Source organism: Treponema porcinum, assembly GCF_900167145.1.
Lineage (GTDB): Bacteria > Spirochaetota > Spirochaetia > Treponematales > Treponemataceae > Treponema_D > Treponema_D porcinum.
Map to the genome: position 1 here is coordinate 56,970 of NZ_FUWG01000008.1, position 57,671 is coordinate 114,640.

49 protein-coding genes and 1 pseudogene (2 of these 50 cut by a window edge) are annotated in these 57,671 nt (G+C 40.7%); 39 read left to right on the top strand and 11 right to left on the bottom strand.

The annotated features are described in order from the left end of the window. From B5D55_RS06175 to B5D55_RS06240, 14 genes are all read left to right on the top strand, one after another. On the top strand, positions 1–887 hold the 3' portion of the coding sequence (locus B5D55_RS06175; RefSeq protein ID WP_078933134.1) for an ATP-dependent helicase. 1,390 nt of this gene lie to the left of the window's left edge; 887 of the gene's 2,277 nt are visible here — the last part of the coding sequence; the start codon falls outside the window, past its left edge; the stop codon is at positions 885–887. Between the two features lie 48 nt (positions 888–935). Further along, complete coding sequence (gene prfA, locus B5D55_RS06180) at positions 936–2,027, top strand: peptide chain release factor 1 (protein ID WP_078933135.1); 1,092 nt, start codon at positions 936–938, stop codon at positions 2,025–2,027. 11 nt (positions 2,028–2,038) lie between these two features. Then, positions 2,039–2,965, top strand: coding sequence for a peptide chain release factor N(5)-glutamine methyltransferase (prmC, locus tag B5D55_RS06185; protein ID WP_078933136.1), 927 nt, complete (start codon positions 2,039–2,041; stop codon positions 2,963–2,965). Between the two features lie 109 nt (positions 2,966–3,074). After that, a complete protein-coding gene (rpsP, locus tag B5D55_RS06190) occupies positions 3,075–3,326 on the top strand; it encodes a 30S ribosomal protein S16 (protein ID WP_078933137.1) in 252 nt (83 codons plus the stop codon). A 17-nt stretch (positions 3,327–3,343) separates the two neighbouring features. After that, positions 3,344–3,577, top strand: a complete 234-nt coding sequence (locus B5D55_RS06195) for a KH domain-containing protein (RefSeq protein WP_078933203.1) — start codon at positions 3,344–3,346, stop codon at positions 3,575–3,577. Next, positions 3,577–4,164, top strand: a complete 588-nt coding sequence (gene rimM, locus B5D55_RS06200) for a ribosome maturation factor RimM (protein WP_234975389.1) — start codon at positions 3,577–3,579, stop codon at positions 4,162–4,164. Before B5D55_RS06195 ends, rimM begins: the two co-directional genes overlap by 1 nt. 4 nt (positions 4,165–4,168) lie before the next feature. After that, positions 4,169–4,936, top strand: coding sequence for a tRNA (guanosine(37)-N1)-methyltransferase TrmD (gene trmD, locus B5D55_RS06205; RefSeq protein ID WP_078933138.1), 768 nt, complete (start codon positions 4,169–4,171; stop codon positions 4,934–4,936). Between the two features lie 190 nt (positions 4,937–5,126). Beyond that, positions 5,127–5,591, top strand: a complete 465-nt coding sequence (gene rplS / locus B5D55_RS06210; protein ID WP_078933139.1) for a 50S ribosomal protein L19 — start codon at positions 5,127–5,129, stop codon at positions 5,589–5,591. 9 nt (positions 5,592–5,600) lie between these two features. Beyond that, a complete protein-coding gene (locus B5D55_RS06215; protein WP_078933140.1) occupies positions 5,601–6,716 on the top strand; it encodes a hypothetical protein in 1,116 nt (371 codons plus the stop codon). Continuing rightward, positions 6,713–6,979: an EscU/YscU/HrcU family type III secretion system export apparatus switch protein gene (locus B5D55_RS06220; RefSeq protein WP_078933141.1), complete on the top strand. Its 267-nt coding sequence runs from the start codon at positions 6,713–6,715 to the stop codon at positions 6,977–6,979. Before B5D55_RS06215 ends, B5D55_RS06220 begins: the two co-directional genes overlap by 4 nt. Before the next feature lie 27 nt (positions 6,980–7,006). Continuing rightward, positions 7,007–7,240 (top strand): hypothetical protein, encoded by a 234-nt coding sequence (locus B5D55_RS06225; RefSeq protein ID WP_078933142.1) that lies wholly within the window; start codon positions 7,007–7,009, stop codon positions 7,238–7,240. After that, positions 7,233–7,604, top strand: coding sequence for a YraN family protein (locus tag B5D55_RS06230; protein ID WP_078933143.1), 372 nt, complete (start codon positions 7,233–7,235; stop codon positions 7,602–7,604). The genes B5D55_RS06225 and B5D55_RS06230 overlap by 8 nt, the downstream gene beginning before the upstream one ends. Beyond that, positions 7,601–7,795 carry a hypothetical protein gene (locus B5D55_RS06235; protein ID WP_078933144.1) on the top strand — a complete coding sequence of 65 codons (195 nt, stop codon included), beginning with the start codon at positions 7,601–7,603 and terminating at the stop codon, positions 7,793–7,795. The genes B5D55_RS06230 and B5D55_RS06235 overlap by 4 nt, the downstream gene beginning before the upstream one ends. Before the next feature lie 17 nt (positions 7,796–7,812). Further along, positions 7,813–8,310, top strand: a complete 498-nt coding sequence (locus tag B5D55_RS06240) for a hypothetical protein (protein WP_078933145.1) — start codon at positions 7,813–7,815, stop codon at positions 8,308–8,310. Here B5D55_RS06240 and B5D55_RS06245 read toward each other — a convergent pair. The 4 genes from B5D55_RS06245 to B5D55_RS06260 all read right to left on the bottom strand — a co-directional run bounded on the left by B5D55_RS06245 (position 8,290) and on the right by B5D55_RS06260 (position 12,914). Beyond that, positions 8,290–9,186 carry a TatD family hydrolase gene (locus B5D55_RS06245; protein WP_078933146.1) on the bottom strand — a complete coding sequence of 299 codons (897 nt, stop codon included), beginning with the start codon at positions 9,184–9,186 and terminating at the stop codon, positions 8,290–8,292. The two genes, B5D55_RS06240 and B5D55_RS06245, sit on opposite strands and share 21 nt — an antisense overlap. 18 nt (positions 9,187–9,204) lie before the next feature. Then, positions 9,205–11,256 (bottom strand): tRNA uridine-5-carboxymethylaminomethyl modification enzyme MnmG/GidA, encoded by a 2,052-nt coding sequence (locus B5D55_RS06250; RefSeq protein ID WP_078933147.1) that lies wholly within the window; start codon positions 11,254–11,256, stop codon positions 9,205–9,207. 38 nt (positions 11,257–11,294) lie between these two features. Continuing rightward, positions 11,295–11,747, bottom strand: a complete 453-nt coding sequence (locus tag B5D55_RS06255; protein WP_078933148.1) for a GNAT family N-acetyltransferase — start codon at positions 11,745–11,747, stop codon at positions 11,295–11,297. Between the two features lie 456 nt (positions 11,748–12,203). Continuing rightward, a complete protein-coding gene (locus B5D55_RS06260; RefSeq protein WP_078933149.1) occupies positions 12,204–12,914 on the bottom strand; it encodes an HU family DNA-binding protein in 711 nt (236 codons plus the stop codon). A 139-nt stretch (positions 12,915–13,053) separates the two neighbouring features. On the opposite strand from B5D55_RS06260, the gene B5D55_RS06265 reads away from it, so the two are divergent. From B5D55_RS06265 to B5D55_RS06295, 7 genes are all read left to right on the top strand, one after another. Continuing rightward, positions 13,054–13,278: a DUF3791 domain-containing protein gene (locus B5D55_RS06265; RefSeq protein ID WP_078933150.1), complete on the top strand. Its 225-nt coding sequence runs from the start codon at positions 13,054–13,056 to the stop codon at positions 13,276–13,278. Positions 13,279–13,369: 91 nt separating this feature from the next. After that, the gene (locus B5D55_RS12065) at positions 13,370–13,582 is read left to right on the top strand and encodes a winged helix-turn-helix transcriptional regulator (RefSeq protein WP_407701169.1); all 213 of its coding nucleotides are present in this window, start codon (positions 13,370–13,372) and stop codon (positions 13,580–13,582) included. Positions 13,583–13,676: 94 nt separating this feature from the next. After that, the gene (locus tag B5D55_RS06275; RefSeq protein WP_078933151.1) at positions 13,677–14,570 is read left to right on the top strand and encodes a DNA adenine methylase; all 894 of its coding nucleotides are present in this window, start codon (positions 13,677–13,679) and stop codon (positions 14,568–14,570) included. An 8-nt stretch (positions 14,571–14,578) separates the two neighbouring features. After that, positions 14,579–15,439: a type II restriction endonuclease gene (locus B5D55_RS06280; RefSeq protein WP_078933152.1), complete on the top strand. Its 861-nt coding sequence runs from the start codon at positions 14,579–14,581 to the stop codon at positions 15,437–15,439. 8 nt (positions 15,440–15,447) lie between these two features. Then, complete coding sequence (locus B5D55_RS06285; RefSeq protein WP_078933153.1) at positions 15,448–15,996, top strand: hypothetical protein; 549 nt, start codon at positions 15,448–15,450, stop codon at positions 15,994–15,996. Between the two features lie 5 nt (positions 15,997–16,001). Then, positions 16,002–16,892 carry a DNA-methyltransferase gene (locus B5D55_RS06290; protein ID WP_234975390.1) on the top strand — a complete coding sequence of 297 codons (891 nt, stop codon included), beginning with the start codon at positions 16,002–16,004 and terminating at the stop codon, positions 16,890–16,892. Positions 16,893–16,982: 90 nt separating this feature from the next. Then, positions 16,983–17,234, top strand: coding sequence for a restriction endonuclease subunit S domain-containing protein (locus tag B5D55_RS06295; protein WP_078933154.1), 252 nt, complete (start codon positions 16,983–16,985; stop codon positions 17,232–17,234). Positions 17,235–17,688: 454 nt separating this feature from the next. Here the strand turns inward: B5D55_RS06295 and B5D55_RS06300 are convergent, their stop codons facing one another. Further along, entirely contained in the window at positions 17,689–23,166 is a 5,478-nt protein-coding gene (locus B5D55_RS06300) for a chitobiase/beta-hexosaminidase C-terminal domain-containing protein (RefSeq protein ID WP_078933155.1), read from the bottom strand. A 249-nt stretch (positions 23,167–23,415) separates the two neighbouring features. Here B5D55_RS06300 and B5D55_RS06305 point away from each other — a divergent pair, with 249 nt between their 5' ends. Then, positions 23,416–24,999 (top strand): glucose-6-phosphate isomerase, encoded by a 1,584-nt coding sequence (locus B5D55_RS06305; protein ID WP_078933156.1) that lies wholly within the window; start codon positions 23,416–23,418, stop codon positions 24,997–24,999. Between the two features lie 82 nt (positions 25,000–25,081). On the opposite strand, the gene B5D55_RS06310 is transcribed toward B5D55_RS06305, so the two are convergent. The 3 genes from B5D55_RS06310 to B5D55_RS06320 form a co-directional block, all read right to left on the bottom strand. Beyond that, complete coding sequence (locus tag B5D55_RS06310) at positions 25,082–25,456, bottom strand: desulfoferrodoxin family protein (protein WP_078933157.1); 375 nt, start codon at positions 25,454–25,456, stop codon at positions 25,082–25,084. A 19-nt stretch (positions 25,457–25,475) separates the two neighbouring features. Further along, entirely contained in the window at positions 25,476–26,036 is a 561-nt protein-coding gene (locus tag B5D55_RS06315) for a flavin reductase family protein (RefSeq protein WP_078933158.1), read from the bottom strand. 99 nt (positions 26,037–26,135) lie between these two features. Further along, a complete protein-coding gene (locus B5D55_RS06320; RefSeq protein WP_078933159.1) occupies positions 26,136–27,431 on the bottom strand; it encodes a deoxyguanosinetriphosphate triphosphohydrolase family protein in 1,296 nt (431 codons plus the stop codon). A 45-nt stretch (positions 27,432–27,476) separates the two neighbouring features. Between B5D55_RS06320 and B5D55_RS06325 the strand changes: the two genes are divergently transcribed. The 12 genes and pseudogenes from B5D55_RS06325 to B5D55_RS12105 all read left to right on the top strand — a co-directional run. Next, positions 27,477–28,811: a COG3014 family protein gene (locus B5D55_RS06325; RefSeq protein WP_078933160.1), complete on the top strand. Its 1,335-nt coding sequence runs from the start codon at positions 27,477–27,479 to the stop codon at positions 28,809–28,811. A gap of 42 nt (positions 28,812–28,853) precedes the next feature. Beyond that, complete coding sequence (locus tag B5D55_RS06330; protein WP_078933161.1) at positions 28,854–29,723, top strand: deoxyribonuclease IV; 870 nt, start codon at positions 28,854–28,856, stop codon at positions 29,721–29,723. A 71-nt stretch (positions 29,724–29,794) separates the two neighbouring features. Continuing rightward, the gene (locus tag B5D55_RS06335) at positions 29,795–30,439 is read left to right on the top strand and encodes a CBS and ACT domain-containing protein (RefSeq protein ID WP_078933162.1); all 645 of its coding nucleotides are present in this window, start codon (positions 29,795–29,797) and stop codon (positions 30,437–30,439) included. A gap of 80 nt (positions 30,440–30,519) precedes the next feature. Continuing rightward, entirely contained in the window at positions 30,520–31,986 is a 1,467-nt protein-coding gene (locus B5D55_RS06340) for a hypothetical protein (RefSeq protein ID WP_078933163.1), read from the top strand. Between the two features lie 81 nt (positions 31,987–32,067). After that, a complete protein-coding gene (locus B5D55_RS06345; RefSeq protein WP_159446169.1) occupies positions 32,068–32,526 on the top strand; it encodes a PTS sugar transporter subunit IIA in 459 nt (152 codons plus the stop codon). Between the two features lie 63 nt (positions 32,527–32,589). After that, positions 32,590–34,554, top strand: a complete 1,965-nt coding sequence (tkt, locus tag B5D55_RS06350) for a transketolase (RefSeq protein WP_078933165.1) — start codon at positions 32,590–32,592, stop codon at positions 34,552–34,554. A 99-nt stretch (positions 34,555–34,653) separates the two neighbouring features. After that, positions 34,654–35,181: a helix-turn-helix domain-containing protein gene (locus tag B5D55_RS06355; RefSeq protein WP_078933166.1), complete on the top strand. Its 528-nt coding sequence runs from the start codon at positions 34,654–34,656 to the stop codon at positions 35,179–35,181. 41 nt (positions 35,182–35,222) lie between these two features. Continuing rightward, complete coding sequence (locus B5D55_RS06360) at positions 35,223–35,561, top strand: IS3 family transposase (protein ID WP_159446170.1); 339 nt, start codon at positions 35,223–35,225, stop codon at positions 35,559–35,561. Positions 35,562–35,693: 132 nt separating this feature from the next. Then, complete coding sequence (locus B5D55_RS06365) at positions 35,694–36,713, top strand: DNA adenine methylase (RefSeq protein ID WP_078933168.1); 1,020 nt, start codon at positions 35,694–35,696, stop codon at positions 36,711–36,713. Then, a complete protein-coding gene (locus tag B5D55_RS06370; protein WP_078933169.1) occupies positions 36,698–37,636 on the top strand; it encodes a Dam family site-specific DNA-(adenine-N6)-methyltransferase in 939 nt (312 codons plus the stop codon). Before B5D55_RS06365 ends, B5D55_RS06370 begins: the two co-directional genes overlap by 16 nt. Continuing rightward, positions 37,629–39,638 carry an AlwI family type II restriction endonuclease gene (locus B5D55_RS06375; RefSeq protein WP_078933170.1) on the top strand — a complete coding sequence of 670 codons (2,010 nt, stop codon included), beginning with the start codon at positions 37,629–37,631 and terminating at the stop codon, positions 39,636–39,638. The genes B5D55_RS06370 and B5D55_RS06375 overlap by 8 nt, the downstream gene beginning before the upstream one ends. Positions 39,639–39,868: 230 nt before the next feature. Next, a pseudogene (locus tag B5D55_RS12105) lies at positions 39,869–40,168 on the top strand (transposase); the annotation flags it as partial. A gap of 77 nt (positions 40,169–40,245) precedes the next feature. Here the strand turns inward: B5D55_RS12105 and ybaK are convergent. Then, positions 40,246–40,728, bottom strand: a complete 483-nt coding sequence (ybaK, locus tag B5D55_RS06385) for a Cys-tRNA(Pro) deacylase (protein ID WP_078933172.1) — start codon at positions 40,726–40,728, stop codon at positions 40,246–40,248. Between the two features lie 16 nt (positions 40,729–40,744). Continuing rightward, the gene (locus tag B5D55_RS06390) at positions 40,745–41,224 is read right to left on the bottom strand and encodes a COG2426 family protein (protein ID WP_078933207.1); all 480 of its coding nucleotides are present in this window, start codon (positions 41,222–41,224) and stop codon (positions 40,745–40,747) included. A 65-nt stretch (positions 41,225–41,289) separates the two neighbouring features. On the opposite strand from B5D55_RS06390, the gene argH reads away from it, so the two are divergent. From argH to B5D55_RS06415, 5 genes are all read left to right on the top strand, one after another. After that, positions 41,290–42,711 carry an argininosuccinate lyase gene (argH, locus tag B5D55_RS06395; protein ID WP_078933173.1) on the top strand — a complete coding sequence of 474 codons (1,422 nt, stop codon included), beginning with the start codon at positions 41,290–41,292 and terminating at the stop codon, positions 42,709–42,711. A gap of 29 nt (positions 42,712–42,740) precedes the next feature. Next, entirely contained in the window at positions 42,741–43,553 is an 813-nt protein-coding gene (locus tag B5D55_RS06400) for an amino acid ABC transporter substrate-binding protein (RefSeq protein ID WP_078933174.1), read from the top strand. Positions 43,554–43,626: 73 nt separating this feature from the next. Then, positions 43,627–44,304 carry an amino acid ABC transporter permease gene (locus tag B5D55_RS06405; protein ID WP_078933175.1) on the top strand — a complete coding sequence of 226 codons (678 nt, stop codon included), beginning with the start codon at positions 43,627–43,629 and terminating at the stop codon, positions 44,302–44,304. 29 nt (positions 44,305–44,333) lie between these two features. Next, complete coding sequence (locus B5D55_RS06410; RefSeq protein WP_078933176.1) at positions 44,334–45,092, top strand: amino acid ABC transporter ATP-binding protein; 759 nt, start codon at positions 44,334–44,336, stop codon at positions 45,090–45,092. Positions 45,093–45,283: 191 nt separating this feature from the next. After that, on the top strand, positions 45,284–56,635 hold the full coding sequence (locus B5D55_RS06415; protein ID WP_078933177.1) for an Ig-like domain repeat protein: 11,352 nt from the start codon (positions 45,284–45,286) through the stop codon (positions 56,633–56,635). Between the two features lie 267 nt (positions 56,636–56,902). Here the strand turns inward: B5D55_RS06415 and B5D55_RS06420 are convergent, their stop codons facing one another. Beyond that, a protein-coding gene (locus B5D55_RS06420; protein ID WP_078933178.1) for an Rpn family recombination-promoting nuclease/putative transposase crosses the window boundary here: on the bottom strand, positions 56,903–57,671 show its 3' portion. 107 nt of this gene lie beyond the right edge of the window; 769 of the gene's 876 nt are visible here — the last part of the coding sequence; its start codon lies off the right edge, out of view; the stop codon is at positions 56,903–56,905.

Genomic DNA, 57,671 nt, shown 5'->3' on the forward strand with positions numbered 1-57,671 from the left:
TCTGCGGTCTTATGAAAGAACTTAAGGACTCTCTTTTGAGAAAAAGCGCCTCGTCTGACAGTCCTTCAAAAACAGATGAACTTGCCGCGCTTGCTTCCGGCGAAGAACTTCCGGAGTCTGATACAGTCCGTGAAAATCTTTCAGTTTTTGTGCGCAGTGTAATAGAAGAGTCCGGGATTTACGAGTATCACAAGGCGCAGGATGAAATTGACGGAACGGCGCGCGTGTCGAATCTTGACGAACTTGTAAACAGCGCTGTTCTTTATCCGTGTACTATGCAGGGACTTCTTGATTTTCTTGATTCCATTGAACTTGACCGGACGCTTGCAGAAAATACGGAAGAAACGACGGACGCCGTCACGCTCATTACGCTTCATAATACAAAAGGACTTGAATTTCCGCGCGTCATCATCACCGGTCTTGAAAACGGCATTTTTCCGCGCGGCGACAAGGCCGGCGACGAACTGGAAGAGGAGCGCCGTCTTTTTTACGTAGGAATTACCCGGGCAAAGGACGAACTGTATATTACTTCCTGTGCGATGCGCCGGCTTTACGGCAGGACAGAACCGATGATGCCGAGCCGCTTTTTGTTTGAAGCAGGCGACGTGTTTAAAGTTCTGGGAAATGTTCCGCCTTCATACGCTTTTGCAGGAAAGACGGCAGGTTTTGATGGAAATGAAGTTTCGGAAGATGATCCTAAATCCCGGATTCTGAAAAAATATGCAAAGGGAACGCGGATTTATAATGATGATTACGGCTACGGTCAGATTGTGGAATGCAGTGCCGGAAACGGAGAAGTTGTCGTTACCGTTCAGTTTGAGTCCGGCGGACGCAAGAAATTCCTTCCGGAATATCAGTCAAAGAGTCTTGAAATTATAAGAGACTGAATTTCATACTGAATTGAATTTTATGCACATATCCGCTACTATACTGCTATGGATTTATTGAAGAAACTTGACGACTGTGCTGCCCGGTATGCAGAGGTTCAGCAGCTTATTATGGATCCGAATTTAGTAAAAGATCCTAAAAAATACAAAGACACAATGCGCGAGAACGGTTATTTAAGTGAAATCTGCGCACTGTATGAAGAATATAAGAAAATTCTGCAGGGAATAAAAGACGCAACCGAAATGATTACTGCGGAAGATGATCAGGATATGAAAGAAATGGCGCGCGAGGAACTCAAGGAACTTGAGGAACGTAAGCCTAAGCTTGAGGAAGATATTAAACTTAAGCTTATTCCGCCTGATCCGCTTGATGAAAAAAACATTATGCTTGAAATCCGCAGCGCAGCTGGAGGCGATGAAGCAAGCCTTTTTGTCCGCGATTTGTGGGAAATGTACACGCATCTTGCCGAGCGAAAGGGCTGGAAAACAGAAACGATGGAAGCGCAGGAAACAGAAGTCGGCGGATTTAATAAAATCGTTACGTCAATCAGCGGAAAATTTGTATACGGAACGCTCCGCTGGGAATCAGGCGTTCACCGCGTTCAGCGCGTTCCGGCAACGGAAAGTCAGGGACGCCTTCAGACGTCTACGGTAACCGTTGCCGTTCTTCCTGAAGCAGAGGAAACTGAAATCGAGATAAAGCCGGGTGATGTCCGCGTTGACGTTATGCGTGCCGGAGGACCTGGCGGTCAGTGCGTAAATACGACTGATTCTGCCGTGCGCCTTACTCATATTCCTACGGGAATTGTCGTTATTCAGCAGGACGAAAAAAGCCAGATTAAGAACAAGGAAAAAGCGTTTCGCGTTCTGCGTGCGCGCCTTTTTGACCTTGAAGAAAGCAAGAAGCAGGCGGAGCGTGCTGCTGCCAGAAGCAGTATGGTAGGTTCTGGTGCGCGCAGTGAAAAAATCCGTACCTATAACTATCCGCAGGACCGCGTGACTGATCACCGTATTAACTACACGCAGCATAATCTTCCGGGATTTATGATGGGTGATATGGACGATATGCTTGATGCGCTTAACGTTTATGCAAAGGAAGAGCAGCTGAAGGCAGACGTTGCTGAACTCGGCGCAAACTGATTTTCATTGTTATGACAATCCGGCAGTTCAAGGCTGTTGCTTTAAAAGAACTATCTTCTTCACCCAGCCCGGCACTTGATATTGACGTGCTTCTGTGCTTTTCCCTGAATTGTACAAAAACGCACCTGCTCCTCCATTATAACGAGGAGCTTCCGCTGGAAAATCTTTTGTGGCTTGAAAAGGCAGTTGAAAAGCGTAAAACAGGACTTCCTGTAGCATATATAACCGGGCATAAAGAATTTTACGGCTACGATTTTATCGTTTCTCCCTCTGTCTTAATTCCAAAACCTGATACGGAAATTCTTACTGCCCGCGCAATCGACGTAATTACGGACGTCATTCTGAAGCGTCCGTCATCAGTCTTGACAGTCTGCGATATGTGTACGGGGAGCGGATGCATAGCACTTTCCGTTTTAAAATCGCTTATAGACGAACCTGCTGTTCCGCGTGAGCTTATTCCCGCATTTACTCTTGTAGACATAAGTGCAGAGGCGCTTTCCGTTGCGCGCGAGAATGCGCGTCATCTGATACCGGATGAATATCTTGAAAGAGTGCGTTTTATTCAGAGCAATTTGTTTGAAGAAGTGCCGTTTTTGTTCAATGTCATTCTTACAAATCCGCCGTATGTTCCTGCGCAGATGGCAGCAGAACTTCTTGAGGACGGACGGAACGAGCCGCTTCTTGCTCTTGACGGAGATGCCGGTGCCGACGGAGAACCGGCTTCTTCCTGCGACGGACTTTCGGTGATACGCCGTCTGCTTCCTGAATGTGCCGGACATCTTGTTTACGGCGGAAGCCTTCTTATGGAAACAGGCGAATACAACGCAGAAACGGCGGCCGGTCTTGCAAAAGAATGCGGCTTTAAGGGCGTAAACATCCTGCGTGACCTTGAGAACCAGCTTCGCGTTGTGGAATGTCATTACCAGTCTTTGCATTGACTAAAATCAGTTATTCAGATACTATATTTACTCACGCTCACAATGAGCAATAGTATGCAGTTTTGAAAATACGGAACTGGAGTACATTCAGTTCTTTGGAGGTTATAAAGTGGTCAAGATCAGACTAAAGAGATTCGGTACACAGAAGCGTCCGTACTACCGTGTTGTAGTTCAGGATTCTCGTAAGCCACGCGATGGAAAATGCATCGAAGAAATCGGTACTTTTATGCCGATTGAAGCGGAAGATAAGCAGGTTTCTATCGATATGGATCGCGCTAATTACTGGATCGGTGTTGGCGCACAGCCGACAGATATAGTCGCAAAATTGATGAACGTTCAGGCCAGAAAACAGGCAAAGTAATTTATTAGGGAATGAAAATGGAAAAAGACCTGATAGAATACATTGCAAAATCATTGGTCGATGATCCGTCTGCCGTTTCTGTAAGTGAAACAGAAGGCGAAAAGGGAATGGTTCTTCAATTAAAGGTTGCTGAGAATGATATTGGCAAGGTAATCGGAAAATACGGCCGCATTGCAAAAGCTATGCGTACGGTGCTGAGTGCTTCCGCAACAAAAGACGGAAAACGCTACAGCCTTGATATTCTTGATTAATGCCGATGAATGACGGGCAGCTTATTGTCGGATTTATCCGCGGTCCGCATGGTGTTGCGGGTGAATTTAAAGTAGAGAGTGCTTCCGGATATTATGAGCATATTGCTCAGTTGAAAGAAGTTACTTTGAGGTACGGTTCTGAAGAATACAAATGCAGCATTGAGTCTGCGGTAGAAGGAAACGGTACCTTGTATATGAAAGCGGCAGGAATTGATACTCCTGAGGCTGTACGAAAGTACAACGGCTGGGAAATCGTAGTGCCGCGAAAATACGCTCATCCTCTTCAGGAAAATGAGTGGTATTTTGAAGACTTGAAAAACTGTTCCTTGATTTGGAACGATGGAACGGCAGATGGGACTGCACCGGCAGAGATTGTCGGAACAATCACAGACGTATTGGAAGGCGGATCTGGTTACCTGCTTGAGGTTTCTGTATCCGAGAGTTGCACTGTTCTTGAAGAAAGGCTGAAACATACGGCTTCAGGAAAGAAGCGGAAAGTTTTAATTCCGTTTACTTTTCAGCATATAAGCAATGTGGACGTCAAGAACAAGACCATTCAACTGATGCACCTCTGGATTCTGGAGTAATTCCATGAAATTTACTGTGCTGACCTTATTCCCCGAAATTCCGCGGGCTTATTTTGAGAACTCAATCATGGCAAAAGCGGTAGAGAAGGGAATTATTGCCTACGATTTGGTGAACATCAGGGATTTTGCCCTTGATAAGCACCATAAATGTGATGACGCTCCGTACGGCGGTGGCGCCGGTCAGCTGATGATGACCGAGCCATTAAGTTTAGCTTTGGACAGTGTTAAGGCACGGCGAAAGCGCGTAATTTATCTTACGCCCGGCGGTGTTCCTTTTACTCAGAAAAAAGCTAAGGAATTGAGCTGCGAAGACGAACTTGTATTTATCTGCGGACGGTACGAAGGTATTGACCAGCGGGTAATCGACTATTACGTGGACGATGAAATTTCCATCGGAGATTACGTAATGTCCAGCGGTGAAGTTGCTGCAGAGGTTATGATAGATACTATCTACCGTCTTGTTGACGGCGTTATCTCAAGCGAATCACTTGTTGAAGAAAGTTATAGCGGCGGACTTCTTGAATATCCGCAGTATACACGGCCGAATGTATACAAGGGAATGGAAGTACCGGAAGTTCTGCTTTCAGGAAACCACGAGCTTATTCGGAAGTGGCGGCTGAAGAAACGCCTGGAAAAAACGCTGCGAAATAGACCGGATATGATCTGGAATGCGCGTCAGTCAGGTTTGCTCTCTTTGGAAGCCGAAAAATTGATTGAGGAAATAACAGAATCAACCAGACTGAAAGGCGTTAAGAAAAAGAAACGCCCGTAAAGTTTTAGGTTGCAGAAAATCAGAAGGAGGTGTAATAAAAACTTTGCCTAAGATGGCGTCAAAGTTTTTATTCACAAGTTCGCGTTGCGAACTTCCTTATCAACTGCCTCTTCTCATTTCATTACGAAGAGGCTTAAAAAGTCAAATCGATTGTCGAAACAATCTCTTTGACTTTTTATGGGAGATCACAATGGATCTTATTAAAGCTATTGAAGAAGGTCAGAAACGTTCTTATACAACTCAGTTTAGAGTTGGTGATACTGTAAAAGTTTATTTTAAAATCATTGAAGGAAAGACAGAGCGTATTCAGGTATATGAAGGCGTTGTTCTTTGCATCAAGAATTCTGGTGCACGCAAGACATTTACAGTCCGCAAGGAATCTTACGGTGTAGGCGTTGAACGCGTATTCCCTATAAATTCACCGCGCATTGTAAAAGTTGAAATTGTCCGCGTTGGAAAAGTACGCCGGGCAAAGCTTTATTATCTGCGTGACAAGATTGGTAAAGGAAAGAAAATCAAGGAAAGACTTGGCGGCGAAGTTGCTTCATTCATCGCAGAGCAGAACAGAAATGCAGAGAATGCAGCTCATGCACAGGAAGAAGCTCTTAAGGCAGAGCATAATGCTGAGCACGCTGCAGCTGAAGCAAAGAAATAATCTGCTGGTATGAATGATAATAGTGTCGTAGTACACTCAACTGCCCTCTCTAATGCGGTTTCTCAGAAATCCTTTGGGGAGGGCAGTTCTGTTTTTGTCAGGGTACTCAAAAATAACGGCGGTAATTCGTACACCGTTTCTTTTGGCGGCGAACGGTTTGTAATCCGCTCTGAAGTGCCGCTTGCGGAAGGCTCATCGTTCCGGGCAACAATACATCTTGACGGCGAAACGGTACGGCTTGTGCGTCAGTCAGACGTTTCTTCTTCGGACGGTGCGTTCCGAAAGATGACGGTACAGTTTGATGCCGCCGGAAATATCCAGAATCCTGCGCTTGCCGCTTATTTCAAAAAACTTGGACTTGTGCCGGACGGACTTTCCTGCGCGCTTTTTGCACAGATGAAGCTGCTCGGGGTAAAATTTGATGCCGCCGCATTCAGCCGCGCGCGCGCCCTTTCACGCCATTTTAAGGAAAACGAAAAAAATGCCGCCTCCACATCGCTTCTCTTTGAAACCAAGGGAATTTTCGCGCGCGAAGAAGAAATCGAGGCCGTTCTTGCAGACGATGAACATTCTTCCGGTGATAATGATGGTTGTGGCGGCGGCTCTTCTTCCGGTAACAGGCGCGGTGAAAAAACGTTTGTTTCTTCTGCGAACGGCTTTGGTACAGGCGCAGACGTTTCCGTAATTGCGGAAAACTTCAAGTCGTTTTTCTACGGGCTTCTTAACGAAGAAAAAAACGCCGTTCAAAATCAGCCGGGCGTCCTTGCCGTTTTTAATCATACAGGATTTTCTGCCGGAAATTTTGATGCGTGCCGGAACTGGATACGAGTTCCGTTTGAATTTGACGTACCTTCCTGCGGAAAAAAAGGCGGCGGAACAATCACCCTGCTTTTGGATTTTCAGCGGAAAACGGTAGAACGCTGCGTACTTAAATTCAGAGATTTGCAGGGTGAATACGTTTTTGCCCTTGAATTTGCCGGCGGTACTTGCGTAAGGATAAAAACACCTTGTACCGGTTGTGTGCCGCCCGAGTTTTCTTCTCTGGAGGAGCAGTGCGGATACGGAGAAATAACTGATTTTTATGCGGAAGGCGGCATTATCCCTTTAACGGACGGTTTTGTATGAAAAAAGAAAATGAACCGCTAAAGGCAGTTGCATTGAAATATCCTTGCGGAAGCGATGCGCCGTTCATTGCGGCAAAAGCAAAAGGCGTACTTGCGCAAAAATTAGTTGAAATTGCAGAAGAACAAAAGATTCCTGTTGTTGAAGATAAAATTGCTGCTGACATTCTTACGGCTGAGGAAATTGGCGCATGTATTCCTGAGGAAACTTGGAAAATTATTGCACAAATTTTTGCTTTTGTTATGGATAACAATAAAAAAATGTAGTAAATTATAGAAAAATTGGAGTTTGTCATGAAGGAATTTTCAAAACTTACAATTGATGCGATTCATGTTGGAATCTGTTTTTCAGAGCCTGTATATTTTGAAGACGGAGTTAATATGTTTCTTCCGGCAGAAAAGCCTGCCAGGCAGTATCATGTTGATGTTCTGAAGAAATGGAAAATCCCGTATCTTTTGACGCGCGGTACTGAAGTAAAAGCACCGGCTGGTGATGTGGAGCTGCTTGATATACTTGAAGATGCCTGATGGTCGGAGAGAAACAGGAAATCAGGGAGAGGCTCTGGCAGCAGAGTATCTTTTGCAGCATGGTTTTTCTGTGCTGCAACGGAATTTCAGGACTCGTGAGGGAGAAATTGACATTATCGCTCAAAAAGGCGATGTTCTTGTTTTTGTTGAGGTAAAAACTCTACCTAACGGAACGCAGGAACTGCTTTCTCATGTATTGGACGGAAGAAAACAGCGTAGAATTGTAAAAACCGCTCAACGTTTTCTTGCAATTCATCGACAATATAGTAACAACTATATCAGATTCGATGTGATTGTAATTGGTATGCCGGGCGTAAAGCAGGTATATCATATAGAAAATGCATTTATCGCGGAGCTTTTATGATTTCTAGCAGAATAGAAACCGCCGGTACGTTGGTTTTGGAAAAGGACAGGTATGAACTTTCTCCCCGTCTGATGGAATTGCGGGAAAAAATACATAATGAGGAATATTTAAATAATGCCATTCAGCAGATTGCACAGGTTATCAGCAAAAAGTTAGTTGAAGATCCAGAGGAGCTGCAATTCCGTGACTGAATTAGAAGGAATTATCAATGGAAAAAAAACACAACCGGAAGTACCGCCGGTGGAATAATAGTAATCACAATAACAATAGCCGCAGCAATAAAAATGATGCTTCTTTACAGGGAGAATTTGACAAGACTCAGACAAGAAAATTTCATTTTGTTTCCCACGAAAATCTTGAAGCACAGGCAAAAAAGGAAGAGGCTATTCAGGAAATAAAAGCCAGGCAGATAGTCTGCCCGGAATGCGGAGAACTTATAACTGATATAGCAAGTGCAGTTGCCGATAAGTCCACCGGAAAACCTGTTCATTTTGAATGCGTTATGAACCGTCTGAATGAAACTGAAAAAGTCGGACAGAACGAAAAAATCTGCTACATCGGACAGGGCAGGTTCGGAATCCTTTATTTTGAAAACCCGCGCGACCAGCGTCATTTTACCATAAAGAAAATTATCGAATGGGAAGAACGTGATAAAAAAATCGACTGGCGCGATGAGATGAGCGGTTTATACAGTCAGGTTGAATAGCTTTCTTATATTGCAGTCAACAAGACTGCTCAGTTTTTGTGCTGTTATGCTGCGTATTTCTGCAATAAAATTATATGTATTTTCAATAAGAAGCGGCGTATTTGTCTGACCGCGGAACGGTACAGGTGCAAGATACGGCGAGTCTGTTTCGCATAAAAGCCGGTCGTCAGGAATATACGAGATGAGTTCCTTCATCTGCTCGATTTTGCTTTTTTTTGTGTAGGTTACAGAACCTGAAAAACTGATGTACCATCCTAAAGCAAGAAACTTTTTTGCTTTCTCAAGACCGTATGAATAGCAGTGAATTATTCCGTTGTTGTAGCCGACGTTCTTTATGCAGCGGTACGTATCTTCAAATGCGTCCCGGGAATGGATGATTACGGGAAGATTCATTTTGCGTGCAAGGTCAAGCTGCATTTCAAAAAGTTCTTTTTCTCCGTCAAGCATTTTCTGGTCAAAATCGGATTCGCATCTGCCGTCAACGCCTGACGGATTCCAGTGATGGTCAAGCCCGCATTCTCCTATTGCAATGATTTTGCGATGGAGCGTATCAGAGTCTGTTGAAGTTTCTGCCTGAGTAATTTGATTTTGAAGGATTTCAAGGCTTTTTATGCGCGTCTGGATTTCTTCCGGTGCAGGCCAAATTCCGGCAGAAAAATAGGTGAATGCGCGGGCTTTATCTGCAAGAAACGTATTTTTTATCTGCGCAATTGCATTATCTACGCATGCTTCTCGCGAAAGCAGATCATCAGAGTGAGTTCCTATGTCCAGTCCGAAAACACAGCCGCGTTCTGCCATTGCAGAAAGAACAGCTGCACCGTCTATCTCCGGGTTTTCCGTAAAATGCTGAAAATGAAAATGTGTGTCTGAAAACATAACTACAGTATAAAGAATTTATTTCAAATACACCATAAGCAGCATAATGTCGCTGTTTCTTATTCCCGAAATGCGCTCCGCCTGTCCGAGCGTAAGCGGACGCACTTTTTCAAGTTTAAGCCGGGATTCTGCAGAAAGCGAAGGAATTGCGCCGTAATCAAAATCCTGCGGAATACGGACATTTTCCATACGGTGCATTTTTTCAATTCGCTTGTCCTGTTTTTCAATGTAGTATTTGTATTTGCAGTCGATTTTTGCAGTTTCCCATAACTGTTCCGGGTAGCCGGGGTTTTTCTGCCCGGGATTTTTTAAAAGCATGGAAACTATTTCGTCAAGCAAGGCATATTTTTCTTCTATTTTATCAATCTGCTGCTGTGTTTTAAGACCGGCTTTGAGCGCGTATTTTGCAAGGCGCCTGTCGGCAGTGTCGTGGCGCAGTTTAAGACGGTATTCTGCGCGCGCCGTAAACATTCTGTACGGTTCTTTTGTTCCTAGCGTTACAAGGTCATCGATAAGAACGCCGATATACGCTTCGTCCCTGCCAAGCACAATCGGTTCCCATTCCGGAATTTTGGAGAATGCGTTGTAGCCGGCATTTTCCTGCGCCTGTTTTTCAAGACTGTTCAGGGCAGCCGCCGTTTTTTCGCTGATTTCGTAAAATGAATGAAGTTCTGCAGCGTTCATAACTGCTTTTGGGGTAAAAGACCCCGGCTCTGCGGAGGCGATTGCTCCGTGCATTCCGTCCGGAACGGCGCAGAGCGGACCGCAGCATTCGGCGTGGGCGCGTGCGTACAGACCGGCATTTATTCCGGCAACAAGTCCCTGTCCTGCAGCTTCTTCGTAGCCGGACGTTCCGTTTATCTGACCGGCGTTGAACAGTCCTGCAACGCGCTTTGTTTCCAAAGACGGATAGAGCTGTGTCGGTTCAACGTAGTCGTATTCTACAGCGTACCCAGGGCGGCTCTGCACTGCATTTTCAAATCCGCTCATAGTCCTCATAAATGCATCCTGCACGCATTCCGGCAGGGAGGAGGAAAGGCCGTTCAGGTACATTTCGTCAGTTTCAAGTCCTTCTGGTTCAACAAAAATCTGATGGCGTTCGCGTTCTGCAAAGCGCATCACCTTATCTTCGATGGACGGACAGTAGCGCGGACCTATTCCGCTGATTTTTCCGCTGTATAGCGGAGAACGTCCTATATTTTCGCGGATTATCTGGTGCGTTTCTTCGTTTGTATAGACAACATGACAGGGAACAAGCGGACGCTCGACTTTTTCCGTGTCAAAACTGAACGGAATTATGGTGGTGTCGCCGTCGTTAAGTTCAAGTTTTGAAAAGTCTATTGTGCGCTTTAGAATGCGCGGCGGTGTTCCTGTTTTTAATCTGCCGGTAGTAAAACCAAGCCGTTGAAGGCTTGCCGTAAGACCGAATGCAGCCGGTTCTCCTACGCGTCCGCACGGAGCATCGTATTCTCCGATAAATATCCGTCCGCCTAAAAAAGTTCCCGTTGTAAGGACGGCTGCGCGTACTGGAATGACGCGCCCGCGTTCCGTTACAATACCGGTGATTTTCTGCCTCATTTCACCGGCTGTGTTTTGGGTGCCGCGCTTTTCGCCGGGAATAGTTCCGATTTCTGCAGAACTGTCTGAGTCTGGCGGAAGGGGCGTTGTACTTGCAGTGGTAAGGATGTCGGTAACGGTATCCATAAGAGTGTAGAGATTTTCTGTTGTTTCAAGCGTTTTTCGTGCAAGCTGTGAATATGTGATTTTGTCTGCCTGACTGCGAGGTGCTTGAACGGCAGGACCGCGGCTTTTGTTCAGCATTCTGAACTGAATCATTGACTTGTCGATAAGGTGCGCCATTTCGCCACCTAAAGCGTCTATTTCGCGGACGATGTTTCCTTTTGCAATTCCGCCGATAGACGGATTACAGCTCATTCGTCCGATTGCGTCAATGCTCTGCGTAATGACGATTGTTTTTAATCCCGCCCGGGCGCAAGCCAGAGCTGCTTCTATTCCTGCGTGACCTGCACCGACTACAGCCACATCAAAGAAATCATAATATCCTGCCATATTTTTTTAGTATAGCGATTTTAGGAGCATTGCACAATTCAGAACAGTTTTAGTGTCATACATTCATCTGAATCAGAAAAACCCAGGCTTGTATAAAGCGGTCTGCCTGAATCAGTTGCATCAAGGCTGATTTCCGTAATGTGCTTTTTCTTTGCATCGTCTATCAGCATCTGGACGAGGGAACAGGAAATGCCCTGTCTTCTGTAGCCTGCATTTGTATAAACATTCATAAGATGTGCGCGTTTTCCTGTCGGGTGCGAAAATGTAGGCATTACTTCGATATACGAAATGCTTGCGCAGGCTATAATTTTCTTGTTTTCAACAGCAATGCTTGTACTCTGGTTTCCCTGTAAAAAATATTGTCTGCTGTTTTCTGTCAGTTCGTCTGAAAAAGCAAAATCATCAGGAAGTTCGTTTACAATCCTAAGCATCTCAAGCCGTACTTCCATAAGAAGTTCTATATCTTCTTTTACTGCCATTCTGTATTCCATAGTTTTTCCTTTTGCATTGCAGAACTGTTTTATATTATACAGGCTGACAGGTCAAATGAAAATTGCTTTTCGATGCGTTTTTTATGCCTTCTGTATTTGATTCCTTGCAAAAATAAAAATTCATTGTTTTTTATGGCGTTCTATGTTATTATATAATAAAGAATTAGATTCTGTATTTTTGCAAAAATCTGTAAACAGTCTGTTTACAGGCTGTAAATAGACTGTTTACAACACGAAAACAGCCTGTTTACAAGTCGTAAATAGTCTTTTTCATAAATATTTGTTCAAGGTAAAGATAATTTTTGATCAAGATGAAAATAAATTTTGTTCTTGATGAAATATTTTTTTGTCCCCGTATTTTATTCGTGCGGAAGGTTTAATAACTTTGCTGCAGAAGCAGTACTCCGCCGCTTGCGTCGTATAAGAGGGCAATACCTTTAATAACCTTATAAAATCCTATAAAACAGTAATAATTTGTTGTGAAAATGCACTTTCAGTCTGTGTGCGTATTTTTACAGTGTAAGTTCCAGGTTCAAGTTCCGGCGGAATCTGAACTGTAATTGAAACCCTTGTTGCCTTTGTAAAATTAGATGCCTTGTAAGATTTTGTTCCGTCCGTTTCTTTGAAAAATACACCCTGACTATTATCTTCAAAGTCGAATTTTAAAAATCGTCCGCTTATATTTATATAATCACCGGGAATTAAAGGTGTGTCTGAATTTATCATGGCACTTGATATGCTTGTAATTGCAGGACGGCTTAATTTTACAAAACCAAGACGCCTGAACGAAATGTTCCTGAGTTGTTCTGAATATGATTCATTAGGCTCAAAACTAAGCGAAATGTTGTGGTCTTTTTTGGGAGTCCGGGGATCTTTTGGAATTACCGGCTTAAAAGTTTCAGAATTTGTTTCTGCAGTTCCAGATGCCGATGCACGGAATGTACCCATAAATAGTTTGACGGCATCTCCTCGTTCTATAAATCGTTTAAAGACTTGCTCAAAAACTTTGAACATACCGGCAGCATCCGCCTTTGTAAAAGTCGTTCCCGCCTCGGCAATTGCATCAATTATATCTTCCTGAGTAAAAGTCTGAAGGTTTCTGCTTCTGAATACAAACGGCTTTTTTTTATTTTTAAACTTGTTTTCTGATATATACACTTCCAACATATAAATAAATATACAGGAAAAAGGACAGGATGTCTAATTGTGAGGGCGGTCAAGTTATTTTAGTTTTCTCCTCATATCTTTTAGTCTGCATTGAAAATTTAAGGAATCAAAAGTATAATTTCATCATTGGATATTCAATATGACAGAAATACCTGTAAAAGACAAAATTAAATTTGCAGTTTCCCTAATAACTGACTTTGCAAAAAAGCATTCGCTTTCCACAACACAGGCATTTAATTATCTTGACCGCTTTAATGCAATAGATTTTATAAATCAGCATTATAGTGTTGCTCATACGCTTCCTTTTGCAGAAATTCTTGATAACCTTGCTCTTTATTGTAAAAACCACGGGGGAAATTTGTAGTGATTAGGGAATGATGGCAAATAAAAAAGAAGACTCTGTAAAACAGATACACTCATATTCATTATGATGAATATATAAAAAAATCAGATTTATCAGATGGTGGTCAGAAACCACACAGAAAGTTTTTGACCTTATTAAGGCAAATCCACATATCTCAAGAAAACAGCTTTGTGATGAACTGAACATAAACCCAAGCGCCGTTCAAAAGAATATCAAAAAACTCAAAGACCAGAACGCAATCAAACGACAGGGCGGATCAAAAGGCGGACATTGGAAAATCATCAGAACAGAGATAAAGAGATAATTCAAAAAGAAAATGCGGGCGAAGAGAATCCAAATATACTGGCGTGGAAGATTAAATAGTAGAAAATTACAGAAAAATAGAATATAATGCAAATATGAGTTTGGCAAAGCCGTTTATAAAATGGGTTGGTGGGAAAAGTCAATTACTTGAAGAAATTAGAGAAAAATATCCCTCAAAAATAGAAAAATACTGCGAACCTTTTGTAGGTGGCGGTGCGGTGCTTTTTGATGTTTTAAGTAAATTTCAGCCTAAGCAAGTATTAATCAATGACATAAATAAAGAACTTATAAACACTTACTCTCAAATAAAAAATAATTGTGAAAAAATAATTTTTCACTTGTCAGAGTTACAAAATGTTTATAAAAAACATTCGCAGGAAAAAAACAAAGAATTCTTCTATACCAAACGTACTCGTTACAATGAATTAAAAGTAAATTGCAGTGAAACTGAAAATTTGGAAAAAGCGGTTTTATTTATTTTCTTAAATAAAACATGTTTTAATGGACTATATCGCGTTAATTCCAAAGGTTTGTTCAATGTTCCGTTTAACAATGCAAAAAATCCGCTTTTTTGCGATGAAGAAAATTTGCGTGCTTGTTCTGAACTGCTTCAAAATGTAGAAATGAAAGCTTGCGATTATAAGGAATGTAAAAATTTTATTGATGATAAAACTTTTGTCTATATTGACCCGCCGTATCGTCCGCTTACACAAACCGCAGCGTTTATATCTTATTCAGAAAATGGATTTTCAGATAAAGAACAAATTGAACTTGGAAATTTCATTACAGAAATATCCAACAAAGGTGCTATGGTGGTTGCCAGTAATTCAGATCCTAAAAATACAGATAAAAACGATAATTTTTTTGATGACTTATATTCTCAGTTTGAAATAGAAAGAGTTTCTGCATCTAGAATGATAAATTCAAATGCAAAAAAACGTGGTGCGATCAATGAACTTTTAATCAGCAATATCGCAAGTGTATTTTAAGAGGAACAATGAAACGAGATTTTACAAAATGGCTTTCATCATTTAGAGATAGTATTGCGACTTATTCATATTATGTTGATTTTGAAAAAATTTATGATAATGTCGAAAATATAAAAATCGAGTTGAATATTTTAAATTCTCTGATTGGTTCTAAAAACATAAAATCAGATTTTGAAAAAATACTTGAAAAATACCCGGAGACTTTGAAATGCATTCCGATTTTACTTGCAGTCAGAAATTCAGAAATTGCAGTTTCCGATGAAAAAGGTACATTCAATTTTGATTTTGCCTCACAAACACAAAAAATCTCTGACTATGCTGATTTTATGGAAAAATCAGGATTGTTTGATTTGCTTCAAAATCATCTTATTGGAAATCTTATTGATTATGTAACTGGAGTTGAAACCGGACTCGATTCGAACGGTCGCAAAAATCGTGGCGGTCATCTTATGGAAGATTTAGTAGAATCTTTCATAAAAAAAGCTGGTTTTGAGAAAGACAAAAACTACTTCAAAGAAATGTACATTCATGAAATAACAGAAAAATGGAATGTGGATTTGTCTGCAATCTCTAATCAGGGAAAAATGGAAAAACGTTTTGATTATGTCGTGAAAACTGAAAGTCAGATTTATGTAATTGAAACTAACTTTTATGGAAGTGGCGGTTCAAAACTAAATGAAACCGCACGAAGTTACAAAACGCTTGCACAGGAAGTTGAAACAATTGATGGTCTTACTTTTGTTTGGTTTACAGATGGTAATGGCTGGCAAAGTGCAAGGCATAATCTTGAAGAAACTTTTGATGTCATGGAGCATATCTACTGTATTGCAGATATGGAAAATGGTGTGATGAAAAAAATTTTTAAATAGGACTAAAGATGAATAAAAAAGAAATGCCAGATTCAATTACCCTAAACGGTAAGAGATTACCTTTACTAATTCAGTTTCCAGTTAATGACCATTTTCAAATTGGTGTTTATCAAGGTACTTTGTCTGATTTTGATATGATAGTCCGCTATAAACAACTATTAGATGGCAAATGGACTCGAGCAAGAACTCCAAAACACATCCATTGGGCTGTTGATATTTTAATTAAACAGCATGAAAATCCTGAAGCAACAAATCGATTTTTGGATTTTTTATTAAAACATTGGAATTCTGTTACGCCATTGTTATCTGAAGCAGAAAGAAAAAATGCACTTGATACAAAAACTTTATTAGACCAAGTAAATAAAGAAGCCCTTAATTATCCTGAACTTGCTGAAAAAGGTGAATATACTATTAAGTTTCTTATTTTACTTGCAAAACTTCTTATGCTTCAAGAAAAAACAAATTATCCTGATGCTTATATGTTTAAAACTTTACTCGAACAATTAAGAGCTCATAAAGACATATACAAAATTGTTTCTACAGCAACCCATCATTAAGGAGTTTGTTTATTTCTATCTCTGCTTACTATCGTTCACAAAATAAAGACTTTACTCTTGCAAAAGGCGATTGTCTGGAACTGCTGCCGAAGATTAATTTTCAGTTTGACATGATTTTTGCAGATCCGCCTTATTTTCTTTCTAACGGGGGAATTTCTGTTCAAAGCGGTAAGCAGGTTTCTGTAAACAAAGGTGACTGGGATAAATCCCAGGGGTTTGAAAAAGACAATGAGTTTAATTATAAGTGGCTTTCTCTTTGTCGAGAAAAACTAAAGGAAAATGGTACAATTTGGATCTCTGGAACTTATCACAATATTTTCAGTGTTGCACAAATGCTGAACGAACTCGACTTTAGAATTTTAAACTGTATTACTTGGGCAAAGACAAATCCTCCGCCAAATCTTTCCTGCAAGTTTTTTACTCATTCAACGGAATTTATTCTTTGGGCACGGAAAAACAAAAAAGTAACGCATTATTACAATTATGAACTGATGAAAGAAATAAATGGCGGAACGCAAATGCGTGATTTATGGAGTTTGCCTGCCATTGCAAAATGGGAAAAAAGTTGTGGCAAGCACCCGACCCAAAAACCGCTTCCGCTGCTTGCCCGTATAATTTTGGCGAGTACAAAAGAAAATGACTGGATTTTAGACCCGTTTACAGGAAGCAGCACGACAGGAATTGCGGCAAGTTTATTAAACAGAAGATTTTTGGGATTAGACAAGGAAGAAGATTTCTTGAAAATATCAAAAAATCGTCGAGAAGAAATCAATGACATAAAAACAAGGTTTGAGTATCGTGAAAAAATACTAAAATATTCTGATAAGCCTCTTAAAGAAATATTAGAAGTTCATGAAGAAATTCCGTATTATGATATTAATTTACCGTTAAATTAAAAAAAAACGAATAAAAAAATTACCAGACAATTTCTCTTGCAAGTGAAAAAAGTGATGAAACTGGAGAGTATGATTTTATAACTGCTTCAAGTGAATGGAAAATTTATTGCGAGTAACCTTTGTATAATTTTAAAACCAAAAAATGATAAATATAAAGTAAATCTAAAATTTTATAAGTATTATCTTGAAAGTTTGCAAAAGCAGATTCGTTCTGACTTAGCAGACGGAACTTCAAAATTAACAATAAATGCAGATGATTTGATGGATTACTATATAGAATATATTCTTATAGATGAACAAAATAAATTTTATGATGAAAACATAAAAAATATGAGGAGTTAGAAAATCAACTTTATGAATCAAAGTTAAGATTGAAAACAGCAATAACTTCAAAAAATGGTATATATAAAATTATATTATTCAGATTGCCCAATTAGCAACAAAATTTACCTTGATGATATTTCATTTTGGAGAATGCAGTAGAAGAAATTCTTGTTTGACATAATAAGTAAAGTATAATTATGAATATAAAGCTTAAATGGGATTCTGAAAAAGCAGTAATAAATCTAAAGTATTGATGGTTTGTCATTGCTATCGAGAGAGTGATGAAGTAATAAGAATCATTTCAAATCACCGGCAAACAGTCAATACCGCCACCGTAAAGCACTTTTTTTTACAGATGAAATAAAAGAAAAGACAATTGCAATTCAAACAAAACCAGGCTACCCCTCTTAAAACTTTAAGAAGAACAGCCTGATTTATTTATTATATGGAAAGAGTCAAAACTATCTAGGCTTTACGGATTTCCAAAATTTGCTGAATAACTTGTTGTTCCGTTTACATAAGATATGTCAGGAGTTTTGTTGTAAACTTTTCCAGGTGTGTCGCCTGTTGCATCCCAATTAGGTTGAGTTGTTCCCGCCGGGCATCTTACTAAAAGGAATCTGTCACAATCTGAAGGAAGTTCAAGTTTTACTGTTGTGCCTGAACCAGAACACTGAACCCAAGAACCGTTAGAAAGTCCATTTGTCCAAACCCACGCAAAAATTTTTACAGAACCATTCCAAGCCCAGTCATCAACTGTCACCGAAATCTCAACTGTCGTTTCGCCGCCCGATTCGTAAGTGCCGTTAACGCCTTTCTGCCAGATTCTGAAATTCGTTCCGCCGTAAATCGGGTTGTTTCCGGCATAACCAGTGCCGGTTGGGGTGTATGAGCCACCGATAGAAACAATCAGGCTTCCGTTTGTGCCGGTAATTTCTGCTGCATAAACGGAACTTTCTGCTTTCAGCGTTGTCCGTACAGAATCGTATTCAATGCCGATTTCTTTTCTAAGCTGAATAAGGTAATAGATGTGTTCCCTAAGCGTTTTGTTCGTTCCCGAAACTGTGTTTCCTGCAATGTATGATTGCGCTGCACCTAAACCGCTGTATGGATAAGTTGTGTCGCCGTTTCCGCCTTCGCTAAATGTAAAATAATGGCTCCATGAAACGCAAGGAACTCCAGGATGAGTTAATATCAAGGCGTAACCTGCACCGATTTTATCCCGGTTCAATTCCCAGTGTCCCTGGTTAGAGCCTGTGTCGTGGTTGTCAATGAATGTTACTGCATCAGAAGGCTGGCTTATGTAAAGGTTTGATGAATCTGCAAGAAGTGCATAATTTCCGCTTCCTGCTGTAGTTCCCCAGCCGAATACGCTGTTCATTGCACCTTTTAATGCAAAGTCGAACGCACGGGATCTCTGTCCGCTTTCTTCTTCCGTTGAGGTTATCCAGTTTTTAATTTCATTTCCCCAGGCAGAAGGAGAAGAAGCATTATATCCGGCTGTTGGCCAGTATTCGCCTACAGAGAATTGTGCACTTGAGCCGGCATTGTATTTTCCAACATATTTTCCGGCAAAGCCTTTTACATAATCATATCGCCAGCCTACAAATCCGGCAGGTTTTAGAACATCATTCATCCATGCGATGATTCCTTCCTGAACATTGGTGTTCGTGTGGTCAAGGTCGCGGTATGCACTGTATGAAGCACCAGTATCAGCAGCACCAGAAGGCTTTCCAACCATGTGATCTTTATCTCCTGAACTTGCATCAAAACCTTCATCATCTGAACAGATTGCAGGATATTTTACGCCTTTTTCAACGCCCCATGAAGGATTTGTAAAATCGCCCCAGCAAGTTGAACCTGCACGGTGGTTTACAACGATGTCTGCAATTGCTTTTGCAGGCTGAATTGCCTGAATTACTTCTTTAAGTTCGGCTTTTGTTCCGTAATAACTGTTCAAATTGTTAAGTTCTGTTGGTGCATATCCTTCAGAAGAAGCAGAATCGCAGATGCTCGGCGGATTAAACCACACATATTCAAATGTATCTTTAATTGCAGAGGCATTGTTTTTCATTATGCCGTACCATTTGCCCCAGTAAGGGCTTGGATTTTCTTTATTCCAGCTTGTTCCGCGAGGTGCAGAGTTCCATGTAAATCCCTGAAGCATTACACCGCTTTTTGAAGATTCTGAAACCTGTCCTTTTACATAGAATGTTTTTGAAGCAACAGAAGATGTTTTATATCCGTCTAAAACAGCAACTGCCTTTACAGATGTTTTTTCTGTAACAATAAATGCACCTGTGTACAGTTTTCCGTTTTCTTCTGACGGAACTGAGTCGTCTACAGTGTAATAGATTTTTGCACCATCTGTATCACAAGTAATTGTAATCTGAGTGCTTGTATCAAATGGAGAAGTTCCGCTTATTACAGGAGTTGAGCATGATGGAGTATCTGTAACTTGTTTTAAAATTGTTACTGTGTATGCACCTACACCGTAAGTGTCAGAAGAATCCCGCCTGTATGAAGTATCCGTTTCTTCCCAATAGTTCAGGTATTCTTCTGCCCAGCTTCCGGTGTCTACAATGCGAGTCCATTCTTTTCCGCTTGAAGGAGCAGGAATTGTAAATGTTACAGAATCGCCTGTCATATTAATCATCATGTAATATGTTCCGCCTGAAACTTTACCTGAACCGTTTATCATTAAAGCTTTCGTGCATCCTTCGTCGGCCCAGCCTTTTACTCCGGCGGTTGAATACCATTCGATTGGAGATGCAGCTCCTGTAACCTGCCGCAGGCTTTCATTGTTCAGCCTTTCGTTCATTACAAAGCGGGCAAAGTCAAAGTTTCCGTTTTTGCCTTCCGTGTTTGCAAATTTTCCGAATTTATCGGTGTAAGTTCCACATTCAGCGTTTCCGTTTGAACCAGTGCTTACCGTGTGCGGAGAATCTGTTGCAATCATAGAATAATTGTTCCATGTTGCAACGCTGTCTATGTTATACGGATTGTTGTTTCCGTTCTGCGTTCGTCCGAATTCGTCGCCGTAGACAATCATCGGGATTCCTGCACTGAACATCTGCATTGCAAAATAATTTCGTGCACGCTGTCTGTTTGAGGCGGCATCTGTTCCTGTTCCAAGATTATTTGTATCGCCGTTTCCGCCGTCGCTAGGACCGAATGGCCATGTTAATTTTCCGTTTAAAGCGTTTCCTGCTCCTTGATAAGAACACAAGTCTGCAAGGGTAAAACCGTCGTGAGCAACTACAAAGTTTACCGAAGGTTCATTTTCGCCAAAATAGGTAAGCGTTCCGTAAAGTCCGTCTGTGTATGAAATTGAAGACTGGGCTGCACCGTTTCCTACAAAGCCCCGGATATTGTCGCGGTAGTAGCCGTTCCAGCCTGCCCAACCGTCAGGGAAATTTCCTACTTGATAAGAACCGTTTCCACAGTCCCAGCTTTCTGCAATCATTTCTACATTTTTTGCTTTTCCGAGTTCTGCAATTTTTACTGTTGTTTCTGCATTAAGATTGTAATCCCAGCTGGAACTAGAAGAACTGTATTCGCGTCCAAGAACAGTTGCAAGGTCAAATCGGAATCCGTCAACGCCCATTTCGTCAATCCAGTATTCAAGGGAATCAAGAATAAAGTTCCTTACATAAGGATTGTCGCACTGAAGGTTGTTTCCGCATCCTGTAGTTTCCCAATATGCTGATTTGTCGGAAGGAACAAGTGAATAGTAAGTGCTGTTATCAATTCCTCTCATGCTTACGACTGTAACCTGCTGGTTGTTGTCTGTTTTTCCGTTCCAAGGTCCTCCTTCGCCTGAATGGTTGTATACAACATCAAGGTAGACTTCCATTCCTGCATCGTGGAAAGCCTTTACCATTTCTTTAAATTCTTTTGTAGGACCACCGGCAGTTTTATCATAAGAATAGCGTCTGTCCGGGGCAAAATAATCGAATGTCATATAGCCCCAGAAGTTTCCTCCAGGACCGTCATCCGGGTTTGCATCGTTATCAGTTTCGTGAACAGGAAGAAGTTCTATAGTATTTATTCCAAGTGCTTTCAAATACGGAACAAGATATGAAGCACCTTTGTAAGTTCCACGATATTCGGCAGGAATGTCCTGAACATCTGCAAACTGGCTGTAAGTGCTTAAAATTGAAGAAAGGCTTGTACTTGAAGAATGGTTTGTAATTCCGCGTACATGAGCTTCATAGATTATTGCATCTTTCTGAGGAATTTCAGGTTTTGTTCCGTAGCTTGTGCTGTCGGTGATGATGTAGCCTTTCGGGGCGATTTTTCCTGAATCGTAGTTTCTGTAATTTTCGCCTGTAGAAAGTGCATTGTACGGTTTTTCTGTGCTTGGTGAATGTAAAAGGGCATCTTTATTGCTAGGGTCATGCGTAATTTCTTTTGCGTACGGGTCAAATACGACTTTGTTCGGGTTGAAGCGGTTTCCGTTTGAGTCGCAGTCAGAAATAAATCCTTCGCTGCTTCCACCCCTTTTCCAGTCGCTTGAATATGTCCAGTTCGGTCCCCAAAGGCGGAATGCGTAAATTGCTCCTGTTAAATCGCCTGAAATTTTTGCACGCCATACATCGTTTGAATCTTTTACAAGCCAGTAGTCATACTTAGCATCTTCTCCGTAAGCAGAACCGTATATTTCAAGAAGAACTTTTTCTGCGTTCTTGGAATAAAGTGCAAATGTCGTCGTGTTTCCGTCAGTTACGGCACCGTAATCCCATGTTCCAGAATCCCATGAAGCCTCTTCAACAGGACTGTAGTTTCCAGAAGCCGGATGCATAAAGCCAAGTTCCGTTGCTCTGAATTCGTATGAAACTACGTCAGAGTCAAAGAAGCCTGTCTGTACGGCAAATGCTTTTATCGTCATTCCTGCACTTACTTCAATTCCAGAATCCGTGTACTTATTGCTTTCTGTCGTAGGCGTACTTCCGTCTGTGGTATAGTAGATTATTGCATCCGCCGGCGTTTCTCCGTCGAGAGTACGGCAGGCAAGGTAGAATGTCTTTGTGCTTCCTTGAGGAACGAAAAGGCTTGTAACGGCATTTCCGTTTGAGTTTTCAAGGCGCGGAGCAGGAACGGAAAGCTTTATTTCTCCGAGTTCCGTGGTTTTTGCTTCTTCAATGGAAATTGCTTTCTGGAATAGGATAGTGCCGTTTTTTATGATGTAGAAAGTCCATTTTCCGGGCGCAATGCCGGAGATTGTATTTTCGCCGGATGATGAAAGCGTTATTTTTGAAGAAACAGTATCATTTACGTGCGCAGTTATTGCGCTGTCTGAAATTCCGGTAGAAAACGTTACCGTTCCGCCTTCAAGAATGTAGGCAGACTGACTTTTTACAGTTCCGTTTTTTATGTCTTCGGCAAGAAGTGCTGTATTTGTAAGTGATGCGTGCGTGCCTTCAGGAAGATATGAAGCGACGGTTTCTTTTGAAAGGGAATAAACGTCATATTCCGCTGTTTTTATAAGTTCGTAGAATACGTTTCCGCAGGCAGTTGAGCTCCAGTTTACGGAAACAGAATTTTCATTTCCGGCAGAAATGTCTGTAACGGCACGGATAACAACTCCGTCCATATCAGAAAGGACATTGCTGATTGTCTTTTTTGCCTGTACCGTTACGACGCGGTTTTTCCCTACAGGTATGTTTTCTATCGTTACGCTTCCGCTTCCGTTGGTCAGGTCTACTTCATCACGTATGATGTCATTCATTCCGTAACCGCTTACGGTAACGGTTACTTTTTCAATTTCAGCAGTATCAAGATACCGCGCGCCGTTTTCTTCGCTTTCCTGCGTGCGTATCGTAAGTGAACCGTATGCACTTTCTTCCTGCTCCGGTTTGTGCGGCTCTGAAATGTCGCTTGAGCAGGAAACAGAAATTGAAATTAACAGGACTGCAAATACAGAAAAAAGAAAGGACTTTGCTTTCATTATTTTGAACCTCCGCGTCTTAGGGGTAAAATTATGTCTTTTATTTTTTTGCCAGGGAATAAAACTGATAAATCAGACTTGGAAGTCATATAACAAGTTGTTTTACTGTAAAAATTATAAGGGCAAACTGTATGTTTGTAAAATTTTTTTGCACCTACTACCCATTTTTCATAGAATTTACTATTATATACACCTGTACATTGAATACGGATTTTTCAGTATCCAGAAAAAACGATAACGAGGCTTTAAATGATTACTTGGGCAAATCCAGACACACTGTCATCCTGGAAAAAGTTGTTGTCCCTCAAGGGAATGGTTTCTGTTGCAGAGGAACTTTCTTCTGCTGATGCGGCAAAAAGAATAAAGGACTATTCTGTTCCGATGGCAGAAGGTCTTACGTACAATTATGCTGCAAAACAGGTGAATGAGCAGATTTTGAAGACTCTTTCTGAACTTGCAGAAGAATCTCAGCTCCTTGAAAAATTTGAAGCGTTGTATAACGGTGAAGTCGTAAACACAGGTGAAAAGCGTATGGTTCTTCACCAGCTTACACGCGGTCAGCTTGGAAAAGACGTTGTTGCTGACGGCGTAAACAAGCGCGAGTTTTATTTGAACGAGCAGAAAAAAATCGCCGATTTTGCAGATAAAGTGCACAGCGGAAAACTTGTAAACGAAAAAGGTGAAAAATATACACAGGTCTGCCAGATTGGTATCGGCGGTTCTGACCTTGGCCCGCGCGCAATGTACCTTGCGCTTGAAAACTGGGCAAAGGCAAACGGCACTTTCAAAATGGAAGCGCATTTTATTTCCAACGTTGACCCGGACGATGGTGCTGCAGTAGTTGCATCCCTTGACCTTGCTCATACGATTTTCATTCTTGTTTCAAAATCAGGAACTACTCTTGAAACTCTTACAAACGAATCTTTCGTAAAGGATTTCATCAAAAAAGCAGGACTTGATGTTTCCAAGCATATGATTGCCGTTACTTCAGAAACAAGTCCTCTTGCACACAACCCGGACTATATGCAGGCATTCTATATGGACGACTATATCGGCGGACGTTATTCTTCCTGCTCCGGTGTAGGCGGTGCAGTTCTTTCGCTTGCGTTCGGCCCTAAAGTATTTGCAGACTTCCTTGACGGTGCTGCAGCAGAAGACAAGACTGCGCTTAACAAAGATATCCGCAAAAATCCTGCTCTGCTTGACGCTCTTATCGGAATTTACGAGCGCAACGTACAGGAATATCCTGCAACTGCAATTCTTCCGTACTCACAGGCATTGAGCCGTTTCCCTGCACATCTTCAGCAGCTTGATATGGAATCAAACGGAAAATCAGTTAACCGCGCCGGCGAAAAAATTGACTATGTAACAGGACCTGTAATTTTCGGCGAACCGGGAACGAACGGACAGCATTCCTTCTATCAGCTGCTTCATCAGGGAACGGACGTTGTTCCTCTTCAGTTTATTGCGTTCCAGCAGAACCAGACAGGAAAAGACGTTGTAATTGAAGATTCTACAAGCCAGACAAAACTTTGTGCAAACGTAGTTGCGCAGATTGTTGCATTTGCGTGCGGAAAAAAAGATGCTGACCCGAACAAGAGCTTTGCCGGAAACCGTCCGTCAAGCTTGATTTACGGAAAGCAGCTTACTCCGAAAACTCTTGGTGCATTGCTTGCGCATTTTGAAAATAAAGTAATGTTCCAGGGATTTGTATGGAACATCAACAGTTTTGATCAGGAAGGCGTACAGCTTGGAAAGAAACTTGCAAAAGCCGTTCTTTCAAACAATATGGAGCCGGCGCTCAAAGAATACGCTTCGCTGCTTATAAAATAGCCTGAAAATAACTCAGATGAACAAAAAAAGGTTTACGGCAATGCCGTAAACCTTTTTTCGTCTTAAAAAACTTCTTGAAAAACTACGCTTTCCACAGTCCGTGAAGGTTGCAGTATTCGTATACTGCTTCAACCTTTTCACCGTCTGCAAGCGCAAATACCGCTTTTGGTTCTTCGCCAGGATTCAGGTATTTCAGCTGAAAACCTTTGTTTGTCTGAAGGCATATCCAGTTGATTGAATGTTCCGGCAACATAGGGTGAAGGACAGAACCGACCGTTACAGAAACGGATGAACCGTTTACTTCGTATACAGGAAGGTGTTTTTCAACGGCAGCGTCTGTTGTTCCTGGTACAAGTTCCTGCATGTTTTCGCCGCAGCATACTACAGGTACGCTGCTGTCCTTGATTTTTACGATAATGTTTCCGCAGTGATTGCAGCGAAAAAATTTCAATTCCATACTGATTCCTCCGTATAAATTATTTAATTTTTTGTCCGTCGCTGAATGCTTTTCCTGCAACGGCACCAAGTGCAAGATAGTTGTGGTTTGCGCTGTCGTAGGTAATCGGATTGAGCTTCTGAACGTTGATTTTACCGTCTTCCGTAAGTATAGAGTCGTCTGCGCTTATGTTTACTATTTCACCGAACAGGTGACCTGATTTTTCGTCATAACTTGTAAGCCTGCATTCAAGTGCGAACGGCAGTTCTTCAATAAGCGGAGCGTCAACGTTTTCTGACTTTACCGTATGAAATCCTGCTTTTTTAAGTTTTTCAGGCTCTTTGTTGCCGGAAACAAGTCCTACATAATCACATTCTGCCGTATATCCGGCTGTTGCAACGCTTACTGTAAATGCTTTTTTAAGGAGTATATTTTTTACTGTCTTATGCTCAGGGCTAAGGCACAGGAATATCTGTTTTGTATCGCCGATTCCGCCCCAGGCAGCATTCATTGCATCTGGATTTCCGTCTGCATCGTATGAACCGATTATAAGTACCGGCATAGGATACAGCCATTCTTTTGCGCCAAGATTTTTTCTCATAATTCTTCCTTTTGTTCCGACTGTCTTACAGTCAATGCTACTGACGGAAGTCAGGAAAGTCAACAGTTTTTTTTTCAGTAAGCTACATTCAGTGTTTTCCTAGAAAGATATGATTTCTTCGTATACCTGAATGGCAAAAACGTCCGTCATTCCTGAAATGAATTCTATTACGCATTTTGAGTAGGAGTCCCTGTCTGCAAGGTTGAATACCTGCTCCGTGTTGAAGCGCATTGTCTGGTAGCGGCGGATTGCGGCGGAAATGTCAGGAATTCCGCTTGTGTTTGTACTGTCCGGCAGATAGCGTGCGTATTTTATGAGCCATTCTTCAAACGTTTTTCCAAGGACAGGATAATATTTGAGTGCCTGCGAAATCCGTCCGTGACGCGCGTATTCGTAAGTCCGCATAAGCGTACGGTAGATTGTTGCTATTATATTTGACGCGTAGTTTGCAAATTCCTTAAGGCGCCAGTGGTTGTAGATATGCGCAAAGTTGAATTTTTTAAGTTCAAGGATAAAGCGGAAATATTCGCTGCTGAAACACAGTCCTTTTTCCGGGGAACTTTGCTCGCAGAAGTCAACGATAAGGTCGTTTATAAGAACCGTTGTGTTCACTGCCTTTCCGCTTCTGAACGCGTGCGATTCCTTTCCGTTAAGCGTTGTTGCAACGATTTCGCGGATATGACGGTAGGCGCTCATATCAAGGATATGGTACTGGCGCGCGTCCTCAATGTCGCGTCCCAGGTATGCAATTTTATCTGCAACTTTTACTACGCAGCCTTCCCAAGTGTACGGCTGGATTATTCCGGGGCGCTTTATTGAATACAGGTCGATGGCTTCATCGCGCGGTTTAATTCCCTGCTGGTCAATTTCTCCGCAATGGCAGATAAGTCCGTCGCGCACGGCATACGTAAGGTTCAGCGGCTGTTCTACTGCGTCCGGGTCAGGGAGAGTTTCTATATAGTCTGCAAAAAAAAGGCTGTTCCGTTCGTGCCAGAATTTTTTAGGCGCGTTCAGACCGTCTTTCTGTTCGGTAAGTGCGTTCAGGCAGTCTTCTCCGTGATGTCCGAACGGCGCGTGTCCTATGTCGTGACCTAGCGCGATTGCTTCTGCCAGCTGTTCGTTCAGGCCAAGGTATTTTGATATTGTTTTTGCAACGGATGCAACGTGCATTACATGTTCCATACGCGTACATACGTGGTCATTGTGCGGTGCGTAGAACACCTGCGTTTTGTGCTTAAGCCGGCGGTACGCCTGGCAGTGAAGTATGCGCGTATAGTCACGCTCAAATTCGGAGCGTATTTCGTTTCGTGAATAAATTGGTGTCTGCCGTCTGACTGCGTTTTCCCATTTAGGACTGTTTTCGTCACAGCGGACGTCTTTAAAAGAATCTTTCATGTTTTTTAGTATATCAGAAATTAAAAAATATGGTATGATGTTTCTATGCGTTCATTAAAAAAACAAGCTTTCTGTGTAATTGGTGCAGGTTCAGTTCTTTTTTTATCCTGCGTAACAATGTCCGACTATAATTTCAATAATATAGATAAATCTATAAAAAACGGAATGTATGATGCCGTTTACGAAGAGTTATGCAATCCGCAGGGAGTTTTGTATACTTCAAGTGACCTTGTTCTTGAAAATCTTGATAAGGGATTGATTTCCCATTATGCCGGAGAATACGAACGTTCAAACGGCGAACTTTCAGAGGCAGAAACGCTTATCCGTTCGTACTATTCAAAAAGCATTACGCAGGCAGCCGCTTCTATGCTTGTAAACGATACTGTAATTGACTATGCCGGAGACCCTTTTGAGGACGTCTACACCAATATTTTTATGGCACTCAATTATCTTCAGCTGGGGAAGTTTGACGATGCTTTTGTAGAAATCCGCCGCTTTGACATAAAATTAAAGGAAATCCAGCAGAAATATCAGGCGCAGCTTGAAAAGCAGAAAAAGGAACTTAAGGATAATGCCGTTTCAGTTCCGTCCGGCGAGGTAAAATTCCATAATTCTGCGCTTGCCCGTTACCTTAGCCTTTTGATTTACCGCACAGAAGGCGATTATGATTCTGCGCGCGTAGACTACAATATGATGCACGATGCGTTCAGGCTTCAGCCGTCACTGTATGATTTTCCGTTCCCTGAATCCGTAAAGGAAGAACTGACTTTTGTTCCGGACGGATTCGGGCGGCTAAATATACTTGCGTTTTCAGGACTTTCGCCTGTAAAGGTAGAAGAGTCCATTCCGCTTTATGCGTACGACGGTTTTTACCGCATTGCGCTTCCTGTTATGGAAAAACGCAAGTCTTCCTTTGCCGCCGCCTCTGTAACTGCCGTAAATGTAGAAACCGGCGAAGTTTATTCTGCACATACGCAGAAAATAGAAAGCATTGAAGACATTGCGGTAGATACGTATGCGCAGAAATACGCCGCAATCGTGGGAAAAACAGTTGCCCGTATGGTGTCTAAGCTTGTTGCAACGGCGGCTCTTGATACGGTTGCAGAAGAGGCAGACGATTCTGCCGTTTCCATGATTTTTTCAATTCTTGGTGCGGCATCAAAAATCAATATGTTCGTTTCGGAAAGGGCAGACGTGCGGACGTGCCGGTATTTTCCTGCGTCGGCGTATGCGGCAGGAATTACGCTTCCGGAAGGCAGATACGATATAACCGTAGTTTTCAAAACCAGTTCCGGCGGAAAGGTTGAAACGCTTGAATATAACGGCGTTTCCGTGTCAAAATCTGGCTTGAACCTTGTAGAGTCGTACTGCTTTAAATAGATAAGTACAATAGTAGAATATATAGTAGAAAAAGAGGTTTTTATGCTTCATATCGGGTATCACGAGTCATCAAGCGGCGGATATGCCGCTATGGGAAAAGAGGCTGTAAGCGTACAGGCAGATACGTTTGCGTTTTTTACAAGAAATCCGCGCGGCGGTCAGGCAAAGGAAATTGACGCTGACGACGTTGCAGAATTCCGCGCGTTTGCTGCTGAACATTCATTTGCGCCGCTGGTTGCGCACGCGCCTTATACTATGAATCCATGTTCTGCAGATCCGGGGCTTCGGGAGTTCGCTAAAAATCTTATGATAGACGACCTTCATCGTATGAGCTTTACGCCGGGAAATCTGTATAATTTTCACCCTGGAAGTCACGTTCAGCAGGGTGCGGATGTCGGAATAGATTTTACTTCTACAATGCTTTCGGAAGTCATTGCGCAGTGCAAGAAAGACGGCGTTCTTCCGGGAACGGTAATCCTTATAGAAACGATGGCAGGAAAAGGCTCTGAAGTCGGGCGGACATTTCAGGAAATCCGCACGATAATCGACAGGACGGAAGAAAAAGCCGGCGAATCGTTGAAAGATGTTCTTGGAGTCTGTATGGACAGCTGCCACATCTGGGACGGCGGCTACGATATTGTAAATGACCTTGACGGCGTTATTACCGAGTTCGACAAGGTTGTGGGACTTGACCGCCTTAAGGCATTCCACCTTAACGACAGTATGAATCCGTGCGGGGCGCATAAAGACCGCCACCAGAAAATCGGTCTTGGCTGCATTGGATTTGAAGCTCTTGCTCGGATAATAAATCACCCTGCACTTAAAAATCTTCCCTTTATTCTGGAAACTCCAAACGACCATAACGGCTATGCGGACGAAATCAAACGCCTTCGTGATGCATATAAAGAGTAGATTTTCTGCGCATTTTTTCCAAACCGTGATATAATTTTATCAGAATATTTCTGTGTACGTGGAGGTGCCCTATGATTATAAGAAACGTGATGACGAGAAACCCGTATATTATATCTCCTGAAAGTTCAGTTACCGAAGCAAAGGCTTTGATGTCAAAAAAGAATATCAGCAAGCTTCCTGTTGTTGACAAGTCTAACAGGCTTGTCGGAATAATAACTAAAAATGACCTTGCAAAAGCCGGTCCGTCCGACGCAACAACTCTTGATATGTTTGAAATAGGCTACCTGCTTTCAAAACTTACCGTGTCAAAAGTGATGGTAAAAGATGTTGTTACCGTTTCTGAAAACGAAGTTGTAGAAGAAGCGGCGCGCATTATGGTTGACCGGCAGATAGGCTGCATTCCTGTTGTGGAAAACGACGTTCTTGTAGGAATTGTTACGGAAAGCGACCTGTTCCACCTGTTCACCGATATGTTCTGCGCAGGGCAGAAAGGCGTACGCGCCGCACTTGTTCTTGACGACAAGCCGGGACAGTTCCTGCACATTACGGAAGAAATTGCGCGCCTGAACGGAAACATCGTTTCCCTTGTAACGCAGGAACTTGAAGACAAGACAAAGCGACTTATTACCGTAAAGGCAACAGGAATAACGATTGAGCAGTTTAAGGAAATCCTTTCCAAAATCCAGCTTACGGCAGATGACATACGCATAGCGTAAAATTCCGTGCTGACATTGCTTTATAATATTACGTTATAGTAGTTGAAAAAAAAATCCGCAGGTATTATTTTTAAGAAAGTATGAAATTACCTGCGGATTTTGTAATCAGAAAATTTTTACGCACCTGCACGTCACCTTTTTCGCAAAAAGATTTTTCGGCGATGCTTGCAAGAATCGGAATACGTTTTACTCCTGATGAATGTACGATGCTTCTTGAAGAAAATCCGAATGTATTTGCACTGGTGGACGGAATGTACCTTACACGTGCAGGTGCGTTTACCGGTCAGTATTTCAGTATGAAGCCGACCCGCGCTGAGATTTCAAAAAAAGTCTTTATTGCAGGACACCGCTGCATTCCTTTTGTTGATTCAGAAATTCTTTCCTGCGACCTTACGTTTCTTTATAACGGAACAGTCCTTCCGCGCGTAGTAGTTGATTATTCAGGCGACGCTGCGCTTGAACTGTTTTCCCTTTACGGCGACGAATTTTCTTCACAGTACATTGCCTCTGACCCTGCCAACAGCGATATAAATCTTGCAGAAACTTCTTTTTCCCTTCCGCCTGTTGTAAAAATGACTTCGTTCTCGCTTGAACCTGTAATTAAGAGTGAAGGCTTTTCTTCCGGCGACAGGCTTGTCTGCCGCGTTTCAAACTGGGATAAGGGAATTATAGAAGTTTCCGTGCTTCACCATAATTCAGAGCCGTTCCAGATGGATATGGCAGACGTTGTCCGTGAAGACTGGTATTCGCTTCTGGAAAACAAGCTTCTTTCAAGTTTTGACATTGTAGGACCGTGTGCGTCAATCGAACAGCAGCTTGCGCTTGTTTTTGCAGAAAACCGTTCCGAACTGTGCGTAAAAAACTGCGGTTCAATAGAAGAACTTTTCCTGCGTTCAAAAAAAATCGGCTTCGAACTGTTCGGGGTAGAAACAAGGCTCTGGCGTAAAAACGAGGACGTTCCTGCAATCGGCAGATGGAATGCGCCGGAAGTAGTTTCTGCGCCGGGCACGGTGCTTTATGAAAACGGAATTGCCATTGAACCTATGCTTCCTTACGTAATAGATTCGTATCTTAAGGATTTGATTTACTGCGAGTCTGAAGATTATGAAGGTGCACTTAAAAGCATATATCCGTTTTACTATATGATTTCGCGTGAACAGAAAAAGCTGCTGTTGTTGCACTTGAAAAACAGACATGATATACTGTTGCGCAATTATAATCGGTTTGCAGATTTTGAAATCGGAGCAATCCGGCATAAGGCACTGGAACTGTACACAACGGTGAACGATTTGGTCTGCTCAATCAATCTGGTAGATTCAAGCCTTAGGGAGTTTCCTCAAAGACCGCTTGTAATTCTTACCCAGATATTCGGGCATATCAAGCACATTATTGAAGTACTGGAAAACAATCCGTCTGTCGTAATGGAGGAAATAGATGAAATTTCCCTTTCCATCGAAGGAATGGAATTTAATTTTGAGGGAATAAGCAGCCAGTTGCGGTGGACGGTTGACAAAAAAAGGCGGAGCGGTTTTTCTGTAGTAAAATAAGCACGTCCTTAAAAATGCGGCTTTTCAGGCTTTATGGAAAACGGTTCTGAATTTTATACAGAATTTCTAACGGAGAAAAGAATGGAAAAAAATCTTTCAATCCTTATAAAGAAGGGAGGTGTATTCTACGGTGTAGAAGGAACATCTCCTGATAAGATTTTTAAAGCGGTAACGGAGCAGATGGACTTACCGGTAAAATCCGATGCTGACGTAATTTATAATGCGCTGTGCGCACGCGAGGCGATTATGACGACGGCTGTAGGAAACGGAATTGCACTTCCGCACGCTAGAACGCCGGTAATAAAAAATGAGGAAGACCAGCGGGTTTGCGTTGTATATTTAAAAGAGCCGATTGACATGAAGGCTCCTGATAACATCAAGGTTTTTGTGATGTTCATCATTCTTACTCAAAATCCGCAGACACATCTTCAGACGCTTTCTTCTTTAGTATCTCTTTTTAAGAACGCTGAATTCAGAAAGCTTCTGGAATCTCACGCAAGTGAAGAGGACTTGTTAAGGGCCATTGAAAGAATGGACTGACAGTTTCTTTGCAGATATTTTGCGCGTAAAAACGCATATTTTCTTTATAAGATGAGGAAAAAAATGAACGAGAAAGCGATTACTGCTGTAGCAACTTCTATCCGAAGTCTGTCAATGGATGCAATCCAGAAAGCAAATTCTGGTCATCCGGGAACACCGCTTGGTGCAGCCGAAGTGGCCGCAGTCCTTTACGGTGAAATCCTTAAGCACAATCCTGCTGATTCTAAATGGGCGGACAGAGACCGTTTTGTTCTGTCTGCAGGTCACGGCTCAATGCTGCTGTATTCTATCCTTCACCTGAGCGGATACAAAGTAACTCTTGACGACATAAAGTCTTTCCGTCAGGTGGGTTCAAACTGTCCGGGGCACCCAGAGTACGGAATGACCGACGGCGTTGAATGTACGGCAGGTCCTCTTGGTCAGGGCGTTTCAATGGCAGTCGGTATGGCTCTTGCAGAGTCAATGCTTGCCGCACGCTTTAATACTGCAAATCATAAAATCGTAAATCATTATACATATTCGCTTGTCGGCGAAGGCTGTCTTGAAGAAGGCGTTTCTTCCGAAGCGTGTTCTTTAGCAGGTACGCTCAAGCTTGGAAAACTGATTGTTTTCTACGATGAAAACAGAATAAGCATTGACGGTTCAACGGACATTACATTCTCTGAGGACATTGCAAAACGCTATGAAGCATACGGCTGGCAGGTTCTTAAAGGCTCAATGTACAAGCCGTCAGAAATCCTCAAGCTTACGGAAAAGGCAAAAAAATGCACTGATAAACCGACTTTGATAATGCTCAAGTCAGTCATCGGTTATTCTGCGCCAAAGGCAGGAACGGCTGACGTTCACGGAGCGGCACTTGGTGCAGAAGGTGTAAAGGCTGCAAAGAAATTCCTTGGACTTCCTGAAGATAAGGATTTTACTGTTCTTCCTGAAGCTTACGAATATTTTAATTCAAAGAAAGCGTCTTTTGCAGCGGCAGAAGAAGCCTGGAATGAAGAATTTGACGCGTGGTCAAAGGAAAATCCAAAACTGCGCGCCGAATGGGATGCATATTTCTCTGATTCAGAAACGGCTGAAGTTCCTGATGTGGAATTCAGCGCAACAGATAAAATGGCTACACGTGCGGCTGGCGGAAAAGTGCTTAATATGATGGCACAGCGCTACGGTAATCTTACCGGCGGTTCTGCTGACCTTGCAGGTCCTAATAAAACAGAACTTAAGGACTGCGGCGGCATTTATTCACCTGCAAACCGCACCGGACGCACGATTGAGTTTGGAATACGCGAATTTGCTATGAGCGCAGTCTGTTCAGGAATGCGCCTTCACGGCGGACTTCGTCCGTTCTGCGCAACGTTCCTTGTTTTTGCAGACTATCTTCGTCCGCAGCTCCGCGTTGCAAGCCTTATGAAGCTGCCGCTCATCTATATTTTTACCCACGATTCTATTTATGTAGGTGAGGACGGACCTACACATCAGCCTGTAGAAACGCTTGCATCGCTCCGCGCCATTCCGGGAGTACAGGTGCTTCGTCCTGCTGATGCGCAGGAAACTCTTGAAGCCTGGAAAATGGCAATGGATTCAAAAGATCATCCTGTATGTATCGTTCTTACCCGCCAGGACATTCAGGGCTTTGAAAAAGAAGACGCTGACTGGAAAAAGAACATCAGAAACGGCGCATATATCGCAAAGAAAGGCGGAGATACTCCGGACATTACAATTCTTGCAACCGGCTCGGAAGTTTCAATGGCGGTACAGGCTGCCGAAATGAAAGCCGGCAAGAATATCCGCGTTGTTTCTATTCTTGACTACAACAAGTTTGACGAAATGGACAAAGCCGAGCAGGACAAGCTGACTGGCGGTGCAAAGCGCATTGTGTGTGCAGAAGCAGGAATCAGCGCAAACTGGAAGCAGTTTGCAACAAGTAAAAATGATTTGTTCTGCATAGACCGCTTTGGTGAGTCTGGACCGGCTGCAAAAGTTGCCGAACACCTGCACTTTACCGCAAAAGATCTTGCAGCAATCCTGTAGTAATTAGAAAAAAATAGAAAAAAGGTCAGAAATACATCTTTCTGAAGTGCACCCCTAAAGTTGGACAAATAAAGTTCAATTTTAGGAGGTGCATTTTTTATGTCCAAATACTCAGAAGAGTTTAAATTAAAAATTGTAAAAGAACATAAAGAAACGCATATAGGTGCAAAAAGTCTACAAAAGAAATATGGTGTTTATCACAGTCAAATTGAGCAGTGGATTGCCCAGTACAAATTAAACGGAAAATTTACTGAACCAACACGACATTTTAGCGGAGAATTTAAGCTAAAAGTGTTAAACTATCAACAAGAGCATCATCTTTCAGATCCAGAAACGGCATTGATTTTTGGAATCACAAACCAAGGAACAATCTGTGCATGGCGAAAGAAGTATATTACCGGTGGTACAGAAGCTCTGTTTCAGAAACAAGGCAGGCGTTCAAAAATGCAAAAAAAAAGTTTAATACCGAACAAACCAAGAGAAGAATGGACAAAGGATGAAGAACTTGCTTATCTTCGTATGGAGAATGATTTCCTAAAAAAATATCTGGCCTTAGTTCAGGAAGACGACAAGAAGAAACAGCAGCAGACAAAAGACAGAGAACAATCGATGCTGTCAGAGAACTAAGGTCAAAATACAATGTTTCAGATTTAACCAAACTTACAGGTTTGCCAAGAAGTTCATTTTATTACTCAGAAACGCATCCGAAACAGGATAAGTACAAAGAAGAGCGAGAACTTTTCCAGCAGATTTATCATGCCAATAAAGGCCGTTATGGCTATAGAAGGATTACTTTAGAGTTCAGGAATAGAGGTTTTTCAACAAACCACAAAGTAATTCAGAAACTGATGCATGAAGAACATATTGTGTGTAAAGTTCGTCAGCATAAATACAATTCCTATAAGGGCCAGATAGGCAAAGTGGCTCCTAATCTTTTACAGCGAGATTTCAGTACAACAAAATCTAATGAAAAATGGGTTACAGATGTTAGCTGGACAGCTCATTGAGCCGCATTTTTATGTAGAAAAAATACATAACTATAAAAAATTAAATTTTCACAACGAGAATTTTAAATATTTGAACGACATCTAGAAAAAAATAGGAAAAATTGCTATATTATCAAATTAGGGTGTGAGAAAATGGGCGTTCAAACGACAAAAATAAACAATCGTCGCTATTTGGGAAACAAATACAAACTGTTGCCGTTCATTACAAAAGTTGTAACTGAAAATTGCGGAAACTTTACCTCATTTACAGATATTTTTGCAGGCACTGGAGCGGTGGCTTCCGCATACACAAATAAACAACTCACCACAAACGACATTCTTTTTTCAAACTACATTTCAAATACGGCTTGGTTTTCGCCCGAAGATTTTGATTGGGACAAATTGGTATGTTTTATAAATAATTATAACAATTTAAGTTCCATTAAAGAAAATTACATGACAAAAAACTTTTCCGACACTTATTTTTCACACGATATTTGTTCAAAAATTGGTTTTATTCGCGAAGACATCGAAGAGAAGAAAATTGCAAAAGTCATAAACAATCGCGAATATGCAATTTTGCTCACGTCTTTACTTTATGCAATGGATAGAATTGCAAATACTTGTGGTCATTACGATGCTTGGCGACGAAATGTGGATTTGTCTGAACAGGTGCTTGAAATGCGTATGCTTGACGCAGAAAAAAATCTTAATCCTCAAAATCAATGTTTTAACATCGATTCAAATAAACTTGCTGAAAATATAAAAAGCGATGTCGTATATTTAGACCCTCCGTATAATTCACGCCAATATTGCGATGCATATCATCTAGTAGAAAATGTTGCACGCTGGCAAAAGCCTGAAGTTTTTGGAGTTGCAAAAAAAATGGATAGAACAGCTTTAAAGAGTAAATATTGCACACAGTTCGCTCCGAAGGCTTTTGACGACTTGATTTCAAAACTCGATGCTAAATACATTTTGGTTTCTTACAACAACATGGAAAATAAAGGAAACGACCGTTCAAATGCCCGCATTTCAGATGAAGAAATTTTATCTTCATTAAAAAAACGTGGCAAGGTTCAAATATTTTCTGAAAATTACAAGGCATTCACAACAGGAAAGTCCGACCGAAACGACAATCAAGAGAGGCTCTTCTTGTGCAAGTGCCAGTAAACCTAATCGCTTCCCCGTTAAATTATACAGGTGGAAAATATAAATTACTTCCGCAACTTCTCCCACTCTTTCCAAATGAAGTAAATACTTTTGTCGATTTATTTTGTGGCGGTTGTAATGTTGCTGTTAATGCAAATGCAAAAAAATATATTTGCAACGACAGAGAAAAACATTTAATTGGCTTATTAAAAAAATTAAAATCAGATGGAGCAGAAAATTTTTCACAAAAAATAGAATCGGTTATAACACAATATAATTTATCTGACAGTTCAAAACAAAAGTATGAGTTTTACGACTGTAATTCTTCGGCAGGATTAGGAAAATACAATCGTCCACATTTTTTAGAATTGAGGGAACATTTTAATTCAATTTCTGATTCTGATGAAGTTTATTATTATGAATTTTTTACGCTTGTAATTTATGCATTTAATAATCAAATCCGCTTTAATTCAGAATGTAAATATAATCTTCCTGTTGGAAAGCGTGATTTTAATATAAAAATGCGTAATAAACTAACTCAATTTGCAAAAGAAATTCAGAACAAAAAGATAAAGTTTACAAATCATTCATTTGAAAAATTAGATTTGGAAAAATTAGAAGAAGACTCTTTCATTTATGCTGATCCGCCTTATTTAATTACAACAGCAACTTACAACGAAAAAAACGGTTGGACTGAAAACGAAGAAAAAAAATTGCTCTCTTTTTTAGATGAATGTAATGTGAAAAACATAAAATTTGCCCTTTCCAATGTGTTAAAAACTGACGGAAAGAAAAATCAGATTTTAGAAGATTGGCTTTTGAAAAATAATTATAATTGCAATCATCTAAAATATTCATATAAAAATTCAAATTACCACAAAAAAGAAAATGCAGAAAAAACAGACGAAGTTTTGATTACAAATTACGAGGTTCAAAATGGATAAAATTGCTTATGAAGGTATAAGTTGGACAATTGGCTCAACAAGTTTCAGAACGAAAGAACTTAACAAGAAAACAGAATGGCAATTGGAATTGCTTGAAAATTTTTGGGCAAAACCGGAAAACAAGAATCAATCTTGGAAAGCAAACGAACCTCTCCAGCAACAATATTATAAATTTCTTTGGGAAAGTAATTTTACAGTTGGTAATGCTCCTCGTCCGGCAAAAGATGCACGAGAAAAGACTTCTGGACTTTGTGATATTGGAGTAGCAGACAGGGAAACACGAAAACTTACAGAAGTTGGAAAAGAACTGTTAAAAATATCTAAAATTGGAAATTTTAAAAGCGACAATATTTTACAAATTGAGGCAGACAGTTTTCTATATTTAAAACAGCTTCTAAAAACTTCCGTAAATTTAGGTAATTCAACTGTAAGACCATTCGTAATTCTTGCAAGAACCCTAAACGAATTGGAATATTTAAATTCAGATGAATTTATTTACTTTCTTCCTTTGATTTCAGACGAAAATTCATTTTTATCTGTAATTACAAAAATAAAAGATTTCCGTGCATGTAAATGCGATATTATTCAAACAGTTTATGAAATTTTATTATCGCATAAGTCCTATCAACAAGCACACGAGTTGTTTTTAAATGCAAATTCCATTTCTGAGAATTTAATCATCACTGTAATGATGAATCGTAAAAGCCCTCAATATTCTAAACCTTTTTATGAGTTTTACAATGCTTTGCATACAGTTTTGATGGAAAATGATTTTTCAGAAAAAAGTATGAAAAAATTGGAAAAATCAATAACTGACTGCAAAACAACAAGAACATCAATAAGAAAGTTACTTTACGCAACAACTAAAAATGTTGTAAAAGGCGGTAAGAAAACTTTTAAAACAGACATTTTAAACAGTGTTAAAGATGAAAAATCTTTCAAAGAGCTATTCTTTAAAATCTGTCATGTAGCAAAAACTTTGAATAATTTGGAAGATTACGGCGATTTGAATTTACGATACTTTGCAATGAGCGACTGTCTTATTACAAAAGATAAGACAGTAAAATTTGATACTCTTCCAAAAATCTATTTTGCAATGGTAAAAGAGTGTCTAAAAGAACTTTCGTTTACTGCTTGTGATTTACTTTACAAATCTATCAACTTAAATGAAATCGCACCTGGACTTGTAGTAAATACAGAAGAGTTTTATAAAAATGTCGCAAAAGAGATTGGTACAGAAACATATGACCGAAACGAAATCCAAAAAATCTTGGATAAAGAAAGGTATGAGCGTTTTAATAAATTGCTTGAAGAAAAATTTACAGATGAAAAACTATTGCTAATTTTAGACAATTTCAAAAACAGAAAAACTTCAAATGATGAGTATGACGAAGAAATTAAAAAATTAGTTTCATCAAATTCAGATGGTCCAACTTCATTTGAATATATTCTTGCAGTAATTTGGTATAAAATCAGCGATTATCAAGGCGATGTATTGACCTACATGAATTTATCTTTGGATGCAGATTTGCTTCCAAAGACTCATGCTGGCGGTGGCGAAGCTGATATAGTTTGGAAATATGAAGAAACTTCCGACTATCCGAAACATGATTTGTTGATAGAAGCAACACTTGCTGATTCAACAAATCAGCGTCGTATGGAAATGGAACCTGTTTCTCGTCATTTAGGGGAATATTTGTGTGAAAATAAAACTTCAAATGCTTATTGTATTTTCTTAACAAATTATCTTAACATGAATGTTATATCTGATTTTCGAATGAGAAGAAATCAGCCGTATTACGGAAATAATGGTGATAAAGTTTCTGGAATGAATATTGCTCCAATGGAAACTGATTTATTAAAAGTGATAATACAAAATAATCTAAAATATAAAAAATTATATGATATAATAAATAAGAAATTTAAAAGTTCTTTAGAACCTAAAGAGTGGTATGAAGAATTTGAAAAAGAAATAGAAGAAAGTTCTTTGCTTGCAAAGTAAGCGGGAACAGCTAACATAATTTTCAAAGCCGACAAACCGGTCAAGCCGGTTTGCGGTTAAAATATTGTTACACAGTTTAATCTGTTTGGAACAAAGCTTTATCTTTCCCCAATTCTTGATTTACATGACCAGTCATTAATCAGCTGGAATCTTTCTGAAAGTCCGAACTATGCTCAGACAGTTGATATGCTTGAAAAAGCATTAAACAGATTCCTGATGGAACTAATCTAATTCTCCATTCTGATCAAGGCTGGCAGTACCAGATGTATGATTATCAGCGGCGTTTGAAAGAAAAAGGAATCCGACAGAGCATGTCCAGAAAAGGTAATTGTCTTGATAATTCGGTGATGGAATTTTTTTTTGGTCTATTAAAATCTGAGCTTTTATATTTACAGGAGTTTGAGTCTGTTGAACATTTCAAAAAAGAATTGATTGAATACTTGTCTTGGTACAACGAAAAGAGAATTAAGGTTAAATTAAAAGGACTGACCCCTTTACAATTAAGGAATCAGTCCTTAAAATCAGCCTAGTTAAAGTGTCCAATAATTGGGGTGCACTTCTTTCTGACCTTTTTTATTTAAGGTTTAATGCCCCGCCGGCATTTCTGTTACAGCACCAGATCGCATATTGTTGCGCCGGTTACGCTGATAAGGTCGCCGGGTGCAAGTTCAATCTGTTCGCCGCGCACTCCTGCCGAAATATGGATTTTTTCGTGAAGAAGCGCACTTTTGTCTATGAACGTACGGAACTGCCTTTTCATTCCCAGCGGCGAACATCCTCCCCTTACGTATCCAGTAAGAGAAAGAAGCTCTTCCGGCTTTACAGGCGCAATTTCCTTTGCACCGCATGCAGTCCTTGCTTTTTTCAGGTTGATTTCATTAACCGCACTTTGGCAGAATACGCATATTTCCTTTGTATCCGTCCGCATTACGATTGTCTTAAAAACACATTCCGGATTTATGCCAAGTTTTTCAGCAGTTTTTTCAGCTGCCCCACGTGAAAGTTCATGCTCCGTATTGTCGTCATATTCGCGCACGGTAAACGCAATCTTTTTTGCTTCAAGAATACGCATTGCATTAGTTTTTTTCATAGAGAACCTTCTGCCTTTATTTTATAAAAGAAAACAGGGCAGAAAAAAGTCCAAGACTTCCTGCCATCATAATGCACCCTGCAAGAAGAACGCCAAGCGTTACGGCAATTACAGTGTCCTTGAATTTCATATCAAGAAGACTTGCAGCAAGCGTTCCCGTCCATGCGCCTGTTCCCGGCACAGGAATGCCCACAAACAAAAGAAGCGCAATGAAAATGCCTTTTCCAGCCTTGCTTTGAAGTTTTGCTCCTGCTGCAGTACCTTTTTCAAGGAAAAAACGGCATATTCCGCCGATGGCTTTTTTGTCTTTTCCCCATTCCAGAAATCTTCTTGCAAAAAGATAGATGACCGGAACAGGAAGCATATTTCCCAGAATGCAGATAATGTATGAAGGAACAACAGGCATCTGAAGTGCCTGAGAAACAGGAATTGCACCGCGCAGTTCAATGAGCGGTACCATAGAAATAAAGAAAATCCAGAGATAGTTTGTAATCATACACTGAATATACTGTTTTTTTTTCGCGTTGAATAGGAGTTTATTTTTTACTATAATGTCCACCTATGGAACACGGAACAATTACACAGGACAATCACGCAGCCTTATGGCACGGACGTTTTGAGGAAGGTCCTGACGCACAGGCAGTTTCATTTGAAACATCTATATTTGTTGACGAACGTATGGCTCTTGATGATATAAAAGGAAGCCGCGCACATGCAGAAATGCTGGGCTATGCCGGAATTATTACAAAGGACGAGACAGACAGTATTATTGCAGGGCTTGATTCAATAGAAAAAGACCTGAATGACGGCACTCTGAAAATCGACTATTCTGCGGAGGACATTCATTCTTTTATAGAAGCAACCCTTACAGACAGGATAGGCGAACCTGGTAAAAAAGTTCATACAGGAAGAAGCCGGAACGACCAGATTGCTCTTGACGAAAGGCTTTACCTTTGCCGTTTTGTTCCAGACCTTCAGAACAGAATTCTTACGCTTATAGAAACGCTTACTCAGATTGCAGAAAAGCATACAAAGACGATAATGCCGGGCTTTACCCATATGCAGCACGCCCAGCCTGTAACGCTTGCACATCATCTGTGTGCCTGGAGCTGGATGCTTACGCGTGATGCAGACCGGCTTTCTGACGCGCTTAAAAGAATCCGCATAAGCCCGATTGGTGCGTGTGCGCTTGCCGGAAGCGGTCTTCCGCTTAACAGAAAGTATGAGGCAAAGCAGCTTGGTTTTGATGAAATAACGATGAATTCGCTGGACAGCGTTTCTGACCGCGACTACTGCATAGAAACGGTGTCTGCGCTCAGCCTTGTGCAGATGCACCTGTCGCGCTTTTGCGAAGAAGTAGTACTGTGGTCAACTACCGAATTTTCATTTATTGATTTAAGCGAAAAGTGGTCAACAGGAAGTTCCATTATGCCGCAGAAGAAAAATCCTGACTTTGCAGAACTTATCCGCGGAAGGACGGGACGCGTTTACGGTGATTTAATTGCGCTTCTTACAATGATGAAGGGGCTTCCGCTTGCGTACGACCGCGACATGCAGGAAGACAAGCAGAGCCTTTTTGATGCGTGTGACGTTGTTCTTTCCTGCGTAGAAGTGTTTACAAAAATGATTGCAACAGCTTCCTGGAACGAAGCGGCTATGGCAGCGGCGTGCGAGGGCGGCTTTTTAAACGCAACCGATATTGCAGACTATCTTGTGCGTAAGGGAATGCCGTTCCGTACGGCGCACGGCGTAAGTGCAAAAGCCGTCCGTCTTGCAATCAGTAAAAACTGCCGCCTTGAAGACCTGTCACAGGAAGATTTTAAATCCTGCTCGCCGCTTATTGAAAGCGATATTTTTGAGGTTATTCCGCCGGCGGCCTGCGTAAATGCACGTAAGACTGACGGAGGTCCTGCCGAATCAAAGGTGATGGAGCAGATTTCCGCACTAAAAACATTCTGTGCAGAAAAACGCCGCTCCTTTTGAAAAATAAAAAAATATATTGGAGGAAATATATGAAAAAAATAACAGTAATTGCTTCTGTCGTTCTGGCAGTGCTTTCACTTGGTCTTGCAGGCTGTAAAAAAGCTCCTGCAAAAGCAGACAATTCCCTTGAAGAATTGAAAGGACGCGGCGTATTCGTACTCGGACTTGACGATTCTTTTCCGCCGTTAGGCTTTAGGGATGCAGACAACAACATCACAGGCTATGACATTGACCTTGCAAAGGAAGTTGCATCCCGCCTTGGCGTTGAATTCAAGGCTCAGCCGATTGACTGGTCTGCAAAAGAAATGGAACTTACTACAGGAAAAATCGACTGTATCTGGAACGGCTTTACAATTACAGACGAGCGCGAAGAATCTCTTTCTATGACAAAACCGTATCTTAACAATGCACAGGTTCTTGTTGTACGCAAAAACGGCGGAATTGAAAAACTTAGCGATGCAGCCGGAAAAACAATAGGACTTCAGAAAGGTTCAAGCGCACAGGATGCAGTTGAGTCAAACAAAGATTTTGCAGATTCCCTTAAAAATCTTGTGTTCTATAACGACAACATTACGGCTTTGAACGACCTTGAACTTGGCGGAGTTGACGCAGTTGTAATGGACAGCGTAGTTGCAGCGTATGATATTTCCGTAAGCAACAAGCCGCTTGTCATCGTTGATGAAGTTCTGGCAAACGAAGCGTACGGAATCGGCTTTAGAAAGACAGACGTAAAGCTTCGCGACGAAGTTCAGAAAATCCTTGAAGATATGGAAAAAGACGGAACAGTTGCATCTGTTTCAAACAAGTGGTTCGGCAAAAACATTTCTGTTATCGGAAAATAACGCCGTTTAATCGTACTTCCGGACGCCGTTCTTCCCTAAAAAAGGGCGGCGTCTTATTTGGATACAAATTTTTATGCCGGAAAAATACATAAAAATGCTCAAGGCGATGCTTGCAGGTTCGCTTACATCGCTTGAAATTTTCTTTCTTACGCTGCTTTTTGCAGTGCCTCTTGCTCTGTTTGTTGCATTCGGGCGTATGTCTAAAAACCGCCTTCTTTCTGGCATTACAAACGGCTTTCTGCTTCTTATCCGCGGAACGCCGCTTATGCTTCAGCTGCTTATGGTTTATTTTGGTCCCCTTCTTTTTGTTAAGTGGCTTTCTTCCTATGGAATTCAGATTTCTATAAAATGGGACAGGTTTGTTGCCGCAATAATTGCACTTTCCATAAATTATTCGGCTTATTTCGCAGAAATTTACCGCGGAGGCATAGAGTCAATTCCGCGAGGACAATACGAGGCTGCAAAAGTTCTGGGATATACGCAGACCCAGACTTTTTTCAGGATAATCTTGCCGCAGGTAGTCAAGCGCATAGTTCCTGCAATGGGAAATGAAGTCATAACGCTTGTAAAAGACACCGCGCTTGTTTCCGTTATCGGTGTGGAAGAACTGCTTATGGTTGCAAACAAGCGCCAGAGCGCAATGTTTTCATTTGTACCGCTTCTTATTGCCGGAGTATTCTACTTTGTCATGAACTGGGGCGTTTCCGTCTGCTTTTCCCGGCTGGAAAAAAAGCTTTCTTACTACAGCTGAACGAACTGGGATTTTACTTGGATTAGATTATGGAAGAAATCATTACTGTTGCAAATTTGAAAAAATCATTCGGTTCACTTAATGTTTTGAAAGACATTTCGTTTTCCGTTCATAAAGGCGAAGTTTTAAGTATCATAGGGCCTAGCGGTTCTGGAAAATCTACCGTACTAAGATGCATTACCCAGCTTGAAACCGTTGATTCTGGCTCAATAAAAATTTGCGGAAGTCCGCTTGTAACAGACGGAAAATACTGTTCTAAAGAAGAAATGCACAAAATCGCGCTTAAAAGCGGACTTGTGTTCCAGAATTTTAATTTGTTTCCGCATTATTCCGTACTTAAAAATGTTGTTGATGCGCAGGTGCAGGTGCTTAAAAAATCATCCGAAGAGGCAGAAAAAACGGCGATGGAACTGCTTGAACGGATGGGACTTGCTTCCAAGGCAAAGAACTATCCGGGGCAGCTTTCCGGCGGTCAGCAGCAGAGGGTAAGCATTGCGCGTGCACTTGCATTAAAGCCGGAGGTGCTTTTGTTTGATGAACCTACAAGCGCACTTGACCCGGAACTTACAGGGGAAATACTTTCCGTAATAAAATCACTTGCCGCAGAAAAAATGACGATGGTCGTAGTAACGCACGAAATGGCTTTTGCGCGAGACATAAGCGACCATATTATTTTTATGGACGGCGGCGTAATAGTTGAGGACGGAACGCCGCAGCAGGTTATAAACAATCCGCAGGCGGAGCGAACAAAGGCGTTCCTGTCACGCTTTAAAAAAGATAGCGTATAAAAGCCGGTCAACCGGTCTGCTTTACCTTAATTTTACAACCTTTTACTTGCTGTTTTCTCTTTTTATGTTACAATACTTTGGGTTAGTAATAATTAACTAAACTTTTAGGATATCCGTACGATACTAGGAATAGAGTTCTTATTTTTATCTTCTTATAGTTTGCGTTGCAAACCTTTTTACGAGGAGTGTATATGAAAAAATTTTTAGTATGTCTGCCGGCTGTACTTTTTATATTGCTTTCTGTTTTCATTTTATCCTGTGAAGTAGGACTTGGTGAGTCCGTAGATACAGAAGCCCCTAAAATTTCCATTACATACCCTGACGCAAAATCTGTCATAAAAGACAGGTTCGTCCTTGCAGGCGAATGTTCCGATGACCGGATGGTTTCAAGCGTACAGGTTACCATTCTTGACTCCTCAAATAATCCTGTAACAGGCTATGAATTAAAAGCACCTGTAGTTGAGTCTGCAAAGTCAGGACAGGTATGGTCTGTAGAAATAAATGCAAAGAACGCAGACGGCTCGTATCCTCTTAAAGACGGAAAATATACGTTCCGCACGATTGCAACCGACGGAGCCGGAAGAAAGTCTGCTCCGTTTGAACGTGACCTTGAAATAGACAATACTGCTCCTGTATTTGTAATAAACAGTCCTGGAAGCACAGACACAGAAACGTCATACGGTTCTGTCTTAAAAGTAGAAGGTTCTATTGCAGAAGCTCACTCCGTAAAATCAATGGCGCTTACAGTCTATGATACAAACGGAATTGAAAAAGCCAGCTGGAAAGAGGAGAACATTAACATTGCCGGCGGAACTTCAGTTACGTTTGCAAAATACTATTCCAATACAGGCGGAACAGACACACTTCTTGAACGGTATAATAATATTTATGATTCACAGAAAGGCGGATTTCAGGCATTTAAGTGTTCCGTTGAACTTACAGACAGCTCATGCGTATACCAGAAACCGGATTTTGTTCCGTCATACAACCGTTCTTCCGATGCAGGACAGCCTGTTTCTTCCGACGGTAACACCACTTGTGACGTATGGCTTTATGACGACATCTACGGAACAGATGCAAAATACGTCCTTATGGGAACAAAAGCTTCTGAAGTATGGGGAAAAGCGTTTGAAGTAAGCGACTTTATGAACATTCTGAACGGAACAGTTCCGTACGATACTCCAAACGCAGACGGAAAAACTGTTCTTGAAGTGCTTAACAGTGCAAAGACAGACACGTCAGAAAAATCCCTTAAAATGAAACTGAACAAGGATGCAAATCCTACGTACACGGTAATGGGCTATTCATTTGATTCAACCGCAGAAAAAGACGGCGTTCTGACTTTAAGCCCGGCTGCAAAAGGCGGAACGATTACGTTTAAGGCAGATGCAGGTCTTGACGGCGTGCTTTTTTCACCGGAAACAATAAAAGTTTACCTTTTTGGTCCGTTTGAAAAAGATGCCGTATCATTAAAACTTTCTGACATATACAATGACCCTAAGGCGTATGCCGAAAAAAATGCACAGGTTACTTCAATCCTTTACGACGGAAAAAACGGCGTAGGTGGGGGCAGCCCGGATATTTACGGGCCTTACACAGGCGAGTCCAGAAGTACATGGACGCAGTCGCTTTCCCTTCCGTCTGATTCAAAAATAATGAAGGCAACAAAGTGCTATGTTATTGCGGCAACAGGCGAAGATAAGGACAATGTAGAATTTATTTCTGCAAACAACAAGTACAACGGCTTTGAAGCTCAGGCAACCGGAGTTCCGCCAACTGTTACAATATCAAAACCAGAGACGGATTCAATCTCTAATAACCCGCAGGATATTATTACGGTAAAAGGTACAATAAAATCTGATGAAGGAACTGCGGTAAACGATGCCTCTTATGAAATCTATGTATATGATGTAACGAACAAAAATACCCTGCTTGGAACAATCAAAAACCGTGATACAAACAGTGATGACGACAGTTCTATGAAAATAATCGGAACGCTTGGCGTAGATCCGGAAGTTTCTTTTGAAATAGATGCCTCAAAAGGAACGTGGTATCCTGAAAAAGGTGCCTCAAAAGACGGAACAAAGCCTTCTGAAGGCGATGTATTTAAGTACGTAATTTCTGTTTCCGGCGTTACAGATACAACAGGCAAGGATTCTGTTACTGCACAGGTGGATATGCTTAAACCGACTGCAAGCATTGAGGTTTCTACGCTTCTTTCAAATGAAAAAGACGGCAAAACAAGAGATAACTGCGTAAACGGAAAAATAAAAATTAAGGGAACTCTTTCAGATAATGACAAAATCGCTTCGGCATGGGCAGAAATTTCAGATTCAAAAGGCAATGTAACAAAATCTGATGTTCAGCCTGAAGGAACTGGTTCTTTTACATGGGATTTTGACACGACTTCGCTCAGCGACAACACCGAATATTCAGTTAAAGTTTACGCTTTAGACCGCGCCGGAAACAAAGGTTCTAGTTCTGAGCAAAAAATTTATGTTGACCAGAGTACAGATTTACCAGTCATTACGCTTTCTAATGCAGATGACAAAATAAAAGATAAAGACGGTATAGGAGTTGGTGAAAACCTTTTTGACCAGACAGGAAATAATAAACTTTCCGGCGCAGTTGTTGACGATGACGGAATTGAAAAAATAGAAATTGCGTATAAGAAATTTGGCAGTGACGGAAGTTTTACATTACTTTTCAAATCTCTTCTGTCTCCTGGTGGAAAGACATCTTATTCTTTCAGCCAGGCATTGAAATCTGCTGAGGGTGCTGTTCTTGAAGAAGGTTTTTATTTAATTCAAATTAAAGCAACAGATAATGCAGAGGGTAAAATTAACACAACAGAATTTGCAATCTGTATAAATAACGATGCGCCTTCAATTACATTCATAAATCCTGTAAAGAACTCTGAAAGTTATCAGAGTAATAAGTTTACGGCATCTGGTACAGTTTCCGGAGAGTTTGGATTACAGGACGGTGGGTCGTCTGATAAGATTTTAAAACGTGGGGAAAAAACTGTTACGGTTAAGCATTCAGGCAGTGTTTACGAATGGAATGATGAGATTGACCTTTCAAACTCCACTGAATCTGAAAATACTGGAATTACTAACGACGGTGTTCTTTATACAATAACATATACTGTAACAGACAGTTTTGGTCGTGAAACAACAGATTATGTAAAATTCAGGTTTGATAATATTTCTCCTGTTGTAGAAATAAACGATTACAATCAGCCTGCTTATATTGGACTAACAAGAACTACAATTTATTCATTTGCTGGAACAGTTAATGATGCTAATGCAATAAAATCTCTTGAATATTCTATTGATGGCGGTACTAAGTGGACTTCTATTTCTGCACAGCAATCTATCAATGCAAATATTGATTTTAAAAATGTAGGTGAAGAAGAAGCAAAAGTACAATTTAGGGCAACGGATGAGGCTGGTAATGTTTCTGAACTAACAGAAAAGTCATCACGGACTGTAAAAATAATAAAGAATGCACCAGAATTTGGAGCTTCTTTTACATTAAACGTTACAGACGGAACGCCTAAACAGGATGTTAATACTTATTATGTAAATAAACCGTTTACAATTACGGGAACTGTAACTTCTGCCGCACTTAAGAATGTTAAGTACGGTTCAGAAATTTTGACAGTTAGTCAAAGCGGTGACGTATATTCTTTCAAAACTACAGAGTTTAATACATCCGGAAACTATACATTTACAGCAGAGGATATGGCAGGGCAGATGTCTTCAAAAACTGTTTCTGTTGTTTTTGATAAAGAGCCGCCTGTTCCAGAAATTTCTCAGGTTTCACCGCTTGTTACAGGATATGCAGGTACTCCTGCTGAATATAAAAATGGCGCAGTTAATGGAGAAATAACTGTTCAAGGCTCTTCAACAGATAATGATAAAGTTGTCTCAACTGTGCTTAAGGTTTATAAAGCAAAGATTGAAGATGGAAAAGTTGTTCTAACTGGAGATGCAATTCAGAGCCTTAAATTTGACGGAACTGAACAGGAAGGCGATGCTGTAACAGTTGAAAGTTCTTCAAATACAGCAAATAACTATAAATTTACTGTAGATACTACAAAACTTGTTTTTGACGACGCCGGCATAGTTATCTGTATTGAGTCTACAGACAGAACAGGCAATGTTAAAGTTGCAGAATATCCTGTTTATGTATGTCAGGCTACGGATAAACCTACAGTATCTTCTTCTAATCTGACTCTTACGTTGTTGGACGAAGATGAGATTTCAAGCGCAGACGGTAAAAACCTGTTTGGAATGGGAAGTCAGACTGTTTATGTAACAGCAACCGATGATGACGGAATACAATCTTTTACTTATAAGTTTGATGACGGTACAGAGAAAGAACTTTACAAAAAAGGTGATTATGATTCTGCAACTACTTCCGTAACAAGATCTGTTCCGTTAGGTTTAACCGGAGCTCATACAATTACATTTAAAGTTACTGATATAAATGACACTGAATATAGCACTGAGCCTATTTTGTTTGCAGTTGATAACGATGTTCCTGTAATTTCAGACATTAAGATTGGTGGAAAAACTTATGAAAAAGGAATGTTTGTTTCTAAGAAATTTGCTATTACAGGAAAAGCATCAGACGAAAGTGAAATTGCATCTGTTGAATTAGCAGGAGTATTTTCTACTCAATCTCCGTCAGTTTCGGGTTCTGAATCATGGAGTTCTTCTGATTTCGAAGAAACTGAGGGTTCTAAAGAGGTAACTGTTACTGTAAAAGATAAGTATGGTCGTTCTTCTTCAACAAAACTGGAATTTAAAGTTGATGTAACTCCGCCTGTATGGAAAGAGTCTGAAAATGGAGATAATGTTCCGACTACGATTTCTGGCGGACAAAAAACAAAGACCAATGACGAACTTGCTGCTATGACAGAGAGATATTGGTTCAACACAAACAGCATTACTTTGTCAGGAAAGGCATGGGATAAAAATGAAATTACCGGCTATACGCTGAAAGTAAATGATACTGAAACAACTTCAAGCGGAGGCAACGGCTATTCAATTCTTGCTAATTATAACGATGGATTAAACCGTGTTACTCTAGAAGCAAAAGATGCTGCTGGAAATAAATCTAGTCGTGAAATTTCTGTTTATGTAGACACCGAGCAGCCTGAACTAAAAAATACGATTGTAACAGTAGACGGAAAAACAGGTTCGTCGCTCTACATAAATGCTGAATCGCAAGTTACCGTTACAGTATCGGCAGCAGATACAACAAGTGGAGTATCGAAAATTCTGATTGGAATGACTCCTTCATTTAAAGATGAAGATGCGATTGGAACTCTTGACATATCTTCTGATGATGCTGGTATTAATGGTAACGATGTAACTGAAACTATCAATATTTCTGAAAAGTCTCATGAGTGGGCAGACGGAACACAGACAATTTATATACGCGCAGTGGATAAATCAGGACTATCGTCTATAGAAAGTTATATTTCCGGTCTTATCGTAGATAAAACACCGCCTGCAATAACATATACTTCGCACTCTCAGGGAGCAGCGGTAAACAAAACAGTAACGGTTTCAGGAACGTATACAGAAGCAAATAATACAGACTCTTTAGAAGCAAGCCTTTATTACCGTACAACTTCTGATGGTGCATGGAAAAAAGCATCGCAAACAGTTTATGTATCTGCTGAAGGAACATGGAGTGTTGATTTTGATACAACAGTTCTTAATGATAAAACAAAATATGACTTCCAGATAAGGATGACAGACAAAGCCGGGAATACAGTTCCGGAAACGGCAGCTTTACTTACGCTCTATGTTAATCAGGACAGCAATCGTCCTGTTGTAAAAGTTACTTTCTCAAATACAGACGGAATATTCCGTCTTGGAGATACATCATTTACTGGTACTGTATCTGATGATGACGGTGTTATAAAATCAATATATCTTCAGATGGTAGAACAGGGAGATACGTTAAAATCAGATTGGGGAACTGCACTTGCTGAAAACAGTAATGAGTGGAAGTATGAAAATATTACAGATGGTACATATAATTTGTATTTTAAGGTAATAGATAAAGCCGGTGGTACATTTATTACAGGTAACAATGACTTACTTACTGTTCCTAAAATTCAGAACAATAATGAAGATGTTGCCGGTGATAAAATTACTTTAAGTGTTGATACAAATCCACCTGTTGTGTCTTCCGTGCAGGTGAATTTACAGTCTGCTGATAAAGGTGAAGTAGATGATTATGAGGATGTAAATAATAATCATATTTTAGGCGGTGTAAAATATAAATACGCTACGTTTAGGGTAAAGGCATCTGACACTGTATCAACAGGTGATAGGCTGACAGTAAATGTAAGGCTTGGTGAACAAGAATATTCTGCATTATATAATAACAATACTGGATATTATGAAACTAAAGCTGATATTGATATAGGAAATTCAGCTGTATTTGTATCGGGTATTTATCAGTTTGTGGCAGAAGCAAGGGATGAAGCTGGAAAAACAACGTCTCTTACTCGTATCGTAACTATTGATAATACGGCACCTGATACAATAAAAAATGTCATTCCATCTGCAGATACAGAAGTTACCGGTGAATTTGAAATGAGCGGTCTTTTGCAGGACGATGAGAAGGCAAACAGCGGTATTCCGTTGTCTGATGCAATGGCGTATTACATTCCTACAAATACGACTCATGCATATACAACAGAAGAGCAGTTGAAAACTCTTGCCTGGAGCAACGAGAATCTTACACAGACAGCTGTTACTTGGAAAATAGATTTTGCCGGACTTGCAGAAAAACTTGGCTATTCAAAAGAAAATGAAATGCTGGGTAATGAATATTTATATGCACAGGATTCTTCAAATACAGATTTGTATGATATTCCTGTGTGGTTCAGATTGACAGATAATGCTGGAAACGTAGGCTATATACAGGGAAATACATTGCGTTTCAATCCGAACGCAGATAAGCCTCAGGTTCAGATTACGTATCCTGAAATGATCGACGGCGAGGAACTTGTAATGGGCGGAACAGTCCGTATTCAAGGTTCTGCAAGCGACAACGAAGGAGTTGATTCTGTTTGGCTTCAGTTCGATTTTAATAATGACGGTGAATATGAAAACGGTAACGAAATTGAAAATGCGCCGAAAAATTCTGAAGGAAAGGTATATATCGGAGGTGATTCTGAAAATATTGCCCAATCAATTCCTGTGAAAGGTGATAACGGTTTCAAGGTAAAAGGAACTCTCAGCTGGTCATCATCCGTAGATCTTTCTGGATTTACTGCCGGTACAAAAATTAGAATGAGGGCGGTTGCAGTTGATAAGGATACGTCAAATCCGCTTGCAAGTGCATGGTCTAAGGAACTTGTCATTACTGTTGACAACAATATTCCGCAGCTGGAAGATTTAAAGCTTGTACAATATGCTGAAGAGTCGTATACAACACCGAAAAAAGAAATTTCGTATGCTGATGATGTATTTATTTCTGGTTTGAACTGGCGGCTTGAGGGCAGGGCTGTTCATACAGAAGGCGTTTCTAACGTTTCTGTTTCTGCCGGTAATAGTATAACAACAGAGGCTGACGGCAATAATAAGAAATTCTTTATTCCTATAAATAAAGATACTGGCAGCTGGACTGCTATGATTACGGCAGTTCCGTCTGCGGACTCTCCGTATCAGAACAATACAACATTCTCTGTGCATATAGACAATGAAGCGCCTGCGCTTGAAACAGACAGCAACGGTCTTATTATGTATAAGGATAATTACGGAATAGAGGCGAATAAACTCAGTTCATCAGTGTTTGTTCAGAACAGTAACGGTGAATTTGCAACAATCGCCGCACGGGTAAACGAATCTGGCTCTGGTTTTGAGCGTGCAGTATTCTATTTTGTGCGAACTGACAGTGCCGGCAGTAATAAACGCGTTTATAACGTAATGGACGAAGACAGGAATGTTAATAGAACATCAGTACAGGATAGCAAAGCTGATGGACAAGTCTATATAAATGAAGACAAACTTGCCGTACTGTATATGAATAACATAGGAAGAAGCGATCTTACAAAACTTAATCTTACAACAAACAATAATATACGTGCCGGCGGACTTGTAAAAATAGGCGGTACGTATCATAAAATTATAGAAGTAACTGAAACTTCTGTAACGATTGATGATGAAGTATCTACGACATATAAGGAAGCAGAATTTGTATACGGAATGGTCGTTGATAATTCTGGAGAAAGCCGCAATTCTTCCGGCATCAAGAACGATGATGGTGACGGTATGGTTGAATCATACTCAAAGAGCGGTTCAAACTATACTTGGGATGCATCCGTTCCGTCCGCAAATATTCCCGACGGTCCGATAGAAATTCATGTTGTTGTATTCGATAAGGCAGGAAATACAAACTACGGTCGTGTAAGTACGCGTATAAGTAACAGTCCTATTCGTATTACGTCCGTGCGTCTTGCAACGGATTTGAACGGAAACGGAGCGTTTGATGATGCTGAATACCAACAGTTCTATGCAATAAAGAATTCTGAAGGAACTGGTGACACTTCACAGGGTGTTGAAATCTGGAATCTTGATACAAAACAGGAACTGGGTAGGGAAAAGTGCTGGGCTGTAAAAGAACGGCTTTCTATACAGCCAGAATTTGTAGGCGGAACAGAACCTTTCTATTGGACTCTTTCTAAAGGTTCGGAAGGACTTTCTGCAGGAGAATCACTTGTAAAGTCATCTGCAAAAGAAATTAATAATAAAACTGTATTTTCACTTGATAATAATGATTTAAGTTCTGGTGACGGTTATGAGGGAGCAGAGTGTTATTATCGCTTCAGCTTCTGGGATTCAACGGAAGAACTTACTCCGGGAACAGATACAAGCTGGACTGTTCTTAATGCATACGTAAAACAGGAACTGGTCGATAATATTGCTCCGACAGTTTCTATATCTCCGTTCTATTGGAAAAACAGTACAGAAAACAGTCTGTACAAGAACAGTACAGAGAATGGTCATATAGAACTTGAAGCGGACTGGCAGGAAACTGACGCTTACAAAAATAATACCGGAAACAGTGTTTATGACGGTGACCCAAAAGTTTCCGGTATTATAAAGGTTCAGGGAACAGCAAATGACAACAAGATTCTGAAGAATATAGAAATAAAAATTTCCAGCTTTATGAATGAGTATCAGTCTGTTGGTACATATACAAGAACTGGAGATACAGGCTGGAATGATACCAAGTTGGAAAATGATATTGCTGTGGCATTGGAAAATCAAGGCTGGGCATTTACTGTAGACCGCGAGACAATCTCTCAGGCTGACGGACATACAATAGAATGGACTCTTACGTGGGATACATCAAAGATTACTGATACTGCGGTTACAGATGTAAAGATTTTCGTACGGGCAACAGACCAGTCTGAAAAAGCTTCTTCTGAACCAGATGAAATTCAGACGACAGCAGAGAGACCGACTCCATATTACCGCGTAGATGTTGTGCCGTATATTACGGAATTAATAACAACACTTTCAGGAATCGAAACAAAGAATCATTCTGTATACGGAAGAACAGCCTCAGGCAGATATCCGGTTTATTTCTACACACAGGATGCTAATGGAAATTCTAATGTATCAGAAAAAATTTCTGTAGTTGGATTTAATATTGCTAAAGAAGATTCTCAAATTATCTTTACTAAAAATGCTGTTACAACTACCTTAGATTCTGATTTGAGTTTTCAATTACCGGAAAATGCAGTGTCTGGCAAAATTGAAATTTCTGTTAATTCCATAAAGAACCTGAATAATATAAATAATAAAAATGCAAAAGGTTCTTATGAAGATGTGGAATCGGATTCTTTGTATAACAACTATAAGAATTATTACAACCGTCAGCCAAATAATGTAAATAATGACCTTTTGGAAGATGATGTTGAACTTGCAATATGGGGAATTAACTCACAATCCGCTGTATCGCCGGAAGGCATTGTTTCTGAAGCAACAATGCATATAAATCCTTCTGACGGACAATTGGGCTTCTCATTCTCTTCTGGAAACTATGGATATTATCCTTATGGTGTAGATGATAAAGGAGAGCCCCAAAAATATTCACTTAAGTTCTGGTGCCGGGATTATACTCCTGTAAATACAATGCGTTTTGTGTACGATAATCAAGGACACATGTTTGGTGTGCATGCTGGTACCGATACAAATAATCCGCGTGTTGCCAGATTCCGATTAGTTTCAAGTGTATGGGGACCTAGTTCTGATATAGATAGTAAGGATAGTGACTGGATATGTGCATATAGTGCAAATAATGCTCTCCGGCTTGAATATATGGCTAACTATAAGGACAGTGATAAAAGTTATGTAATGAACGGAACTCGTTTCCAGTTCCATCCTCAACTTGCGGCAAGTGCCAGCGGAACTAAAACAAATTTATATTTAATGTATTATGATTCCCTTACAAATGAACTTAGATTCCGTGCTGGACAAATGGATAATAAGACGGCATTTAGCGTTGTATATAAAAATGTAACTAATATCTTTGGACAAGTTACTGGGCAAACAGAAGATTGGTGGGCTCAAAATGACACAAACTATTCTTCTTTTGGAGATTTTTATGATGATGCATATTTGTATGGTTCTGATTCGACAAAAACTGTTACTGACTATAATCATGTTTCTGTTCTTGCAAGTTCTGCTACAAATACAGGCAGTTCACCGTATGCACCGGGAGAGCGTTATGCCATTGCCGTTGTGCCAGGTTCTCAAGGTTCTCCAGATACAGTTGTTGCTGTCTGGTGTGATGATATTCATAAAACATTATGGTATAGTTATTTGACTGACCCTATAACCAATAATCATCAAAATGTAGATTCAGAAACACATGTAAATAAGAGTTGGTCTACACCAGTTGCAATTCTTGACGGTAATTCTGGTGGTTATGCGGCAATTGCTGTCGATTCTGCTAACCATATTCATATTGCTTCATACAGCAAAGAAAGGACAGGTTCTCTTGTATATACATATCTTGACAGTTATGACAGTTATGAATCTGCAACACCAGATTATATAAAAACACATTCTGTATTTGTTGACAGTTACGGAGCAACAGGTCAGTACATTACTATTGATTTTGCAAAAGACAGTACTGGAACAAGATATATACCGTATATCGGTTATTTGATGACATCTTTGCAATATCCAAAATATGCATACCTTGTTGATGTTGATTCTGCTGTTAAAAATAGTTCTGACTGGATTCCAAAACCAGGTACAGATTCTGAAAATATGTATACGGGTGCATGGGAATCAGTAATTTTACCGACAGAAAATAAATTCCTTTTGGATGATATTTGTATCGGAGTCTTTAGAAATTCTAATGGAATGCTTCAAAATATTCCTGTAAAGACAGGTACTGATATTTGCGGTGGAAACGGAACTTCAAATCCTGTTATTGGTTACGGTATCAATTACGCTGGTCAAGGCTACATCGAAACCGCCCAGCTTAAATAAACTATAGGACTTTTCAGAAAATTCTCGGCGAGTTTTTCCCAAATTCTCGCCGAGTTTTCCCTAAAAACTCGCCGTACTTTTTAAAATTCTCGCCGAGAATTTTTTAAAACTCGGCGTGTTTTTTTTCAGTAAAGGCAATTGTCATGGTGAACTTCACACTTTGTCATGCTGAACTCGGTTCAGCATCCCACTAACGCTTGTAAAGACCTATCAATGGGATTCCGAAACAAGTTCGGAATGACAGGGTTGGCGAGTGAAAAGACCTATTTACAGCTCCTGAACCTGCTGTAAAGAAAGTCCTGTACATTTAGAAATAATTTCCGCAGAAACTCCGGATTTTTTAAAGTTTCTTGCACTTTCAAGTTTTCCTTCAATAGCCGCTTCCTTTAGTGCAATTTCTTTCTCTTTTTCAGCTTCTTTATATGCTTTCTCATAAGCTTCTTGAGCAGCCGCTTGGGCGGCGTGTTTGGCGGCTAATCTTATCTCTTGCTCCAAAGTCATAAAAGTCCTCCGTGCGTCTTCGGTGATTTTGGCTTTGAGGACTTTTTCGTTGATAATCTTTGAAAAGTCTGTTTCGTCCGGTTTCTTCTGTACAAGAAATTTGAAAAAAGTCCTTAGCTTTTCTGCTGGCATTTTATCATACTTTTGGGCATTGCAAAAGACTTTTGTTGTTTTGTCGTCAAGTACAAGGGTGCTGTCTTCGAGGCAGACGCTTTTGAAGGTGTAAATCGGTAGCCCTTTGTGAAAAATATCATCAAGGCAGAGGAAAATCACATAACTTTCTGTAAGTGATTCGTAGTCCTCGCCAGCGTGCAGGGAAGAAACATCCAGTACACTTTGATAATATCTGGCTCTAAGCGGAAGATAATCGTTACCAATGACCTGCATTTCGATATCAAAAATTCTGTCGGTGTCGTCTTTTACAAATACATCGAGGCGAATTCCTTTGGCGAAGAAATCGACATTCAGAGTTGTTTCTGGCTGGGCAAGACTTATGCTTTCAATCTTAATATTCAAAAGCATTTCGAGGAACTCC

Bases quoted from the DNA above. Each gene is read 5' to 3' on its own strand.
- ybaK (WP_078933172.1), bottom strand. From the start codon at position 40,728: ATGAAAAAAACTAATGCAATGCGTATTCTTGAAGCAAAAAAGATTGCG.
- B5D55_RS06275 (WP_078933151.1), top strand. From the start codon at position 13,677: ATGAGTTTGGCAAAGCCGTTTATAAAATGGGTTGGTGGGAAAAGTCAA.
- B5D55_RS06265 (WP_078933150.1), top strand. From the start codon at position 13,054: ATGACAGAAATACCTGTAAAAGACAAAATTAAATTTGCAGTTTCCCTA.
- argH (WP_078933173.1), top strand. From the start codon at position 41,290: ATGGAACACGGAACAATTACACAGGACAATCACGCAGCCTTATGGCAC.
- B5D55_RS06215 (WP_078933140.1), top strand. From the start codon at position 5,601: ATGAATGATAATAGTGTCGTAGTACACTCAACTGCCCTCTCTAATGCG.
- B5D55_RS06405 (WP_078933175.1), top strand. From the start codon at position 43,627: ATGCCGGAAAAATACATAAAAATGCTCAAGGCGATGCTTGCAGGTTCG.
- rimM (WP_234975389.1), top strand. From the start codon at position 3,577: ATGCCGATGAATGACGGGCAGCTTATTGTCGGATTTATCCGCGGTCCG.
- B5D55_RS06230 (WP_078933143.1), top strand. From the start codon at position 7,233: ATGCCTGATGGTCGGAGAGAAACAGGAAATCAGGGAGAGGCTCTGGCA.
- B5D55_RS06245 (WP_078933146.1), bottom strand. From the start codon at position 9,186: ATGTTTTCAGACACACATTTTCATTTTCAGCATTTTACGGAAAACCCG.
- B5D55_RS06330 (WP_078933161.1), top strand. From the start codon at position 28,854: ATGCTTCATATCGGGTATCACGAGTCATCAAGCGGCGGATATGCCGCT.
- B5D55_RS06335 (WP_078933162.1), top strand. From the start codon at position 29,795: ATGATTATAAGAAACGTGATGACGAGAAACCCGTATATTATATCTCCT.
- B5D55_RS06255 (WP_078933148.1), bottom strand. From the start codon at position 11,747: ATGGAATACAGAATGGCAGTAAAAGAAGATATAGAACTTCTTATGGAA.
- B5D55_RS06225 (WP_078933142.1), top strand. From the start codon at position 7,007: ATGAAGGAATTTTCAAAACTTACAATTGATGCGATTCATGTTGGAATC.
- B5D55_RS06355 (WP_078933166.1), top strand. From the start codon at position 34,654: ATGTCCAAATACTCAGAAGAGTTTAAATTAAAAATTGTAAAAGAACAT.
- B5D55_RS06250 (WP_078933147.1), bottom strand. From the start codon at position 11,256: ATGGCAGGATATTATGATTTCTTTGATGTGGCTGTAGTCGGTGCAGGT.
- B5D55_RS06345 (WP_159446169.1), top strand. From the start codon at position 32,068: ATGGAAAAAAATCTTTCAATCCTTATAAAGAAGGGAGGTGTATTCTAC.
- rplS (WP_078933139.1), top strand. From the start codon at position 5,127: ATGGATCTTATTAAAGCTATTGAAGAAGGTCAGAAACGTTCTTATACA.
- B5D55_RS06235 (WP_078933144.1), top strand. From the start codon at position 7,601: ATGATTTCTAGCAGAATAGAAACCGCCGGTACGTTGGTTTTGGAAAAG.
- B5D55_RS06280 (WP_078933152.1), top strand. From the start codon at position 14,579: ATGAAACGAGATTTTACAAAATGGCTTTCATCATTTAGAGATAGTATT.
- B5D55_RS06285 (WP_078933153.1), top strand. From the start codon at position 15,448: ATGAATAAAAAAGAAATGCCAGATTCAATTACCCTAAACGGTAAGAGA.
- prmC (WP_078933136.1), top strand. From the start codon at position 2,039: ATGACAATCCGGCAGTTCAAGGCTGTTGCTTTAAAAGAACTATCTTCT.
- B5D55_RS06305 (WP_078933156.1), top strand. From the start codon at position 23,416: ATGATTACTTGGGCAAATCCAGACACACTGTCATCCTGGAAAAAGTTG.
- B5D55_RS06240 (WP_078933145.1), top strand. From the start codon at position 7,813: ATGGAAAAAAAACACAACCGGAAGTACCGCCGGTGGAATAATAGTAAT.
- B5D55_RS06320 (WP_078933159.1), bottom strand. From the start codon at position 27,431: ATGAAAGATTCTTTTAAAGACGTCCGCTGTGACGAAAACAGTCCTAAA.
- B5D55_RS06415 (WP_078933177.1), top strand. From the start codon at position 45,284: ATGAAAAAATTTTTAGTATGTCTGCCGGCTGTACTTTTTATATTGCTT.
- B5D55_RS06220 (WP_078933141.1), top strand. From the start codon at position 6,713: ATGAAAAAAGAAAATGAACCGCTAAAGGCAGTTGCATTGAAATATCCT.
- B5D55_RS06410 (WP_078933176.1), top strand. From the start codon at position 44,334: ATGGAAGAAATCATTACTGTTGCAAATTTGAAAAAATCATTCGGTTCA.
- B5D55_RS06300 (WP_078933155.1), bottom strand. From the start codon at position 23,166: ATGAAAGCAAAGTCCTTTCTTTTTTCTGTATTTGCAGTCCTGTTAATT.
- B5D55_RS06375 (WP_078933170.1), top strand. From the start codon at position 37,629: ATGGATAAAATTGCTTATGAAGGTATAAGTTGGACAATTGGCTCAACA.
- B5D55_RS06310 (WP_078933157.1), bottom strand. From the start codon at position 25,456: ATGGAATTGAAATTTTTTCGCTGCAATCACTGCGGAAACATTATCGTA.
- B5D55_RS06315 (WP_078933158.1), bottom strand. From the start codon at position 26,036: ATGAGAAAAAATCTTGGCGCAAAAGAATGGCTGTATCCTATGCCGGTA.
- B5D55_RS06325 (WP_078933160.1), top strand. From the start codon at position 27,477: ATGCGTTCATTAAAAAAACAAGCTTTCTGTGTAATTGGTGCAGGTTCA.
- B5D55_RS06195 (WP_078933203.1), top strand. From the start codon at position 3,344: ATGGAAAAAGACCTGATAGAATACATTGCAAAATCATTGGTCGATGAT.
- B5D55_RS06260 (WP_078933149.1), bottom strand. From the start codon at position 12,914: ATGTTGGAAGTGTATATATCAGAAAACAAGTTTAAAAATAAAAAAAAG.
- B5D55_RS06340 (WP_078933163.1), top strand. From the start codon at position 30,520: ATGAAATTACCTGCGGATTTTGTAATCAGAAAATTTTTACGCACCTGC.
- B5D55_RS06400 (WP_078933174.1), top strand. From the start codon at position 42,741: ATGAAAAAAATAACAGTAATTGCTTCTGTCGTTCTGGCAGTGCTTTCA.
- prfA (WP_078933135.1), top strand. From the start codon at position 936: ATGGATTTATTGAAGAAACTTGACGACTGTGCTGCCCGGTATGCAGAG.
- tkt (WP_078933165.1), top strand. From the start codon at position 32,590: ATGAACGAGAAAGCGATTACTGCTGTAGCAACTTCTATCCGAAGTCTG.
- B5D55_RS06365 (WP_078933168.1), top strand. From the start codon at position 35,694: ATGGGCGTTCAAACGACAAAAATAAACAATCGTCGCTATTTGGGAAAC.
- trmD (WP_078933138.1), top strand. From the start codon at position 4,169: ATGAAATTTACTGTGCTGACCTTATTCCCCGAAATTCCGCGGGCTTAT.
- B5D55_RS06390 (WP_078933207.1), bottom strand. From the start codon at position 41,224: ATGATTACAAACTATCTCTGGATTTTCTTTATTTCTATGGTACCGCTC.